The sequence below is a fragment of the Desulfurobacterium indicum genome (assembly GCF_001968985.1).
Classification (GTDB): domain Bacteria; phylum Aquificota; class Aquificia; order Desulfurobacteriales; family Desulfurobacteriaceae; genus Desulfurobacterium_A; species Desulfurobacterium_A indicum.
This window is the reverse complement of sequence record NZ_MOEN01000006.1, coordinates 1-57,671: the sequence shown is the minus strand read 5'-3', so window position 1 is coordinate 57,671 and position 57,671 is coordinate 1. Positions and strand designations below refer to the sequence as shown.

General features: G+C 39.1%; 56 protein-coding genes, 1 tRNA gene and 2 pseudogenes (1 of these 59 running past the window's edge). 30 read left to right on the top strand and 29 right to left on the bottom strand.

Annotation, left to right across the window (positions count from 1 at the left end; genetic code table 11):
- From mutS to serS, 5 genes are all read left to right on the top strand, one after another.
- Positions 1 to 921: the final stretch of a DNA mismatch repair protein MutS gene (gene mutS, locus BLW93_RS02670; protein WP_076712571.1), read on the top strand. It extends 1,626 nt beyond the left edge of the window; 921 of the gene's 2,547 nt are visible here — the last part of the coding sequence; the start codon falls outside the window, past its left edge; it ends in the stop codon at positions 919 to 921.
- 3 nt (positions 922 to 924) lie between these two features.
- Positions 925 to 1,869: an RluA family pseudouridine synthase gene (locus tag BLW93_RS08890; protein WP_076712570.1), complete on the top strand. Its 945-nt coding sequence runs from the start codon at positions 925 to 927 to the stop codon at positions 1,867 to 1,869.
- A 112-nt stretch (positions 1,870 to 1,981) separates the two neighbouring features.
- A complete protein-coding gene (locus BLW93_RS02660) occupies positions 1,982 to 3,625 on the top strand; it encodes a sensor domain-containing diguanylate cyclase (RefSeq protein WP_076712569.1) in 1,644 nt (547 codons plus the stop codon).
- 67 nt (positions 3,626 to 3,692) lie between these two features.
- On the top strand, positions 3,693 to 6,122 hold the full coding sequence (gene gyrA / locus BLW93_RS02655) for a DNA gyrase subunit A (RefSeq protein ID WP_076712568.1): 2,430 nt from the start codon (positions 3,693 to 3,695) through the stop codon (positions 6,120 to 6,122).
- Positions 6,115 to 7,395: a serine--tRNA ligase gene (serS, locus tag BLW93_RS02650; protein ID WP_076712567.1), complete on the top strand. Its 1,281-nt coding sequence runs from the start codon at positions 6,115 to 6,117 to the stop codon at positions 7,393 to 7,395. The genes gyrA and serS overlap by 8 nt, the downstream gene beginning before the upstream one ends.
- Positions 7,396 to 7,502: 107 nt before the next feature.
- Here the strand turns inward: serS and BLW93_RS02645 are convergent, their stop codons facing one another.
- The 5 genes from BLW93_RS02645 to BLW93_RS02625 all read right to left on the bottom strand — a co-directional run bounded on the left by BLW93_RS02645 (position 7,503) and on the right by BLW93_RS02625 (position 12,661).
- Positions 7,503 to 7,868 (bottom strand): hypothetical protein, encoded by a 366-nt coding sequence (locus tag BLW93_RS02645; RefSeq protein WP_076712566.1) that lies wholly within the window; start codon positions 7,866 to 7,868, stop codon positions 7,503 to 7,505.
- 133 nt (positions 7,869 to 8,001) lie between these two features.
- Positions 8,002 to 9,207: a cytochrome d ubiquinol oxidase subunit II gene (gene cydB, locus BLW93_RS02640; RefSeq protein ID WP_076712565.1), complete on the bottom strand. Its 1,206-nt coding sequence runs from the start codon at positions 9,205 to 9,207 to the stop codon at positions 8,002 to 8,004.
- Between the two features lie 18 nt (positions 9,208 to 9,225).
- Positions 9,226 to 10,599, bottom strand: coding sequence for a cytochrome ubiquinol oxidase subunit I (locus BLW93_RS02635; RefSeq protein ID WP_076712564.1), 1,374 nt, complete (start codon positions 10,597 to 10,599; stop codon positions 9,226 to 9,228).
- Between the two features lie 104 nt (positions 10,600 to 10,703).
- Positions 10,704 to 11,321, bottom strand: a complete 618-nt coding sequence (locus BLW93_RS02630) for a peroxiredoxin (protein WP_078058086.1) — start codon at positions 11,319 to 11,321, stop codon at positions 10,704 to 10,706.
- A gap of 143 nt (positions 11,322 to 11,464) precedes the next feature.
- Positions 11,465 to 12,661 (bottom strand): ankyrin repeat domain-containing protein, encoded by a 1,197-nt coding sequence (locus BLW93_RS02625; protein WP_158025371.1) that lies wholly within the window; start codon positions 12,659 to 12,661, stop codon positions 11,465 to 11,467.
- 151 nt (positions 12,662 to 12,812) lie between these two features.
- Between BLW93_RS02625 and BLW93_RS02620 the strand changes: the two genes are divergently transcribed.
- From BLW93_RS02620 to BLW93_RS02610, 3 genes are read left to right on the top strand one after another with little or no spacing between them, the layout of a single operon-like run.
- Positions 12,813 to 14,057, top strand: coding sequence for a TolC family protein (locus BLW93_RS02620; RefSeq protein WP_076712562.1), 1,245 nt, complete (start codon positions 12,813 to 12,815; stop codon positions 14,055 to 14,057).
- Positions 14,057 to 15,181 (top strand): efflux RND transporter periplasmic adaptor subunit, encoded by a 1,125-nt coding sequence (locus BLW93_RS02615; protein ID WP_076712561.1) that lies wholly within the window; start codon positions 14,057 to 14,059, stop codon positions 15,179 to 15,181. Before BLW93_RS02620 ends, BLW93_RS02615 begins: the two co-directional genes overlap by 1 nt.
- Positions 15,178 to 18,252 carry an efflux RND transporter permease subunit gene (locus tag BLW93_RS02610; RefSeq protein ID WP_076712560.1) on the top strand — a complete coding sequence of 1,025 codons (3,075 nt, stop codon included), beginning with the start codon at positions 15,178 to 15,180 and terminating at the stop codon, positions 18,250 to 18,252. The genes BLW93_RS02615 and BLW93_RS02610 overlap by 4 nt, the downstream gene beginning before the upstream one ends.
- Positions 18,253 to 18,267: 15 nt before the next feature.
- On the opposite strand, the gene BLW93_RS02605 is transcribed toward BLW93_RS02610, so the two are convergent.
- Complete coding sequence (locus BLW93_RS02605) at positions 18,268 to 19,884, bottom strand: lytic transglycosylase domain-containing protein (RefSeq protein ID WP_076712559.1); 1,617 nt, start codon at positions 19,882 to 19,884, stop codon at positions 18,268 to 18,270.
- Positions 19,885 to 19,988: 104 nt separating this feature from the next.
- Between BLW93_RS02605 and tgt the strand changes: the two genes are divergently transcribed.
- A complete protein-coding gene (gene tgt / locus BLW93_RS02600; RefSeq protein ID WP_076712558.1) occupies positions 19,989 to 21,116 on the top strand; it encodes a tRNA guanosine(34) transglycosylase Tgt in 1,128 nt (375 codons plus the stop codon).
- On the opposite strand, the gene BLW93_RS02595 is transcribed toward tgt, so the two are convergent.
- The 9 genes from BLW93_RS02595 to BLW93_RS02555 all read right to left on the bottom strand — a co-directional run bounded on the left by BLW93_RS02595 (position 21,104) and on the right by BLW93_RS02555 (position 27,535).
- Positions 21,104 to 21,832, bottom strand: a complete 729-nt coding sequence (locus BLW93_RS02595) for a glycerophosphodiester phosphodiesterase (RefSeq protein ID WP_076712557.1) — start codon at positions 21,830 to 21,832, stop codon at positions 21,104 to 21,106. The two genes, tgt and BLW93_RS02595, sit on opposite strands and share 13 nt — an antisense overlap.
- 19 nt (positions 21,833 to 21,851) lie before the next feature.
- Positions 21,852 to 21,928, bottom strand: a tRNA-Thr gene (locus tag BLW93_RS02590).
- Between the two features lie 64 nt (positions 21,929 to 21,992).
- Positions 21,993 to 22,739 carry a hydrogenase nickel incorporation protein HypB gene (gene hypB / locus BLW93_RS02585; protein WP_076712556.1) on the bottom strand — a complete coding sequence of 249 codons (747 nt, stop codon included), beginning with the start codon at positions 22,737 to 22,739 and terminating at the stop codon, positions 21,993 to 21,995.
- 9 nt (positions 22,740 to 22,748) lie between these two features.
- Positions 22,749 to 23,099, bottom strand: coding sequence for a hydrogenase maturation nickel metallochaperone HypA/HybF (locus BLW93_RS02580; protein ID WP_076712555.1), 351 nt, complete (start codon positions 23,097 to 23,099; stop codon positions 22,749 to 22,751).
- Positions 23,099 to 23,338 carry a HypC/HybG/HupF family hydrogenase formation chaperone gene (locus BLW93_RS02575; protein ID WP_076712554.1) on the bottom strand — a complete coding sequence of 80 codons (240 nt, stop codon included), beginning with the start codon at positions 23,336 to 23,338 and terminating at the stop codon, positions 23,099 to 23,101. The genes BLW93_RS02580 and BLW93_RS02575 overlap by 1 nt, the downstream gene beginning before the upstream one ends.
- A 1-nt stretch (position 23,339) precedes the next feature.
- Positions 23,340 to 23,873 carry a HyaD/HybD family hydrogenase maturation endopeptidase gene (locus tag BLW93_RS02570; RefSeq protein WP_076712582.1) on the bottom strand — a complete coding sequence of 178 codons (534 nt, stop codon included), beginning with the start codon at positions 23,871 to 23,873 and terminating at the stop codon, positions 23,340 to 23,342.
- A gap of 116 nt (positions 23,874 to 23,989) precedes the next feature.
- A complete protein-coding gene (gene cybH / locus BLW93_RS02565; protein WP_076712553.1) occupies positions 23,990 to 24,649 on the bottom strand; it encodes a Ni/Fe-hydrogenase, b-type cytochrome subunit in 660 nt (219 codons plus the stop codon).
- 46 nt (positions 24,650 to 24,695) lie between these two features.
- Positions 24,696 to 26,420, bottom strand: coding sequence for a nickel-dependent hydrogenase large subunit (locus tag BLW93_RS02560; RefSeq protein WP_076712552.1), 1,725 nt, complete (start codon positions 26,418 to 26,420; stop codon positions 24,696 to 24,698).
- A 35-nt stretch (positions 26,421 to 26,455) separates the two neighbouring features.
- A complete protein-coding gene (locus BLW93_RS02555; protein WP_078058075.1) occupies positions 26,456 to 27,535 on the bottom strand; it encodes a hydrogenase small subunit in 1,080 nt (359 codons plus the stop codon).
- A 297-nt stretch (positions 27,536 to 27,832) separates the two neighbouring features.
- On the opposite strand from BLW93_RS02555, the gene BLW93_RS02550 reads away from it, so the two are divergent.
- The 3 genes from BLW93_RS02550 (at position 27,833) to bcp (ending at position 30,032) form a co-directional block, all read left to right on the top strand.
- Complete coding sequence (locus BLW93_RS02550) at positions 27,833 to 28,198, top strand: hypothetical protein (protein ID WP_076712551.1); 366 nt, start codon at positions 27,833 to 27,835, stop codon at positions 28,196 to 28,198.
- Between the two features lie 78 nt (positions 28,199 to 28,276).
- Positions 28,277 to 29,437, top strand: coding sequence for a multiheme c-type cytochrome (locus tag BLW93_RS02545; RefSeq protein WP_158025370.1), 1,161 nt, complete (start codon positions 28,277 to 28,279; stop codon positions 29,435 to 29,437).
- 124 nt (positions 29,438 to 29,561) lie between these two features.
- Positions 29,562 to 30,032 carry a thioredoxin-dependent thiol peroxidase gene (bcp, locus tag BLW93_RS02540; protein ID WP_076712549.1) on the top strand — a complete coding sequence of 157 codons (471 nt, stop codon included), beginning with the start codon at positions 29,562 to 29,564 and terminating at the stop codon, positions 30,030 to 30,032.
- 54 nt (positions 30,033 to 30,086) lie between these two features.
- Here bcp and BLW93_RS02535 read toward each other — a convergent pair whose 3' ends face one another.
- Genes BLW93_RS02535 through BLW93_RS02525 form a run of 3 tightly spaced genes read right to left on the bottom strand, consistent with a single transcriptional unit; the run spans position 30,087 to position 34,734 of the window.
- Complete coding sequence (locus tag BLW93_RS02535) at positions 30,087 to 31,298, bottom strand: OmpP1/FadL family transporter (protein ID WP_076712548.1); 1,212 nt, start codon at positions 31,296 to 31,298, stop codon at positions 30,087 to 30,089.
- Between the two features lie 51 nt (positions 31,299 to 31,349).
- On the bottom strand, positions 31,350 to 34,442 hold the full coding sequence (locus tag BLW93_RS02530) for an FAD-binding and (Fe-S)-binding domain-containing protein (protein WP_076712547.1): 3,093 nt from the start codon (positions 34,440 to 34,442) through the stop codon (positions 31,350 to 31,352).
- Positions 34,443 to 34,455: 13 nt separating this feature from the next.
- Complete coding sequence (locus BLW93_RS02525) at positions 34,456 to 34,734, bottom strand: metal-sensitive transcriptional regulator (RefSeq protein WP_076712546.1); 279 nt, start codon at positions 34,732 to 34,734, stop codon at positions 34,456 to 34,458.
- 167 nt (positions 34,735 to 34,901) lie between these two features.
- Here BLW93_RS02525 and BLW93_RS02520 point away from each other — a divergent pair, with 167 nt between their 5' ends.
- Positions 34,902 to 35,255, top strand: coding sequence for a NifB/NifX family molybdenum-iron cluster-binding protein (locus BLW93_RS02520; protein ID WP_076712545.1), 354 nt, complete (start codon positions 34,902 to 34,904; stop codon positions 35,253 to 35,255).
- Between the two features lie 27 nt (positions 35,256 to 35,282).
- Here BLW93_RS02520 and BLW93_RS02515 read toward each other — a convergent pair whose 3' ends face one another.
- From BLW93_RS02515 to BLW93_RS02505, 3 genes are all read right to left on the bottom strand, one after another.
- Positions 35,283 to 35,618, bottom strand: coding sequence for a class II SORL domain-containing protein (locus tag BLW93_RS02515; protein ID WP_076712544.1), 336 nt, complete (start codon positions 35,616 to 35,618; stop codon positions 35,283 to 35,285).
- 78 nt (positions 35,619 to 35,696) lie between these two features.
- Positions 35,697 to 36,638 (bottom strand): SufB/SufD family protein, encoded by a 942-nt coding sequence (locus BLW93_RS02510; RefSeq protein ID WP_076712543.1) that lies wholly within the window; start codon positions 36,636 to 36,638, stop codon positions 35,697 to 35,699.
- Complete coding sequence (locus BLW93_RS02505; RefSeq protein WP_076712542.1) at positions 36,631 to 37,377, bottom strand: ABC transporter ATP-binding protein; 747 nt, start codon at positions 37,375 to 37,377, stop codon at positions 36,631 to 36,633. Before BLW93_RS02505 ends, BLW93_RS02510 begins: the two co-directional genes overlap by 8 nt.
- A gap of 170 nt (positions 37,378 to 37,547) precedes the next feature.
- Here BLW93_RS02505 and BLW93_RS02500 point away from each other — a divergent pair, with 170 nt between their 5' ends.
- The 6 genes from BLW93_RS02500 to BLW93_RS02475 all read left to right on the top strand — a co-directional run bounded on the left by BLW93_RS02500 (position 37,548) and on the right by BLW93_RS02475 (position 44,790).
- A complete protein-coding gene (locus tag BLW93_RS02500; protein ID WP_076712541.1) occupies positions 37,548 to 38,972 on the top strand; it encodes an NAD-binding protein in 1,425 nt (474 codons plus the stop codon).
- On the top strand, positions 38,972 to 40,144 hold the full coding sequence (locus tag BLW93_RS02495) for a cation:proton antiporter (RefSeq protein WP_076712540.1): 1,173 nt from the start codon (positions 38,972 to 38,974) through the stop codon (positions 40,142 to 40,144). The genes BLW93_RS02500 and BLW93_RS02495 overlap by 1 nt, the downstream gene beginning before the upstream one ends.
- A complete protein-coding gene (locus tag BLW93_RS02490; protein ID WP_076712539.1) occupies positions 40,125 to 41,810 on the top strand; it encodes a radical SAM protein in 1,686 nt (561 codons plus the stop codon). The genes BLW93_RS02495 and BLW93_RS02490 overlap by 20 nt, the downstream gene beginning before the upstream one ends.
- 100 nt (positions 41,811 to 41,910) lie before the next feature.
- Positions 41,911 to 43,485, top strand: coding sequence for a 2,3-bisphosphoglycerate-independent phosphoglycerate mutase (gene gpmI / locus BLW93_RS02485; protein WP_076712538.1), 1,575 nt, complete (start codon positions 41,911 to 41,913; stop codon positions 43,483 to 43,485).
- 1 nt (position 43,486) lies between these two features.
- On the top strand, positions 43,487 to 43,984 hold the full coding sequence (gene coaD, locus BLW93_RS02480; RefSeq protein WP_078058070.1) for a pantetheine-phosphate adenylyltransferase: 498 nt from the start codon (positions 43,487 to 43,489) through the stop codon (positions 43,982 to 43,984).
- Positions 43,981 to 44,790 (top strand): MBL fold metallo-hydrolase, encoded by an 810-nt coding sequence (locus tag BLW93_RS02475; RefSeq protein ID WP_076712537.1) that lies wholly within the window; start codon positions 43,981 to 43,983, stop codon positions 44,788 to 44,790. The genes coaD and BLW93_RS02475 overlap by 4 nt, the downstream gene beginning before the upstream one ends.
- On the opposite strand, the gene BLW93_RS02470 is transcribed toward BLW93_RS02475, so the two are convergent.
- The 8 genes from BLW93_RS02470 to BLW93_RS02435 all read right to left on the bottom strand — a co-directional run bounded on the left by BLW93_RS02470 (position 44,777) and on the right by BLW93_RS02435 (position 50,127).
- Positions 44,777 to 45,571 (bottom strand): LpxI family protein, encoded by a 795-nt coding sequence (locus BLW93_RS02470; RefSeq protein WP_076712536.1) that lies wholly within the window; start codon positions 45,569 to 45,571, stop codon positions 44,777 to 44,779. The genes BLW93_RS02475 and BLW93_RS02470 overlap by 14 nt on opposite strands.
- Entirely contained in the window at positions 45,568 to 45,990 is a 423-nt protein-coding gene (gene nusB / locus BLW93_RS02465; RefSeq protein ID WP_076712535.1) for a transcription antitermination factor NusB, read from the bottom strand. Before nusB ends, BLW93_RS02470 begins: the two co-directional genes overlap by 4 nt.
- A gap of 13 nt (positions 45,991 to 46,003) precedes the next feature.
- Positions 46,004 to 46,456 carry a 6,7-dimethyl-8-ribityllumazine synthase gene (gene ribH / locus BLW93_RS02460; protein WP_076712534.1) on the bottom strand — a complete coding sequence of 151 codons (453 nt, stop codon included), beginning with the start codon at positions 46,454 to 46,456 and terminating at the stop codon, positions 46,004 to 46,006.
- 77 nt (positions 46,457 to 46,533) lie between these two features.
- A complete protein-coding gene (fabK, locus tag BLW93_RS02455) occupies positions 46,534 to 47,481 on the bottom strand; it encodes an enoyl-[acyl-carrier-protein] reductase FabK (RefSeq protein ID WP_076712533.1) in 948 nt (315 codons plus the stop codon).
- Positions 47,482 to 47,490: 9 nt separating this feature from the next.
- Positions 47,491 to 48,432, bottom strand: a complete 942-nt coding sequence (locus tag BLW93_RS02450) for a beta-ketoacyl-ACP synthase III (protein WP_076712532.1) — start codon at positions 48,430 to 48,432, stop codon at positions 47,491 to 47,493.
- Positions 48,422 to 49,438, bottom strand: coding sequence for a phosphate acyltransferase PlsX (plsX, locus tag BLW93_RS02445; protein WP_076712531.1), 1,017 nt, complete (start codon positions 49,436 to 49,438; stop codon positions 48,422 to 48,424). Before plsX ends, BLW93_RS02450 begins: the two co-directional genes overlap by 11 nt.
- 1 nt (position 49,439) lies before the next feature.
- A complete protein-coding gene (rpmF, locus tag BLW93_RS02440; protein ID WP_076712530.1) occupies positions 49,440 to 49,619 on the bottom strand; it encodes a 50S ribosomal protein L32 in 180 nt (59 codons plus the stop codon).
- A 1-nt stretch (position 49,620) separates the two neighbouring features.
- The gene (locus BLW93_RS02435) at positions 49,621 to 50,127 is read right to left on the bottom strand and encodes a YceD family protein (protein ID WP_076712529.1); all 507 of its coding nucleotides are present in this window, start codon (positions 50,125 to 50,127) and stop codon (positions 49,621 to 49,623) included.
- Between the two features lie 154 nt (positions 50,128 to 50,281).
- On the opposite strand from BLW93_RS02435, the gene BLW93_RS02430 reads away from it, so the two are divergent.
- From BLW93_RS02430 to BLW93_RS02380, 11 genes and pseudogenes are all read left to right on the top strand, one after another.
- A complete protein-coding gene (locus tag BLW93_RS02430) occupies positions 50,282 to 50,824 on the top strand; it encodes a peptidylprolyl isomerase (RefSeq protein WP_076712528.1) in 543 nt (180 codons plus the stop codon).
- Positions 50,821 to 51,660: a SurA N-terminal domain-containing protein gene (locus BLW93_RS02425; protein ID WP_076712527.1), complete on the top strand. Its 840-nt coding sequence runs from the start codon at positions 50,821 to 50,823 to the stop codon at positions 51,658 to 51,660. Before BLW93_RS02430 ends, BLW93_RS02425 begins: the two co-directional genes overlap by 4 nt.
- A gap of 11 nt (positions 51,661 to 51,671) precedes the next feature.
- Positions 51,672 to 52,298, top strand: a complete 627-nt coding sequence (locus tag BLW93_RS02420) for a methylenetetrahydrofolate reductase C-terminal domain-containing protein (RefSeq protein WP_076712526.1) — start codon at positions 51,672 to 51,674, stop codon at positions 52,296 to 52,298.
- Positions 52,288 to 53,175 (top strand): methylenetetrahydrofolate reductase, encoded by an 888-nt coding sequence (locus BLW93_RS02415; protein ID WP_076712525.1) that lies wholly within the window; start codon positions 52,288 to 52,290, stop codon positions 53,173 to 53,175. The genes BLW93_RS02420 and BLW93_RS02415 overlap by 11 nt, the downstream gene beginning before the upstream one ends.
- A gap of 25 nt (positions 53,176 to 53,200) precedes the next feature.
- Entirely contained in the window at positions 53,201 to 53,893 is a 693-nt protein-coding gene (gene uppS / locus BLW93_RS02410) for a polyprenyl diphosphate synthase (RefSeq protein WP_076712524.1), read from the top strand.
- Complete coding sequence (locus tag BLW93_RS02405; RefSeq protein ID WP_076712523.1) at positions 53,886 to 54,647, top strand: phosphatidate cytidylyltransferase; 762 nt, start codon at positions 53,886 to 53,888, stop codon at positions 54,645 to 54,647. Before uppS ends, BLW93_RS02405 begins: the two co-directional genes overlap by 8 nt.
- A 40-nt stretch (positions 54,648 to 54,687) precedes the next feature.
- Positions 54,688 to 55,680: a hydrogenase expression/formation protein HypE gene (gene hypE, locus BLW93_RS02400; protein WP_076712522.1), complete on the top strand. Its 993-nt coding sequence runs from the start codon at positions 54,688 to 54,690 to the stop codon at positions 55,678 to 55,680.
- Complete coding sequence (locus BLW93_RS02395) at positions 55,680 to 56,447, top strand: ABC transporter permease (RefSeq protein WP_076712521.1); 768 nt, start codon at positions 55,680 to 55,682, stop codon at positions 56,445 to 56,447. Before hypE ends, BLW93_RS02395 begins: the two co-directional genes overlap by 1 nt.
- Positions 56,448 to 56,456: 9 nt before the next feature.
- Positions 56,457 to 56,780: a DUF7132 family protein gene (locus BLW93_RS02390; protein WP_076712520.1), complete on the top strand. Its 324-nt coding sequence runs from the start codon at positions 56,457 to 56,459 to the stop codon at positions 56,778 to 56,780.
- Between the two features lie 74 nt (positions 56,781 to 56,854).
- Positions 56,855 to 57,403, top strand: a pseudogene (locus BLW93_RS02385) (helix-turn-helix domain-containing protein); the annotation flags it as partial.
- A 24-nt stretch (positions 57,404 to 57,427) separates the two neighbouring features.
- Positions 57,428 to 57,671: pseudogene (locus BLW93_RS02380) on the top strand (hypothetical protein); the annotation flags it as partial.

The following is a 57,671-nucleotide window of genomic DNA, read 5'->3' as shown; positions in this document are numbered from 1 at the left end:
TCTCTTGCAAAAGTGGCAGTTGAGAGAGGATACACAAAACCAGAGATAGACAATAGTTATAACCTGAAAATAGAAGAAGGGAAACACCCTGTTTTAGAAAAATTTTTGGAAGAAGACTTTATCTCGAATTCCGTTAACCTCACCAAAGACAAATCCTTTGCCATTGTAACAGGGCCAAACATGGGCGGTAAATCGGTATTTTTAAGACAGACCGCTCTAATAACACTAATGGCACAAATAGGCTCATTTGTTCCAGCCAAAAAAGCAAAAATCGGAGTTGTAGATAGAATCTTTTCCCGCGTCGGCGCTTCAGACAATTTAAGCAGAGGTCTTTCAACGTTTATGATGGAAATGGTGGAAACAGCAAACATCCTTCACAATGCCACGGAAAAAAGCCTTCTTATTTTAGATGAAATCGGAAGGGGTACAAGCACATACGACGGCATGAGTATAGCAAGAGCCGTCGTTGAATACATAACTGCGAAAATAGGCGCAAAGACCCTCTTTGCCACCCACTACCACGAACTTACAGAACTTGAAAAAGAGATAGACAGCGTATTTAATTTACACGTCAGCGTGAAAGAGATAAACGGAAAAATTGTATTCACTCATAAAGTTCTGCCCGGAATTTCTGAAAAATCATACGGAATTCATGTTGCAGAACTGGCAGGACTACCGGAATCTGTCATAGAAAGAGCCAGGGAAATTTTGATATCTATCGAAGAAAAAAATCAATTAAAAGAACTGGAACTTCCGATATTTAATATACAAAAGGAAGAAAAGAGAAAAATAGAACAAACTATTACAGAATCAGAAAGTGAACTGATTAAAGAACTTGAAAGCATAGATATATCAACCACAACTCCACTTGACGCTTTAATGATACTTGCAAGGCTTAAAAAGATGATAAAAAAGGTTTAAAGAATGGAAGTAAAAGTCACAAATGAACACAATAAAAAGAGACTCGATGTTTTTCTTTCCAACATCGCAGATATCTCACGAAACCAGGCAAAACTTCTTATAGAAGATGGAGAAGTAAGTGTAAACGGAAAAATCATAAAAAAACCTTCATACAAGGTTAAAGAGGACGATATTGTAAATTTCGAAATACCAGAACCGGTGCCGTTAAACGTAGAACCTGAAAACATACCTGTTGAAATCGTTTACGAAGATAAAGACGTTGTAGTTGTCAACAAACCGGCGGGCATGGTAGTTCACCCTGCACCGGGACACTATACAGGAACCCTTGTTAATGCTATCCTATATCATTGTAAAGATCTTCAAGGTATAAATGGAACAATCAGACCAGGAATAGTCCACAGAATAGACAAAGACACGGCCGGTCTCTTAGTAATTGCAAAAAACGACAATGCCCTAAACAGCCTGATAGAACAGTTTAAAAGGAGAAGTGTCGGAAGATTTTACAGAGCTTTCGTACACGGAATAGTAAAAAAAGATAAAGAAAGAATCGTTCTACCAATAGGAAGAGATAAATTTAACCGAAAGAAGTTCTCCCCAAATACAACCTCGCCAAAAGAGGCCATAACCAACTATCAGGTAATCAACAAATTTGAAAAACTTAACTTTACAGACATAAGGTGCAAGTTAGAAACAGGAAGAACTCATCAGATAAGAGTTCACATGTCTCATCTCGGACACCCGCTCCTGGGTGACGAAATCTACGGGTTTAAACTATCAAGGATAAAAGATGAAACACTTAGAAAACATATAAAAGAAATGAATATGCATGCTCTATGCGCATACTACCTTGCATTTGATCATCCATCAACTAAAAAAAGAATGGAGTTTGAAATTGATCTACCTGAAGGAATGAAAAAAATTCTCGACTATGCAAAAAAGGAGAGATGATATATAATTATAATTGATATTGATATATACAAGTGCGAATAAAGGAGATTCTGGATTTTTCATCTAAAGCTTTTAAAATAATAAAATAGAATTTTAAAACTGAGAGAGAAAAATGAGCAACGGTAAAGGTATCCTCGTTTTTGCTAACAAATACTCAAAAGAAGAAATAAAAAATCTTATATCAAAACTTGATAACTACGATTTTATATGCGGCATGACAACTGCCGCTTCAATAGAGGGCAGTACTATACTAAATGAATCGGTAAAATCGGTTTTTCCTCTTAAAAGCCTCGAATATCTACTTATAGAAGAGAACAACCTATCAAAAGAACATGCAACAAAAACAGCAACAAAACTTAAAAGCTTCAAACCAAAAGCAATAATAACACTGGTCAGCGATCTTGATGGAAATATTGAAGAATATCTAAATCAATTTGGCAGAATATACCCAGAAGCTCCGATGGTAGGTGGTGTAGCTTCCAACCCAAAAGGCTTTGTAAATACATTCGTCTTCACGAAGAACCGTGTCATATCCGAAGGAATCGTATTCCTGGCAATAAAAGGAGAAAGCATTGAAACCTTCAGAGACTATGCATTCGGATGGAAACACCTTGAAAAAAAGTTTAAAATAACAAAAGCTTTCAAAAACAGAATCTATGAAATAGAAGATAAACCAGTCATAGAATTCTACCGTCACTATCTGGGAGACATGTTCTTAAAAAATCTCGAAGCTGTTACACTATGTTTTCCCCTTATGGTAAGGAGAATGGGCACCCTTGTTGCAAGAGCCTGTATAAGAATAAACGAGGACGAATCAATGTCTTACACCGGAAATTTCCGTGAAGGCGAATATGCCTATTTCGGAGTGGGAGGCGAAAGAAAAATTCTCCTTGCATCACGGAACCTATGGTGGCAAATGACAAAATTCTCTCCTGATAAAGTAATACTTTTTTCATGTCTTGGCAGAAAAAGCTTTCTCGGAAGAAAAACACTTATAGAAATATCTCCATTTGAATCCATAGGAGAAACAACCGGCGGATTTGTATTCGGAGAAATATTTGGAAGAAAAAAACCGATACTATTGAACCACACCCTAACAGCCATAGGAATAAAATACAAAGATGAAAAAAGAAAAGGCAGAAACTTTAAAAAATTCTGTCTATATCACCAGAAAACAGAAAGTGATATTCAACATGTGATAATAGAAATGCTCATCCACCTTGCCAACACTGTTATGAAAGAGCTGGAAAAGAAAAACAGAGAAATCAAAAAACTGGCTGATACAGACGGTCTAACCGGCATATACAACAGAAGGAAAATCTTAGAAGAACTGGAAAAAGAGATAATTAGAACACAAAGATACGGCAATCCCCTCTCCGTAATTATTTTTGATGTAGATCTTTTCAAAGAAGTAAATGATACATACGGACATCTAATGGGAGATAAAATTCTAAGAGAAATAGTTCAAATAATTAAGAAGAATATAAGAAGACCAGACATCTTCGGGAGATACGGGGGTGAAGAATTTTTAATTATTCTTCCAGAAACAGACATAACAGGCGGTGTAAAATTTGCTGAAAAATTGAGAAAACTAATAGAAAATCACACATTCCCAATAGACAGAAAAATAACAATATCTCTTGGAGTGGCAGAGTATAAATACGGAGACACCGTAGATACTCTCCTGGCAAGAGCAGATAAAGCTCTATACATGGCGAAAGAATCGGGACGAAACAAGGTGTGTAAATTAAGCTGAAGTTTCTGTGATAAAATAAGTATCTGCAAACTTTCCTTACGTTTTAATTCAGGAGGCAATTCAAAAAATGGAACAGATTATTCCTATTCCTATAGAAGAAGAAATGCGGCAATCTTACCTAGATTACGCAATGAGCGTAATCGTAGGAAGGGCTCTTCCGGACGTAAGAGACGGATTAAAACCAGTTCACCGCAGAATACTCTATTCCATGTACCAGCTCAACCTATATCCTGAAAAACCTTACAAAAAAAGTGCAAGAATCGTTGGCGAATGTCTTGGTAAATTTCACCCCCACGGCGATAGCGCTGTCTATGATGCGCTCGTAAGAATGGCACAGGACTTTTCCATGAGGTATCCCCTGATAGATGGTCAGGGAAACTTTGGCTCTATAGACGGCGACAGTGCCGCTGCAATGAGATACACCGAAGCAAGACTTGCGAAAATCTCAATGGAACTTTTAAAAGACATAGAAAAAGATACTGTTGATTTTAGACCAAACTTTGACGAAAGTTTAACGGAACCGGAAGTCCTGCCTGCAAGATTTCCAAACCTTTTAGTAAACGGAAGTTCTGGAATTGCGGTAGGTATGGCAACAAACATTCCACCGCATAACCTGACAGAGGTATGTCAGGCAATCAAATATTTAGTCGACCACGAAAATACGACTATCGACGAGCTTCTCAAATTTGTAAAAGGTCCCGACTTTCCGACAGGCGCTGAGATAATAAACCCTGAAGCAATAAAAAGAATCTACCAAACAGGTAGAGGAAGTGTTACACTAAGAGCAAAACATACGATAGAAGAACTAAAAAAGAGAACAGCCATTATAATAACAGAACTTCCGTATCAGGTAAACAAAGCTTCACTAATAAAACACATAGCCGAACTTGTAAAAGAGAAGAAGATAGAAGGAATCGCAGATATAAGAGACGAATCAGACAGAGAAGGAATACGCGTAGTAATTGAACTGAAAAGGGATTCAACTCCTGAAGTTGTTTTAAACAAACTTTATAAATTTACGCCTATTCAAACAAACTTTAACTTCAACATGATAGCTCTTGTCAACGGTCAACCTAAACTTCTCAACCTAAAAACCTATCTGACAGAATTTATAAAGTTTAGAAGAGAAGTTATCCTAAGACGTACTGCATACGAACTCCGAAAAGCGGAAGCGAGACTCCACATACTGGAAGGATTGAGAATTGCCCTTGAAAACATAGATAGAATTGTGGCCATCGTTAAAGGCGCAGAAAATCCAGAAGTTGCAAGAAACGAGCTCCAGAAAGAGTTTGGACTCTCCGAAAAGCAGGCAAAAGCCATACTCGATATGAAACTTCAAAGACTTACGGGCCTTGAAAGAGAAAAGATAGAAGAAGAATACGCAAAACTCAAAAAGGATATTGAATATTACCACTTCGTAATAGAATCAGACGAAGAACAAAAAAGACTCATAAAAGAAGATATGGATGACATCATTAAACATTACGGTGATGAAAGAAAAACAAAAATAGTCTCTAAAGATGCAGAAATCGACATAGAATCAATGATAGAAGATGAAGAAGTTGTCATCTTCCTCACTCACAAAGGATTTGTAAAAAGAGTATCTGCAAGCACTTACAGAACGCAGGGAAGAAGCGGCACAGGCATAAAAGGGATAAAAACAAGAGAAGACGACTTTGTAAAAGAGATAATAACAGCTTCATCCCTTGACTATCTACTTGTATTTACAAACAGAGGAAGAGTTTACTGGTTGAAAGCTTACGAAATTCCAAAATCAGAAAGAGCTACAAGAGGGCAGTCAATCAGAAGTCTTTTACAGGGACTTTCAGGAAATGAAAACGTATCAAAAATAATTCCGGTAAAAGACTTTAACGAAAATCTTGACCTTTTCTTTGTTACTGTAAAAGGCTACGTAAAAAGAACTAAACTTTCAGACTTTTCCCACCCCCGTTCAACAGGCATAACAGCAATAAACATGGAACCTGGAGACAGGCTTATATATATCGGAACTGTTTCAGAAAAAGATAATGTAATATTAATATCACGAAAAGGAAGAGCCATAAGATTCCACGTTCAAGATGTAAGACAGATGGGAAGAGCCGCAAGAGGCGTAAGAGGAATGTTACTCGACAAAGATGACGATGCAGTTGTAGCTGCCACAGTGATACATCCCGACGACCGATACCTTTTGATTGTAACCGAAAAAGGTTACGGAAAACGCGTTCTCATATCCGAATTTCCAATACAGAGAAGAGGCGGAAAAGGCGTTATAGCAGCAAAGCTTAACGAAAAAACCGGAAAAATAGCCGATGCAATAACGCTAAAAGACGATGAAAACATCGTTATCGTCTCCAAAAAAGGAAAAGTGATAAAGATAAACGCAGGAAGCATAAGCATAATAGGTAGACATACAAGAGGCGTAAGAGTCCAGAGACTTTCTGATGATGATAGCGTAGTTGCAGTATCAAAGGTAGAGGAGGAAGTCGAAAATGCTTGATATAAAAGAGATCCGGAAAAATCCTGAAAAGATAAAAGAGAAACTCTCTCTAAGAAATCCGGAACTTTCAAAGAAATTAGATGCTCTACTTAAAATAGACAGAAAGAGAAGAGAAATAATAACCGAACTCGAATCCTTAAAGGCTTTAAGAAATAAACTTTCAAAAGAGATAGGCACACTTTACAGAGAGAAAAAAATCGACGAAGCCAACCTTAAAAAGAAGCAGGCTGAAGAAGCTTCCGCAAAGAGCAAAGAACTGGAAGAAGTTTTAAAAAATGTTGAAGCTGAATTTAACAAGCTAATTCTGGCAATCCCGAATATTCCCCACGAAACAGTGCCTGTTGGAAAAGACGAAACAGAAAACGTTACTGTCAGATACTGGGGAGAAAAGCCTGAATTTGACTTTGAGCCCGTCCCTCACTGGAATATAGCTGAAAAACTTGACATATTAGATTTTGAAAGAGCAACAAAACTCGCAGGTTCACGCTTCGTCATTTATAAAAATTGGGGAGCAAAGTTAGAAAGGGCTCTGATAAACTTCATGCTTGATCTTCACACAGAAGAGCATGGCTACGAAGAGATAATTCCTCCTTTCATGGTAAACACAAAAACACTCATAGGGACAGGCCAACTTCCAAAATTCGCAGAAGACCTTTACAAAATAGAGGGTGAAGATTTATGGCTGATACCTACAGCTGAAGTTCCTCTTACAAACATCCATGCAGGAGAAATCCTGCCAGAGAAAGAACTGCCAAAATACTACACAGCATACACTCCGTGTTTTCGAAAAGAAGCCGGATCTCATGGAAAAGATGTAAGAGGAATAATGAGACTCCACCAGTTCAACAAGGTAGAGCTTGTTAAAATTGTCCATCCTGATGAATCTTACAAAGAACTGGAAAAACTTGTAAACGAAGCTGAAAAAGTTCTTCAACTCCTTAACCTTCATTACAGAGTCGTTGCTCTGTGCACCGGAGACCTCGGATTCTCAGCAGCAAAAACTTATGATATAGAAGTATGGATTCCCTCGCAGAACAGATACAGAGAAATCTCTTCATGCAGCAACTGTGAGGATTTTCAGGCAAGAAGAGCAATGATAAAATTTAGAGACAAAGAGGGAAAAACAAGATTCGTTCACACTTTGAACGGTTCAGGTCTTGCCGTTGGAAGAACAGTAATAGCAATACTTGAACAGTACCAACAGAAGGACGGCTCAGTCATAATTCCTGACGTTCTCAGAAAATATCTGAAAAAAGACGTTATAGAACCTTAATTATGTAAGGGGGTTGCCCCCCACATAATCAAAGCATTGAAATGGAAGTTAAGAAAAGAACAAGAAGATAAACACCGAAAATCGCAAAGAAAAGATTTCTTAAAGTATTATCCTGAACTTTTTCCATAATCTGCCTCCCTTAAACGTCTTACTTTCTTGAACTCCTCTTCAAACTTCTCTCTTCTTAAAAACACAGAAACAAAATGTCCAACAAAACCTTTCAAGGTTGCCATTGCACCAAGTAGAAGAATTAACCTGTCAATGTAGTAAGCAGTTCCTGTAAGGTTTCCAAACTTGAGAAAAACAGCCGCAACTATCAAAACCGGAAATCCAAAAATAAAAAAGTAAGTAAAGTAAGAAATGGCCGTAAATGAAAGCTCTTTCTTATATTTCTTTTCCAGATGCTTCCGGACATCTTTAAATGACAATCCCTGATCCAAAAGCTCCTCTATATCTCTATTCAGCCCTTTCATACACAACCTCAAAAGGTTAAGTGGAAGTTAGAGGGTTACCCCTCTAACTTCGCCTGAGCTATTTTAATCGTTGCCATAGTGAGCACTACATACCAGATAATAGCAAGAACAAACCACATAGTTACCTCCGGTATTAATAAAGTTCTGCTTCTTCACCTTCGGCCTTAAGCTCTCTTTCAAGGCTTTCCGGAGAAATCTTAAAGAGGAAGATTCTATAAGCCCAAACCTGATAGGCAATAACGATAGGAACAAAAATGAGCGCTGCTATAAGCATAACAGTGAGAGTCAAAGTGCTTGAAGCAGCGTTGTAAACGGTAATGCTGTTTTCAACACCAAGAGATGACGGAACCATAAACGGATAAGCACCAATAGCAGCACCAAGTGTTGCAAAAGCAACCGTTAAAGCAGAGAATAGAAAAGCCCTTTTCCCGTCAGACTTCTGAACGAAAAAGAAATAAAGAACTGCACAAACAACTGCTGCAATAATCATAAGAATCTCAAGTGGCATGCTTCTGAAAAGTGCATGCTCTATAACTCCATTGTTTATGTGAGGTTTTATAGCCTCTACAAGATTTTGAGGAAGTCCTAAAAATGAAAGTTTTGAAGCATCGCCAATTTTGAAAGATATCGTATAACCGAAACCAAGACAAAGAACGTAGAAAACGACAAAAGCAAACCAGAGCTTTGTAGCCACTGACTTTGCTCTTTCCGTTATAGTCCCTTCTGTTTTCCAGAGAAGCCATGAAACACCGTGAAGCGTAAAGAAAAGGAATGTCGTTACACCAACAATTAGTCCGTAAAGGCCGTGAGTTGTAAACGGATTGATAAGATTCAGAAAGCTAACAGGGAACTTTTCAGCGTACACAAAACCAGAAAGTGAATCACCTCTTGTTAAACTGTTAATTATTGGCAGTCCGGCGAGAACATTACCAATTGCAACCCCCACCAAAAGAGCAGGAGCTGCACTTCCAAAAAACACCATCCAATCCCAGAAGTTTCTCCATGATGGATTTTCCTCTTTACTTCTAAATTCAAAAGCACACGCCCTCATTATCAGCGCAACAAGAACAACAAAAAGTGCTATGTATAAAGAACTAAACAGTGCAGCATAAAGTTCCGGAAACGCAGCAAAAACTGCCGCACCTGCAGTAATGAGCCACACCTCATTTCCGTCCCATACAGGACCAATAGAGTTAAGCATTGTTCTTCTTTCAACGTCATTTTTCGCAATAAACGGATGCAAAATACCAACCCCAAAATCGAAACCGTCTGTTACAAGGTAGGCGATAATAAGCACCCCTACAAGTAAAAACCAGATTGATTGTAAATCAAAATTCATAGCTACACCTCCGCCAGATTAATGATTTTCAGGTGCTTTTGAAGCATATTTTGCAAGGAGGTAAAAGTCTGCAATCGCAAGACCTGTAAATATCACGAGGAAAATCACATAACTTGTGAGAATCTCAAAGTTAGTAATTTTTGAAACGGCTTCTGCCGTTTTAAGTGCCACTGAAGTATTGTCCTTCCAGTTAAGAGGATAGACTATCCACGGTTGTCTTCCTACCTCTGCCATAGCCCAACCAAGCCAGTTTGCTATGTAGGGCAGCGGCAAAGAGAACAAAGCAATTTTAAGATATGTCTTGCTGTTTTCCAGATTCTTAAACTTTAAAAGTCCAACAGCAAAGAGAAGAACAAAGAACATCCCGAGATATATCATGAGGTGGAATGACCAGAAAGTAATGTTTACAGGAGGAATGTAGTTGCCAGGACCCCAAACTTTTTCAAACTCCTTTTGAAGATCTTTAAGACCCTTCACCTCAGCAGATGGCGAATTGTATAGCATCATACTGAGTGATCCCGGAATTGAAGGAATTTCAAAAACGTTGCGCTGACCTTTCTGATCTGCCCAGGCAGCAATCGCAATGGCAGGACCTTTCTTCGTCTCCCACAGAGCTTCGGCAGCTGCTATTTTTGTGGGCTGAACTTTTGCAACTTCTATTGTATGAACGTGTCCTATACCCATCTCTGCAACAGAAGCCATTAAACCAAACACGATAGCGATAAAAGCTGACTTTTTAAAGAGATCGATATTGTTTCCTTTGAGAAGGTGATAAGCACTAATGCTCAAAACAAAAATTGCAGAAAGGATAAACCCAGCCGTTATCGTATGCATAAACTTTGTATCGGCAACTGGATTTAAAACGATGCTTGCAAAATTTGTAAGAACGGCTTTTTTCCCTGCAAGACCTTCAACAAGTTTTGAACCAACAGGATGCTGCATCCAGCCGTTCGCAACAAGAATCCAGAAAGCAGATATGTTACTACCGATAGCTGTAAGCCACGCAGCTAATAGGTGAACTTTTTGGGGTACTCTATCCCATCCAAAGATAAGAATACCTATGAAAGTTGATTCCAAGAAAAATGCCATCAATCCTTCAAAAGCAAGCGGAGCACCGAAAATGTCACCTACAAAACGGGAATAGACAGACCAGTTCATACCAAATTCAAATTCGTGGACAATACCTGTTGCCACACCGATAGCAAAGTTAATGGCAAAAAGTTTTGTCCAGAATTTCGCCATCTCTTTGTAAGTTTCATTTCCCGTTTTGTAATAAATGGTGAGCATAATCGCAATAAGCGTTGAAAGACCAAGCGTAAGAGGGACAAAAATAAAGTGAAAAAAGGCTGTCATCGCAAACTGCAGACGGGATAGCGTCAGGAGAAAGTCCATCTTATCCTCCTTGGAGTTTGTTGTAATCTCAATTTTTTGCTCTTTAAAGCAAAGAGAGATGGGAGTTTAGTTCCCATCTCTCTTTATTAAGTTCTAATAACCTTTTACTCTGAAAGAATTTCATCGATGGTTACCACACTTCCAACATTACCCGCAATGTCCGGACCGGGCTTGAGTGTCGTCTTGCCAGGTCTCCAGTTTGCAGGACAAGCTTCATCAGGATGTTCATAAACATACTTCCATGCATCAAGCTGTCTGAGAAGTTCCTTAACGCTCCTACCAACCGGTGGATTGAGAACCTCTTCGGCAACAATCACCCCGTCAGGATTGATGATAAATCTTCCCCTTCTTGCAATACCTGCATCTTCCATGTAAACGCCATACTTTCTTGCTGTTTCTCCTGTCGGATCAGCAGCAAGAAGAAACTTAACATCTTTCATAAGAGGCTCTACCTTGCAGAAAATCTGGTGACTAAACACCGTATCTGTTGAGATTGCGATTACTTCAGCACCACGCTTCTTAATCTCTTCGTGCATAGCTGCGACCGCAGCCAATTCCGTTGGTCAGACAAATGTGAAATCTGCCGGATAGAAGCATACAATCAGAAACTTACCATCATTGTTAGGAACATAATCGGCAAGCTTTACTGATGTGTAGCTGTCTGTTGTTGGGTCATACGCCTGAAGCTCAAACTCAGGAGCTTTCTGTCCTACCAGAGCCATACTCCACCTCCTTATTGGTAATAAGAATTATTTGCAATAGAAATATTAGTAAAAGAGCAAATCAATGTCAATATACTTTTCAACATTTTTACTTCCCAAAAAATTCCAAATCCCCTTTTCATAACCCCTTCTTTAAAATTATTTTAAATATTCCCCGCTCTATCATGATTTTCAAGAAGCTTCACTATATTAATATATCCTTTCATCGCAGCAATGGAAAGAGGAGTAAGACCCTTTTTCGTTTTAAGATTAGCATCGGCTCCCGATTCAAGCAACAATTTCACAATCCTGTAACTACCATTTTTAGCCGCAAGGTAAAGAGGCGTCTCTCCTGCTTTATTCTGAACATTCACATCGGCACCATTTGACAATAAAAATTTAACCATGTTAACCTTGTTCATATAGACAGCATAATGTAACGGCGTGTTGCCTGCTTTATTTCTAACATTAATATCTGCCCCTTTTTGTAAAAGAAGCTTAACAATACTTATTTCTCCCTCTCCAGCAGCAAAATGGATCGGCTTTTCACCAAGAGCGGTTCCAAGAAAAATATTAGCCCCGTTATCAATAAGAAATACAGCTATCTTGCCTCTGTGCTTCATTATAGCTTTCAAAAGTGGAGTCCAGCCATGAACATCTTTCTCGTTCACGTTAGCTCCATGATTTACAAGAATCTTAACAACATCAAAGTTTCCCTTATAAACAGCAAAATGGAGAGGTGTAAAGCCCATAAAATTCTTAGCATTTACATTGGCTCCAGCAGAAATCAGGAAATTTAAAATTTCAGGATAATCCTTTATAGAAGCATAATGAATCGGTTGATAACCACCTGAGTTTTTACAATTAACATCAGCCCCCTTTTTTATGAGGTACTTAACAACATCAAAATTACCGTTCAAAACCGCTCTATGAAGCGGTGTAAATCCAAGACGATCACGGCTATTTACATCAGCACCTTTTTCTACAATAATTTTCAAAGAATCAATGGCATCGTTTTCTGCAGCAAAATGGATAGGAAGGTAACCTTGTGAATCCCTAAGATTAAGATCTGCTCCGTGATCCAACAAAAATCGAACGATTCTTGACTCATCAAGAGCCACCGCATAATCAAGTGGCGTCATTCCCTTAGCATCACGAACATTTACATCAAAACCACTTGAAACAAGCTTCTTTACTTCATTAAAATCGTTTCTCAACACCGCTTCATGCAGAGGTGTTTTCCTTAAATGAGCAGTTTCTCTTAAAAACATGCCCCTGTAAATCTCAAGGTTAGAAACAGCCCCATAACTTCCGGTTGTAAAAATCAATAAAATTGCAGTAATACTAAGAAGTTTCCTCACTTTCACCTCTTTTTTGAAAAAGATTATCATTAGCATAACTCTTAAAAGAAACTCTGTCAAGAAAATTAACTACAAATTTTTGACAAACATCAATGAAAGAGGAAAAATAGTAAGTATCTTTAAACACAGACCACGTTACCCGGAGGAAACGTTGAAAAAGCTTTTACCGGTCATTGCCGTATTGCTTCCAATAACAGCATACGGACTGACAATGGAAGAAGCGGTGAACACCGCACTCAAAAATAACCCTGACATTCTTATCACACAAACAAAGATCCGTTCTGCCAAATTGAACGTTAAAAGCAAAAAAAGAGGAAATTTCGGAAAATTCATACTGAAAGGAAGCTACACAAGATACAACATACCGAGAACTCTCACTCCTATAGTTCCCCCTATTCTGTCTCCGGTGCCTTCGGACAGAGACATAGGAAGCCTTGGAATAGCCTATACGGTAAATATATTCTCCGGATTCTCAAAAATTGAAGATGTCAAAATAGCAAACCTCGAGAAGAAACTTGCAGAAGATTACCTTCAGCTCTCAAAATCTCAGATTGCTTACAACGTTCGCTCAATATACCTGAAAATTCTATCCTTAAAAGAAAACAGGAACGCCCTATCATCATATATAAATGCTCTCAATACTTTAAAAAAAGAGATACAGGTAGGTATAAAAACAGGAAAGAGACCTGAAATAGACCTATTAAAAGTCGAAACAGAGATAGAAAAAATCAATACTGAAATAGAGACTATAAACGGAAACATCAAAACCTTACGTTCTGCACTTGCCTTTTTAATGGGCAAAAAAAATATAGGAGAACTTGAACCGATTAATGGCGAACCCAAAGAGACTCCCGACACAAATCTATCTGAAAACATCAGAGTAAAAATAGCCCGTCTCCAGATGGAAAAGAGTAAAAAACTTACAAAAAAACTAAAATCTTCTTACTTCCCATCAGTTAATCTCGACGCTTACTACGGTAGAAACTACGGAGCAGGAGAAAGTGCCGAACTCTGGCAGGTAGGAATAAGCTTCAACTGGCTACTATTCGATTTCGGCAGCAGAGAAGCAAAGCTGGAAATGGCAAAAGAAGGAGTGCTCTCATCAAAAATCGAAATAGAAAAAGAGAAACTATTTCTACAGAAAAATTTAACAGAAGCACTGGCAAAAATAGAAACGGCAAAAGAGAAAATAAGAGGAACAGAAAAAGAGCTGGAACTTGCCAGAAAAGTTAAAGAAATAGAAAAAGTAAGGTATGACACGGGAGCCGGAACGATATACGATCTCTTAAATGCAGAAGCAAGATTTGAAAGTGCAAAAAGCCGTCTGATATCGGCAAAATATGATCTAATTGACGCAATATATTATCTGAAGTTCGTCAAAGGCGAGGTGAAATAATGAGAAAAATCTTAACCATTGCTGTAGTGGCAGCAGTCGTATTTGCAGGAATAAGACTGGTAAAAAAAAGAAAGGCTGAAATGGAAGCAGCCTCTCTACCGACTATTCCTTCAATTATCGTTAAAACTGTCCTTCCAGAAAAAGGAAACGTAACTGAAACTGCCCTATTCACAGGAAAAGCTTTGAGAGAAAATACCGTTCTCGTTTCGACAAAACTTTCTGGATACATAGACAAAGTTTACGTCTCTGAGAACCAGAAAGTCCATAAAGGAATGCTGCTGGCAAAAATAGACGGAAGTGAAATTGAAAGCAGTATAAAGCAACTAAGAGAAAACCTGAAAGCCGCAGAAAAATCACTGGAAGCGCTCAAACTATCTCTGAAAGCCGCTCAAACAGAAAAGAAATTTGCAGAGGACAAATACAAAAGAATAAAAGCACTATACAAAGCCGGAGGAGCATCAAAAGAACAGCTTGAAGGAGCCGAAACAGAACTAAAACTTAAAACCATAAAAGTGGAAAGTGCCCAAAAAGCGATTGAAGCAAAACATAACGAAATATCAGGATTAAAAGAAGCTATAAAAGGGAAAGAGAGTCTGTTAAATTACACAACCATAACATCTCCGGTTAACGGAATTGTGGGAAGGGTCTTCATCAGGGAAGGCAACCTTGCAGTTCCGGGTAAGCCTATACTTTCAATACTTACAGGTTACGAAAAAATAGTATTCACATTCCCGGACGATATTCACCTAAAGCCGGGACAACCAGTAACGATACCAAAATACGGAACCGGAAAAGTAACAAAGATCTATCCGGAAGCAGAAAACGGATTACCCACCGCCGAAGCGGTACTTGAAAACGGAAAAGAAATCCCCCAGGGCAGTCTTATTAACGTAAAAGTTATCCTTAAAAAAGCACAAGGAACAACTGTTCCGTTAAACGCGTTAGTTCACAGAGATAACGGAACCTTCGTCGTCGTCAAAGAAAACGGACAATCCAGACTCAAAAAAGTAACAGTTGTAGCTGAAGATGACAAAAAAGCCGTTATAAAACCTTCCATAAACGAACCCGTTGCCGTTGGTAGTGAATCAAAACTAATAAGAATCGTGGCAGGTGGTGAGGAATGATCAAGAGCTTACTAAAAAGACCTTACTTTATCTATTCATTTCTGGCAATATTCCTGTTTCTGGGAATATTTGGTTACAACAACATAAACAGAAAGCTTTTCCCCAACTCAAACAGACCAGAAGTAGCCGTCGTAATAGTAGAACCGGGAGCCTCGGCAAAGGAAATCGCATCTAACGTTGTAGTTCCGGTCGAAAGAGAGCTTTACACCCTTGATCGCATAAGACGAGTATACTCAACAACAATTGACGAAGTTACCGTAATACATGCCGAATTCAACTACGGAAAAAACATAGACGCTGCAACAACAGAAGTCACACAGGCTTTGTCAAAAATTAAAAACGACCTTCCGCCTGATATCAGAGAACCTCAGGTTTACAAAATAGATGATACACTAGAGCCGATCGTAGTTATCTCGGTATCATCTAAGAAACTTCCCCTTACTGATGTGAGAGAAATCGCCGAAAATGACATAAAAGATACTCTGCTTAAAATCGACGGCGTTGCTAATGTGGATATTTTCGGTGGATACAAAAAAGAAGTAATGGTCATACCTGACAAGAAAAAACTGGACAAATATGGATTGTCTCCCGCCATGGTTATCGCCGCACTCTCAAAACACGATAGAGACTTTGCCATAGGTTCAATAACGGGAAACTACAGCAAAGTTCTTTTGAAAATAAAAGGGAAAAGAGACATTCTTGATAAAATCAAGAATATCCCAATAATAAAAGATGTAACAATAGGTGATATAGCAAAGGTTTACTTTGGACATTATGAAAACAGCGCTCTCTATTACGGCGACGAAGAACCTGCAATAGCACTTGCCGTTCAGAGAGAAACAAACGCAGATGTCATAAAGACAATAGACAAAGTCGAAAAAATTCTCAAGGTCATAAAGAAAAAATACCCGACGCTCAACTTCCACATAACAGACACACAAAAAGATACGATTCTTCAAAGCACCACTAACATGTTTGAATCTTTAAGAGACGCGATAGTCATGTCCACTATCGTGGTATTTTTCTTCCTTGCAAGCTTCAGGCAGGTGCTTGTCGTCCTGTTTACAATTCCTCTGGTTTATGCAACAACAGTAGCCCTTATGTGGCTAACCGGAATAGAATTTAACGTTGTAACTCTTACAGCCATAATCCTGGCTCTTGGACTCCTTCTTGACGACGCCGTCGTCGTAATGGAAAACATAGAAAGGCACTATAGAGAGCTTAAAAAACCAATAAAGAAAGCTGTAATAGAAGGGACTGAAGAGATAATGTTCTCAGATCTTGCAGGAACAATCACAACAATGGCTGCTCTATTCCCGATTATGTTTGTGGGAGACTATCCACAAACAATATTCAGGCCTCTTGCAGGAACACTACTCCTTGCTCTTGCAGCTTCCTACGCGATATCCATAACAGCCGTTCCTCTGCTGTCACTCAGACTCCTCGCAATAAAAAATCCGCTCATACTAAAAGCAGAAGAGATATTTGAAAGCATAATCTCCAGAATAAACAACGTTTTCAGAATGTTTTTCCACAATCTTGTCAAAAAGGGACTAGAAAATAAAAAGGTTGCAGCAGGATACGTTTTATTCCTGGTATTCCTTTTCGTGATGAGTGTAAAAGGGCTTATGCCTATTGTCGGAAAAGAACTTATGCCACCCATGGACACCGGCATCGTGAAAATCGGAATCACCGTGGACCCTAATCTGAAGATAAAAGACAGTGAAGAAGTGCTTAAAAAAACCATAAAAGCAATATACTCGAGCGGCAAAGTTCTGAGAGTTTCATCATCTATCGGAAGCGAACCTGGAGTCTTATCTATAGGAAGCGGAGGAGGTATAGACTCCATTAGCATCACAGCAACTTACGTAAACCGATTTGAAAGGAAAAAATCAATCTGGCAGATAGAAGACGAGTTAAGAAAGAAAATAGCCAAAATACCTAACATAGAACAATTTACCGTTTCAGACTACGGTGCGACCGCTCTCTCAAGTATCAGAGGAAACATTGACGTTACACTTTACTCATCAAATTTTGATTCTCTGGAAAAAGCAGGGAAAATCGTAGAACAAGCTATATATAAGACAAAAGGCATAACCTGTGTCGCTAAAACATGGAACAAAAACAAAAAAGTTTACGTCCTAAATGTAGATGAAAAGAAAGCAGCAGCATATGGTTTAACACCTGAAGACATAGCCACGCAACTAACAACAGTTCTAAGAGGTATAAAAGCAGCCTCTTTTCCCGTAGTGAATGCAAAAGACTTTACAATAAGAGTATGGCTCGAAAAAACAGACAGAGACTCTATTAAAACACTTGAAAACACCCTGATAAACAGCAAACTGGGTAAAATTCCTCTTTCCACCGTTACAAAGATAAGTTACGTTTACGAACCTAACGTAATAACAAGAGAAGGACTCCAGTACACCCTCGATGTTTACGGATTCAGAAAAAAAGCAGCAATAACCCACATAATGGCAAGTTTCGAAAAAGCATTCAAAGGAAAAAAACTTCCGCCTGATGTAAGAATGGAGCAAACAGGCGATATAAAACAGTTTACAGATTCTGCCAAAAGAATGCTTAAAGCCATAGGTTTTGCTGTTCTACTTATATTCTTTGTCCTTGTTCCCATGTTCAACTCTGTAAAAGCTCCTCTGCTCATTATTGTCTCTATCCCTCTTACGCTTATTGGAGCTGCATGGTCACTGCTTATCTTTGACTACCACATATCAATGCCTGCAATGATGGGATTTGTCCTGTTAAGTGGTATTATTGTTAACAACGCTATACTGCTCATAGACTTTGCACTTAACGGCATCAAAAATGGAATGAGTCCGAAAGAGGCGATCCTTGAAAGTATAAAAATCAGAACAAGACCTGTGCTTATGACCGCTTTTGCAACAACCGCAGGAATGCTTCCTGTCGCAATGGGAAATGCAATAGGACTTGAAAGACTTGCACCACTTGGCGCCGTTGCAATCGGAGGACTTATAGTAGGAACATTTCTTACACTTGTGTTTATTCCTCTTCTATTTGTCTATACTTATGGGAATACAAAACAATCAGAATAACTCAATTCTGCCGGGTCACTTTACCCGGCAGATCTTATCACTTACACCGAATTTTTTAGAGTAAAAGAAGCAATTGGAAACCACTTTCTTAACATAATTCCTTGTTTCATCAAGAGGCAGAAATGTATCAACAAACAACACAAGATCAGTATTAGAATCAACACCGCCGTAAAGCTTTAGAAGCCTCCTGATCCGACCTGGACCTGCATTGTAAGCAGCTGCTGCAAGCGGAAGCGAACCAAACTGCCTTATTAATTTCTTTATGTAGAAAGTTCCATAAGAAATATTAGTTTTAATATCGTATAGATTAGAAACATTAAAGTTATCACCTTTTATAAACGCTATATGCCTTCCCGTAAAAGGCATTATCTGCATATAACCTATAGCACCGCTTCTTGAAAAAGCCCCCGGATCGAACAGACTCTCCTGCCGTGCAATAGAAAGAGAAACAATATCACCTTTAAAAACCGAAGGGGACGGATAAAGAATCGTGTAAAGAACAGCTTTTTGCCTTTTGGATATTCTGCCACCCAGCGTTTTTGAAGCAAACCTTATGGCGTCTTTATATCTTTTTGCAAGATAACACGCAACAGCAGCATCAAAAGGAGAAAACCGGGAAAAATCCACAAAATTCAACAAAAAATATCTTCTTCTTTTTAAAATAAATCTTAACCCCTCGTCATTTACCATTGAAATAGAAGGTTTTAAGAAGGTCACTTTCGGCTTTCTACCGGTCAAAACAAAGGAGTAGAAATTATTTCCATTCAAGTTCACTCGCTTATCGAAAACGGCTAATTCTATAGCCGCAGCTAAACCTTCAGCAGAAGGTGTGTGCATACTGTTTAAGATAGACAGAGCATTTTTGAACTGACCTACATTAACGTAATATTTGGCAAGATACTCTTTATATAAAACAGCATCAAAACTTTTAACGCTATCCAGAGCAAGTTTAAAAAGAGAAAGATTGGAAACAAGCAGTTTGTTAAGCGTAATTCTCGCACCGGAAAATTTAAAACTTCTCCTCGCATTAGAATCCAAAAGTTCCTGCAACAGTTCGATTTTCACAAAGGGATCCTTTTCAAGAATAAGACGGAAAAACAGTGCCTCAGGAATGGAAGAATTTTTAAAACAGAAAAGTGCTTCTTTACGCCTTCCCGTTTTATACAGAATTACACCTTTAAAATAAAGGTAAAATTTATTTTCCGGAGGAAGCAAAGATAAATAAAATTTCGCAATGTCAAAGTTCCTGTTTTTCATTGCAAACCAAATTTTATTTGCAATTATAGTCTGATTTTCTGTTAGGAAAGTAGTGTCACCAGCGTTAGCAACGATAATCTGCTCATCGTAACTGTTTGTTCTGGAAAAAACCTTTTTATAAAGTTCTCGTGCCTTTATCTCCAATCCACGTTTTCTATAAATCTCTGCAAGCTTAACCTTATAATAATCAGAAATTTCAGAAAATCCAACATCGGCAAAATCGGAATAGTTACCGGTTTCACTAATAGAATCGATAAACATCTCTTTAACAGTTCTCTTAAACGGAGAATCTGGATATTTCTGAAGAAATACAAGATAAGAAACCGGAGAGGAGAAATTAAGTCGGGAAAAATCTTCGACCTCTTCCCTTGTCATGGCTGACACCAAAGAAGAAAAAAAGAGAAAAAATAGAAGTATAATTACAGAAAACCTTTTCATATCATATATTATATCAGCTAAAAACTTCATAAGGAGACAAAATGTTAAATTTTGAAATATTGGCAAGTGATGGAAAGGCAAGAACTGGTATCTTAAAAGGAACTCACGGACAGACGGAAACTCCATGTTTTATGCCGGTAGCAACGGCAGGAGCAATAAAAGGGGTGAGATGGGAAGAAGTAAAAAGCTCCGGTTACTCCATGGTTCTTTCCAACATATACCATCTTTACCTAAGACCCGGCACAGAACTGATTGAAAATGTCGGAGGTATTCATAAATTTGTCGGCTGGGACGGTCTTATACTCACCGATAGCGGTGGATTCCAGGTTTTCAGCTTGGGCGATCTGATGAAACTTACTGAAGAAGGTGTCTATTTCCGCTCCCATATTGACGGTTCCAAACATTTCTTCTCACCGGAACTTGTTATCGAATATGAAGAGAAAATCGGCGTTGATATCGGAATGGTTCTTGACGAATGCACACCTTATCCTGCAACGAGAGAATATGCAAAACATTCCCTTGAAAGAACCTACCGCTGGGCAAAAAGAAGCATCGAAGCACGAACAAGCGATAAAACAGCCATTTTTGGTATCGTTCAGGGCGGAACATTTGACGATTTAAGGATATTAAGCGCAAAACTGACTTCAGACCTTCCTTTTGACGGCGTTGCAATAGGCGGACTCAGCGTTGGCGAACCAAAAGAAGATATGTATAGAATCACATCTCTCATAGCCCCTCTCTTACCGTATGAAAAACCGAGATACCTGATGGGAGTCGGAAAACCTGAAGATATAATCGTTGCCGTTGAACACGGTGTTGATATGTTTGACTGTGTAATGCCAACAAGAAACGCGAGAAACGGAACCTTGTTTACATGGAATGGAAAACTCAACATAAAAAGTGCAAAATACAAAAGCGACGAAAGGCCTGTTGACGAAAACTGTGACTGCTACACCTGCAGAAACTTCTCGAGGGCTTATTTAAGGCACCTGTTCGCCTCAAAAGAGATAAATGCCCTGATACTCAACTCAATACATAACCTTCACTTCTACGCACAATTGATGGAGAAAACGAGAGAAGCCATTAAAAATAAACAATTCAAAGAATTCAAAAAAGAATTCTTTTCAAAATACAAAACAGATGAAGAAAGTTTCTACTACCTTACCTGAGATATTATCCAGTCTGGACGGTTGGTAGAGAGTGAATCCACTCCGAGGGATTTAAACTCCTTTGCAAGATAAGGATTATCCACCGTCCAGACATTCCAGAAAAGCCCTGCAGACTTAAAGAAAGTTGTAGCTTCTCTTCCGTGTTTTAAACTGGGGCATGTTGAAACACCATCAAGGGAAGCGCTTTTCACCATTGAAACGATATCTTCGTAAATTCCATCTCTATTAGGAACGTTATAACCGTAATCAACTATAAACAAAACTCTGTTACGAAGAAAAAACTCCTTCAACCGCTTAACAACTTCAAAATCAAAACTGAAAAACAGGAAATCTTTTGAAAAAGAAAGGCTTTTTGAAAGAGCAATAAGATGAGAAATTATTTCTACATCTGTTTTAATCTCAATATAAAGCTCTTTATCACCAAACAGTTTAATTACATCTTTTAAACGCGGAATTCTTTCTCCCTTAAATTCAGGAGCAAAATACGAACCTACATCAACAGTCTTCAAAGAATCATAAGAAACTTTAGAAACATCTAAGCTCTTATCCCCCGTCCTATCAGTGGTCTTATCATGAATAACTATTATTTCACCATCTTTAGAAAGTCTAACATCCATCTCAATGCCATCAGCGTCCATTTGAAAAGCCAGATTAAAGGCAGAAATCGTATTTTCAGGAGAATAAAAAGATGCTCCCCGATGAGCTATTATTTTCAATTTTCCCTCTTCCCCGAAATGGTGCCCACGGGCGGAGTTGAACCGCCGACCTCACCCTTACCAAGGGTGCGCTCTAACCTCCTGAGCCACGTGGGCAGAAAAATCATAGGGAAAAATATATGATTGAATGGTAAAAAGGCAAGGGGAAAACCCCTTTACCTTAAACGCCCTTCTTATTCTTTATAAGTTCTTTCAAATAGTTAATCCATTCGCCAAGCCCTTCGCCTGTTACCGTTGAAATTGTGAAAATTTTAAGTTTTGGATTAAGAGAAAGAGCTTCCTTTTTCACCTTTTCAACATCAAAATCAAAATGGGGAAGAAGATCTATTTTCGTAATGATAAAAACGTCAGACGTGGTAAAAGCTTTCGGATACTTCGCCGGTTTGTCAGGACCTTCCGGAACAGATACCAGAACAACTCTCACATGCTCGCCAAGGTCAAAAGAGCTTGGACAAACAAGGTTACCGACATTCTCTATAAAAAGAACATCAAGCTCTTTCCCTTCAAGTTGATGTTCAAGAGCGTGAAACCCCTTATGAACAAGAGGAGCTTCAAGATGGCAGGCACCACCGGTAGTAAGCTGAACAGCATAAGCCCCTTTAGCTCTTACTCTCTCGGCATCTCTCTCTGTTTCAATATCTCCTTCAAGAACACCTATTGTAAATTCATCTTTCAACTTTTCTATTGTCTTTTCAAGGAGTGTCGTTTTTCCTGAACCCGGAGAACTTATAAGGTTAATGGCAAGAAGATTTTTCTCATCAAAATGCTTTCTATTTTCTTCCGCATACTTATCATTCTGTTTAAAAAGACTCTCTTCAAGCTTTACAGTCTTAACATTTTCATGTTCATGCGTATGTTCATGATCATGTTCATGAGACGGTGTGCCGCATCCACAAACATCACACATAATAACCTCCTAAACATCAATCTCTATATCAACAACTTCCAACTCTTCACCTGAAAGCATCATAACATTTAGAGAACCGCACTTTGGACACTCAGGAAAATAAGCATTATCAACTTCAAACTCCTCTCCGCAATCAAAACATCTGTAAATAGCAGGAACTTCCACTATTTCCAGAACTGCGTCTTTCATATAAGGATATTCACTTTTGAGAGAATCAAAAGCAAAAACAAAAGAATCTATCACAACGCCTGCCAGCTTCCCTATTTTTACTCTAACTTTAAGAACTTTTTTCGCATTCTCTTTTTCTGCAACCTTCACGATATTATCAAACATTCCCATTACAAGTGAGGTTTCATGCATTATCCAGACTCCTGATCCATAAATTCAAGAAGCTCGTCTAACGCCTCCCATATATCATTAGCCGCCTCTTCACTAATAACTTCAATGGCACTACCAACATGAACCATCACATAATCACCAACTTTAACATCTTCTTCAGGTATAAGCATCAAGTTTATGTTTCTCTTAACACCTTTTGCCTCTGCAACTGCCATAGGATAGTTTATTTCCACTATCCTCATAGGAACACCTACACACATACTAAACCTCCTTCTTATCCCTTTCCCACCATATCTTTTCTTCACTATCTAACTTTTTAGGCTTTACTTCTACTCCAAGAGCTTTAAGTTCTTCTATCACCAACTTCTCAACATCTTTAAGTTTCTCTTTTAAAATAGGTGAAAGCTCTGTATCAGGATCAAGAGATGCAGGAACAATGCCAATAAGCTTAACATACTCAGGACATGAGCCCTTTATATCGTTTAAAAGTAGAACTTCCTGCAATCCTATCTGATGAGGTGAAAGTTTAAGAGGAAGATTATCTATGTAAAAATCCTCCTTATCATAAGTATAGATGGAACCAGGTTCTGCATCAACGGCAACAACATCAATTATTATGAGTTTTTTTATGTAATCTATCAAAGGTGAAAGAAAAATCCCAGCCGTCCCACCGTCTATAAGTTCAACATTCTCTGGAACATCATACCGCCTTTTAAAATACTCTATGAAATGAACACCAAACCCCTCATCACCAAGAAGTATATTTCCTACACCCATTATACCTATTTTTTCCATAACCTCTCCTTTCATACTGATAATCTCACCAAAAGACCTTCTGATCCTCTGGTAAAATCACCATAAAAAAATAAGGGGGAGAAAATCTCCCCCTTATTATATACCACTTTTAGTAATCAGTGATGATCCTTCGGGAAAAACTTATATCCTGAGAAGATAGAAGAAATAAGCCCTTCAGGATTCCTGATATCGTTCCAGGAAGCAATGTAGATGTGAACAAGTGCAAAGATCGCGAAATACCAGTTGAGAATATGATGGATAAATCTTGCCGTCTGCTGAGTTCCAAAAATTGAACCAAGGCTCACGAAGAAACTGCTTTCAGGATAAAGCAGATAGAAACCTGTAATAAACTGAACAACAGCAAGAAGAATAGTCATAACGTATGACATACCTGCCATAGCGTTATGGCCTGTTCTGTGTTCGTGGCTGTCAGTAAGATAAGCGTAGTAAAAAGCAGTTGTAAACATGTTTTTAATATTCCTTGGCGTAATTGGAGCAAAATCCCAAACTTTTTCGTTTTTATTGCCAAAGAACCACAGGTAAATTCTTGTAATAACAGCCATTGTAAAGAGCATTCCTGCAACATAGTGGATATACCTCATCAGAGCCATTGTCCACTGATGGCTCCCTTCCATCCATGTATTTGTCCAGGGCCAGTCAATGTAAAGGCCTGTGGCAATAAGAACAAAGATGGAAAGAGCAAACACCCAGTGGTAAACCCTGAGCAGGACGCTCCAGACATAGACTTTTTCATAATCTTTTCCGTGACCTGCCATTAGTTCCCTCCTTGAGGAAATTAAGGGGGCTTAAAGCCCCCAAACATTACAGAGCTTTAACTTTAACGATTTCCTTACCTTCAGGATCAATCATGTGAACAGCACATGCAATACATGGGTCAAATGAGTGAACAGTTCTTAAAACTTCAAGCGGCTTCTCTGGTTCAACAACTGGATTACCGATAAGAGCAGTTTCATAAGGACCTCTCTGCCCTTTGCTGTCTCTTGGACCAGCATTCCAGGTAGAAGGAACAACTTCCTGATAGTTCTTCATTATTCCGCCATTGTGAACAACAGACCAGTGAGAAAGAACTCCACGTGGTGCTTCATGGAAACCGCAACCTCTTATTTCTCCCTGCGGATAGGATGGTGGATTGAAGATCTCAAGATCGCCCCTTCCAATGTTGTCAACAAGCTGCTCCCACTGCTTCATGGCAAGATCTGCCATCATTGCAGCTCTGATCGCTCTTGCAAGGTGACGGCCTGGCGTTGACTTGAGGTTTTCGATAGTAACCTTTGTTCCAGCCATGCTGCTGAGCTGATTCAGTGCGTAGTCAGCCCATTTCCTGGTAAGCTTGTGTCCCTGAAGATATCCTGCAAGAACCTGAGAAAGAGGACCAACTTCCATAGGAACATATTCGCCGTTAACTTTGAATCTTGGAGCTTTTGACCATGAATATTTACCATTTTCATCAACAGTTCCGTCAGGCTTAAGACCTGTGTACTTAGGAACTGTCTCTTCTTCCCATGGATGCCTTGTCCAGTCACCGTCATACCAGGCGTGAGTAATGTTCTCATAAACATTGTTAATGAAGTATGGATCGTAGAAACTCTTAATAGGTGTAACCTTATTGTTAATTACTGTTCCACCTGGAAGATCGAATGTCTCACCTTTCGTATCCTGAGGAAGCTCAGGAACAGCAAGGTAGTACTCACCTGTCTTACCGTAAGCGAGCCAGTCTTTGTAGAAAGACGCAATAGCAATAACATCAGGAAGGTAACAATTTTGAACAAAGTCTCTAACATCATCAAGAAGTGTCTTAATATATTCAAGTCTCTCCATGTTAAGTGTAGCAACGTTATCAGGATTAATAGCAGTAGATACACCTCCAACAGCAAGGTTCTGGATGTGTGGGTTCTTACCACCGAGAATAGCAATTGCCTGACATGCCTTTCTCTGGAAGTCAAGAGCCTGGAGATAGTGAGTAACCGCAATGAGGTTTACTTCCGGTGGAAGAATCATTGCTGGATGTCCCCAATAACCTGTAGCAAATATACCGAGTTGCCCTGAAGCTACAAATTTCTTGAGTTTCTCCTGAACTGCCCTAAATACAGAATCACCGTTAAGCTTCCAGTTCTGATAGCTGTCTGCTATTGCTGCAGCTTTTTTAGGGTCTGCTTTGAGAGCTGAAACAATATCAACCCAGTCAAGAGCAGAAAGATGATAAAAGTGAACGATATGATCCTGAAGTGCGTGAGAAGCAATAATAAGGTTCCTTACCATCTGAGCGTTGTAAGGAATTTCAAGCTTAAGAGCATTTTCAACAGACCTCACAGATGCAATAGCGTGAACTGTTGTACAAACACCACATGTCCTTTGAGCAAACATCCAGGCATCATCTGCCTTTCTTCCGATAATAATATTTTCAAGACCTCTCCACATCTGAGCAGAAGAAACGGCATCTTTAATTCTGCCATTTTCCACCTCAACCTCTATACGTAAGTGACCCTCAATTCTCGTAATAGGGTCAACAACTACTCTCTTCGCCATAGTTTAACCTCCGTCTGGGGTTTTGTTATTGAAAATTATTCTTCCTCTTTTTTACCTTTCGCAAGGCTTTTAGCTACACCGATACCAGCATGAATAGCAAGAGCTGCTGCCGTAATACCAAGAGCTTTCTTACCAATATCTGTAGCATTTGCAATTATTCCACCATTAACAGGCAAACTGATACCTGGGAGTCTCTCATGGAACGGTGTCATAGTATCCCAGAAGTTCGGTTCTGTACATCCGTAACAACCGTTACCAACAGAAACAGGCCATACTTCAACATCGTTAAATCTGATTATTGAACAGTTAGAAAATGTTTCTGGAGCTTTACATCCCATCTTATAGAGACAGTAACCAAGCCTGTGTCCCTCATCACCAAACTGCTCAACATATCTTCCTTCGTCAAAGTGAGGTCTTCTTTCACACTGGTCGTGAATTCTCCTTCCATAACCAAAGAGTGGCCTTCCGTAAATATCTGTTGGTGGAAGCTTCTTAAACGTAAGGAAGTAGAGAACCGTTGAAAGGAAGTTATATGGGTTTGGAGGACAACCTGGAACATTCACAATAGGCTTATCCTTAATAATATCACCGGTACCAACTGCTTTTGTAGGATTTGGCCTTGCAGCCGGAATACCACCGTAAGCAGAACACGTTCCTATGTTGATAATAGCAAGAGCATTTTTAGCAGCTCTCTTAAGATTATGCATAGCAGAATGACCACCGATCATACAAAAATCTTCGTAGTCACCTGTCGGTATAGAACCTTCAACCACAAGAATGTAGTTTGGCTCTTCGATAGCTTTTTCAAAAGCTTCTTCTGCCTGAGGTCCAGCACCTGCCATAAGTGTTTCATGATACTGAAGATCGATAAGGTCAAGTATTAAGGCAGCAAGGTCAGGGTGAGAAGCTCTCAAAAGAGACTCAGAACATCCTGTACACTCCTGAAAATGAAGCCAAACAACTCTCGGTCTTTTCGGATCTTCTGCAGCCTCAGCTACCTTTGATACCATTTCCATTGGAAGCCCCATAGCCGCTGTGGCTATAGCACAAGCACGCAAGAAACCACGACGGGAGATCGTTCCTGGGAATCCCCCCGTGAACATGTTTCTGTCCATGTTTAAACCCTCCTTTTCTTGGATTGGACATTACTATAATGTGATTATAAAAGTCTCTTTCGGGCAAGTCAATACTTTCTTATATAAGTGGTATCTAATATAGATTTGGTGCTACTCCAGTTTTACTTTCACTTAAGAAAGTTACATCTTTTTCTTAATCTCTTTTTTTATTGATTTATTGATTAGTGTTTTATTCAGCAAACCTTATATTGAAAATTAAACTAATTGACATGTGCTGATACAGAATATATACTACTTATTAAGATATTCGTCTAAACAAATAAAAGGGAGGTCGATATGAGAAGGGCCCTAAAGACGTGCACCCTTGTTACTGCCGGCTTTATATTAATTGCGGGTGCCGGGCATGCAGCTGTTAGAAGAAGCCTGTTTTCCGATGCAGAAAACAGGTATGCAGACCACACCGAAGTATTTAAAATGCTGGGAAGAACAAAATACGAAGGTGCTAAAAGCTGTCTTCCCTGTCACAAAAAAGAGGTTGAAGATGTATTCCATTCATATCACTTTCAGATGAGCAACGTTGAAAACGATGTCGTAAATCTGAAAAACCCGAAAGGGGGTGGAAAACACAACTATAACGACTACTGTATGTCCATATTTTTCAATGGTCATACAGTCAACTGGATCGGAAAAGTAATGCTTTAAAAAGCACCTCCTGGATATGAAGACAAAATAAACGGAAAATTACTCATGAGCGGTTGCTCCATGTGCCACGGCGTAAGCATGGGGAAACCGAGTAGACCTGATATGACGTTTGAAGAAGCAGCAGCCGATATTGATTGTCTCGTCTGTCACCTTGCAGGATACGGAGGCGGAAAAGGTGTCAAAACCGGCTTGAAAGTTCCCGTCAACGAAAATGGCACATGGCATTATGAAGCAAAAATTAACCTTCAGGAAATCGCATCAAAAATACAGGCAAAACCTTCTAAAGATGTATGCCTCTTGTGTCACGCCTTTTCCGGAGGCGGTGACGGCGTCAAACGTCCAAACCTTTCTTCTGCTCTATTCACAAAGAAAGTAACAAAAGATATCGATGTCCATATGGCAGCAGGTATGGACTGTGTTGACTGTCACGCTTTTCGAAATCATAAAGTGGGAACTGTCGGTGTTGACACTTTTTCAAGAGAAGCAAAACCGGTTTCATGTACTGACTGCCACAAGCATCCCCACAAAGGTTTAACAGGCTGGTTTATAGAACATTTCCACACAAAACATATCGCCTGTCAAACATGCCATATACCCGTGATACATAAAAGCGAACTCCATAGAGACTGGAGAAAAATTGAGTTTGAGGGCGTTAAATGGGGAGAAGAGAGGGAGATTAAAGAGAACATAATCCCTGCATACAGATGGTGGAACGGAAAAAGAAAACTTTATCTTCCGGCTATAGATGGAAAACTTAACCAGGCAAAACTTGAAAAACCTGACGAAGGTGTCGAAGGTGTATTAGGCAAAATTACTTTCACAGAACCTGTAGGTAACATGGAAGACGGGAAAATTTACCCATTTAAATATCACTACGCCATTGTTCCATATGATACAAAACACAACGTCCCCATACCTATAAAAGTAGGGATTATCTTTGCAACAGGAGATAGGGACAAAGCGATAAAAGCAGGAGCAAAAGCGGCAGGACTTTACTGGGACGGCAAAAGCTTTGTTGAAATTTCAAGATACTTCCAGCTTAATCATGGAGTCCTACCTAAAGAAAAAGCTTTACATTGTCTTGACTGTCACGGTCCGTGGTGGTCAGAACACAGACTACCACTTGTAGAGCTTGGTTACGGCCACTTCCCCGCAATAGCATTCGGACTAGGAATGATATTTACACCTATAATTCTTGCCGGTGGTGCCTATTACATATACAGGAAGAAAAAGAGTTAAACAACCTTTCTGATTTTCAAGTGGGGAGAGAAAATCTCCCCACTTTCAAACGAAACAGTCAACTTTTATCTCAAATTTTCATATATTTAATCAAAAACGGAAAAATACAAACTGGAGGAATAAAATGGTTGACATCGGAAAAACTGCTCTGGATTTCTGCCTTAAAAATGATGAAGGGAAAGAAGTATGCCTTAAAGATTTTAAAGGAAAATGGATAGTTCTTTACTTTTATCCTAAAGATAACACCCCAGGATGCACCAAAGAGGCAGAAGATTTCACAGAAAAACTAAAAGAGTTTGAAAAGCTTAATGCAGTAGTAATTGGAGTAAGCCCAGATTCTGTTGAAAGTCACAAAAAATTTAAAGAAAAGAAAAATTTAAAAGTCACTCTTTTGAGTGACCCTGAAAAGGAAATTATAAAAGCTTATGATGCATGGAAGCTGAAAAAAAGATTTGGTAAAGAATACTACGGAGTTGTAAGGACAACTTATTTAATAGACCCTGAAGGAAAAGTGGCACATGTGTGGAAGAATGTTAGAGTTAAAGGACACGTTGATAAAGTTTTAGAAACATTAAAGAAATTAAAAGAAAAATAAAAAGCCCTCCCCGAAGGGAGGGTTCCAGAAGAAAAGGAGGGAGGTTCCGCAGGATTAAAAGTTCCAGTGGAGACCCATGGAAATGCTATTTTGAGCATTTTTAGCTTCATAAGTTGGGTATGCATTTGATGTATCTTCAACTTTAAAGTCACCTTCAAATGCATGAACGTAAGCTACGTTAATCGTAAAGTGTTCACTAACTTTATAACCTGCACCAATGGTAATATGCGTTTCTGTGATTACCGGGAATCCAAGAGCGTTCATAACTCCAATAAAATATTCATTAAAGGGAGCAGCTAAATCTGGAACTGTTATAGTTGGAGCATCATTTGAAGCAGCAGAAACATCATCTAAAGGACTTTTAGCATAATTAAAACCGGCTCTTAAAGTTAAAGCCTCTGTAGCCTTATACTCAGCACCTAAAGCATAAACAATCTGATTGTTCCAGCCAAACTGTTTGTATCCGTCAGCATCAGCCCAGTTAATCCATCTAACATCAAAACCAACTTTTAATCCATCTATAGGCTTAACACCAACACCAGCTGCCACTTCCTGAGGTTGTTCAAGCTTCATATCTTCATAAACGCCATCTCCATTTGAATCGTAAACTCTCTTATAAGTCATACTTACAGGACTCATGTAAGAAAAACCTAAACTTAACATGTCCGTTTCATAAGCTAAACCTATATTTCCACCAATACCAAAGTCTTGAGAATATCCATCTCCCATATCAAGAGAGCCCCACGTCAAGTGAAGAGCAGCACCCATAGAAAGATTGTCACTAATTTTATAGGAAACTGCAGGCATCATTCTCATGAATGAAAAGTTTGTATTCATATTCATAAGCATCCCGGTAGAATCTGCATTTCTATAATCTGTTCCCATACCGGAAACTCCAAAAGCTCCAAGACCCACAACAACTTTCTCATTTAGACGCTGAGTAATTGAAAACTCAGGAATAACAAATGTATCGGCTTTACTTGTTGCTTCAACTGTCCCAAGAGGTGTAGTTGCAGAAGCTTTCACATCAGGCAGAAAAAGTGTTGAACCAAAGCTAACTTCAAAATTTTTAGATTTTGACATCCATGCAGGGTTTCTGTAGAGAGCATCTGTAGCACATATCGGCATACCTACACCGATACCACCCATCGCCCTTGATACAGGTGACACTCCAATCATGTCATCACCGTTAGTAGCAAATGCCTTTTGGGACATTCCCCCCGCTACTACAGCTACTGCAAGCAGTGTTAGAAGTTTTTTTCTCATGTTTCCCTCCAGAAAGTTAAGTTTTAAAGTCCCCCAATAGGGGGACATTTATTAAGCTTTACCTGTCATTACGTATCTTTCCATGTAAGGCATAAAGTATTTAATAATCTGTGGCAAATAGCCTGACATATAGTTTTTCATCACTTCTGGCATTAAATCTGGCATCTGCTCTTTCAAAAAGTCAGGCATCGGTATTCTCTCTTCCATACCTTTAAGGAATATCGGCAGAAGTTTTGGCATCATCTCATCAAGCATTGACGGAAAGAGCTTTGGCATCATCGGTTTCATTGCTGCAAACATCGCCTTCCTTACAGGCATTGGAGCAGACATCATAAACTTCATCATACCTCTATATGGCTCAGGCATCGCATCTATCATCTCAGGAAGATAATCAGCCATGAATCTTGCCATACCAGGAGGATCCATTATCGCTATCATAGCCTCAAAGGTTCCCCAGAGCTCTCTTACCCATGGCTCGGGATCTTTTAGCTTATAACCTTTCGCTTCTGCGAGAATATAAGCAAGGTCTTTTATCTGAAGATCTGGAAGCTTTCCTTTTTCAACAAGATAATCTCTATCAACTCTCATCTTAAATTCACAACATGGACATATAGTTGTCAGAGTATCCGCTCCAGCATCGGTTGCCTCTTTAAGTTTTTTAAGACCAATTTTATGGGCAACTTCAGGATTTTTAACAAGCGTTCCAGCACCACCACAACAGAGAGTTTTATCCCTATTATGTTTCATTTCAACAAGCTTAATTCCCGGAACGGCTTTCAAAAGCTCCCTTGGTGGTTCTGTAACCGGAACACTTCTTCCAAGTTTACAAGTATCGTGATAAGTGATAGTATCAACTCCCTCTGGCTTATTTTCAAATGTAAGTCTTCCATCTTTAACAGCATCGGCAAGAAGTTCTGTAAAGTGTTTTATTTCAAACGGATAATCAACACCTTTTTTCTCGGCTATCTCCTGGTAGTAAATCTTCCATGTTTTATAACAGGAAGGACAGGAAGTAACAATCGTTTTAATTCCCATCTCTTTTGCAAGCTTTGTATGGTGGTCAAACATTCTTTCAACAAGATCCGTCCTTCCTGCAACAACCATAGGAATACCACAGCACGCTTCCTGCTTACCAAAATTTGTAAACTTAATACCGGCATCCTTCATAAGGCGCATAGCACCTATACCAACATCATTTTCAACAAAAGCAGCAGTACAACCTGCAAAGTAGAGAATATCCGTCTTCCCTTTATTCTCTTCCATATACTCTTTTAAATCATCTGGAATCCATTTATCTCTATCTTTTGAAGGTCCTGCCCAGATGTTGTTTTGCTGTTTTAAACCTGCTGCCATAACTTCAAGGGCTGGAAAAGCAGAAAACTTATCTTTAAGGACAAACTTTCCCCTCAACCTATCCCATGCATGGAGTATGGGGAGGTCTATCTGACATTCAATATCACAGAAGTTACACAAAGTACAACCGAGGAAAATGTCAACAAGCTCCTGACTCTCTTCAAGCCTTCCTTCAACAAGCTCTCTTAAGAATATCCATTTACTTCTTGGAGTAGTAGCTTCCCATTTATACCCCCCATACTGGGTACAGCTATCAACACAGTAACCGCACTGGGTACATGAGTAAGCATACCAGAGAATATCTCCGGGAAATCCTTTCTTATCTTCAAAATGTTCTTTTAAATCACATTTACTTGACATGTTTGCGAGAATCTTTGTAATAGGTTCTGTTGCATTTGCAAGTGCCATTATCTTTGCAGGCTTACCTGCTTGAACAACTTTATAAGGGTTCATCAGGGACTTTGGATCAACCTGCTTCTTAAATTTCCTTAATTTCTGAATCCTCTCCTTACCAAAAATTTGCTCGGCTTCATGGGCAAAGTAATAACCGGGAGTAATAGCTCTACCGCCTAAAGACTTACCTATCTTGGAAACGGTAACTCCGAGACTTGAAACGAATTGAAAATCTTTTTTTCTCATATCGTGAGGAATGAAACCGAGAAGAATAACCGTTCCCCCCTTAACCGTAAATCCTTCAAAAACAACAGGGTGTTTAATCTCTTTTTTTATTCTTTTAAGAAATTCAGCAACATTTTTAGCAGGAAGAACAACCTCAGCTGGAACAACGGTAGGACCAAGTCTTTTAACCTTCATCGGCTTAAACCTTTCTTCCCACTCATGCTCGGCTATCTCTTCAGACTGAACTTCTCCTTTAAAGTTTTTAACCATATAATCAACTGCCGCTTCTACCTCTTTCTCTCTTGAAGCTGGATAAGCAAGTATCAACATATATTTCTCAGGAAGAGTTGGTCTGTGTTCCGGCTCTGGATGTCCGTGAGGAGCTGGCGGTGGGAAGATATTTTTAACGTGGCACGCTTCAGGATTTATAAAAGAAACACTCCATACAGGAACATTATTATCAAACAGGAAATTAATGGCGCTACCTATACCGTCTTCATCATCGAAAGCAACTATTTTTATCTTTTCTTCTTCAAGTGGTCTAACCTTAATCGTAACTTCCGTAATAATCCCTGTAATACCTTCAGCATCGGCAATATAATCAAGAAGTTCCTGCCCTTGAAAAACCCTTACCTCTCCATTGGGAAGGACCACTTTCGCAGATACAACATTCTCTTTAAACCATCCATACTCGTAACTTCCTATACCTGCTCCACCTTGAGCAAGCCATCCACCAACTGTTGAAGACGGGTAACTTGAAGGGTAGAGTCTTAATGTTAAACCTCTCGCCTTAAGTTCCTCATCAAGGTCCTTCCAGACAACCGCAGGCTGAACAGTAGCAGTCAGGTTTTCTTTATCAATGTTTATTATCTCTTTCATCCAGGCAAGGTCGGCAACGACCGTATCTTCCGTAACCGGCAAAACACCACCATAACCTGATGAAGCTTTGGCTCTCGGAACAATATGAAAACCATATTTCTTAGAAAGTTCTATCAGCTTTTTAGCATCATCCTCTGAAAGAATCCTCACAATGGCATCAGGCTCCCTTATACCCATCATTTTCTTTACCGGCGGGGGAAACTCACCAAGATCATGGCCATAAGCAATCTTATTTAATTTGTCATTCGTGAAGTTTTCCTTGAAGGTCTCCTTCAAAACTGAGATGTAACTCATCTCTTCCTCCTTTTTACTTTAAGCGTTTTAAAACCTTAAGAGCTTCTTCAAGCTCCCGTTTTTTTCCAGGATGTATAATGCCTTCTTTAACAAAACAGTGTTTCAAATAGGACCCCATAACGGCAACAGAAAGAGATTCTATGGCACTTTTAACAGCTGAAAGTTGAATAAGTACATCCTCGCAGTGCTCCCCCTCTTCTATCATCCTTTGAAGTCCCCTGATCTGTCCTTCTATTCTTTTTAATCGTTGGATTACTTTTTTCTTTTCTTCCTTTATGTCAGACTCTATCATACTTTTCCTCCGACTTATATACCCTACGGGGTATAGTATAATGACGGCTAAATAAAATGTCAAGTATATAAAGACAATAATCAACTTTGAATGTTTGATTAAAGTCAAGGAAGTTAACACTTTTTCTCTCTATTTTTTATGAAAAATTTTTTTCAAAGGAGAAAAGAATGATAATAGCAATACCTACAGATATTCCTGGAGAAAAGCTTCTAACAACTTTTGGAACATCCCCAGCATTTTTGAAGATCAACACTGAAACAGGAGAAAAGGAAATTATTAGAAATATCTATGCATGTGGTGGATGCAGTAGTGGATGTACGGAAGGTAAAAATACAGCGGATCTGCTGTATGAAAATGGAGTAGAAGGATTACTTACGAAAGAAATAGCAGAATCACCCTTCATAAAACTTTTAATGAAGAAGATCACAGTCTATAGAATACCTCCAGAGGTAAATACAATAGAAGAAGCGGTGGAACTTTTTATTAAAGGAAAAATTAAAATATCCTATTCCCACTTTTAAATAAAAGCGGGGAAATTCCCCGCTCAATCATTCTTCAACTTCTACCTTTACCTCTTCGCTGTGCCAGAGACCGTGAAGGTTACAGTAAGCCTGAGCCGTTAAAACTGCATCTTTTTCAAGCTTTACTTTAAAGGTAACCTCTGATGCGGCAACTTCAGGTTCAAGAGTAGCTCTTCCTACTATGAAGTTATCAGCCCAGAGAGAGATAAACTGAATCCAGTGCTCTTTTGTGTTCGGATGAGCAATATCCTTTCCAACTACAACCTTAACATCAAACCATTCACCTTTCTTTACTTTCGCAGGTGCTTCTATTACAGGGGTATGCTTCCTTTTTCCTTCCGGTTCTGGACCAAAAACCTTCATCTTTCCCTCCTTAAATTGCTGTTTTAATCTGTTATTTAAAATATATACCAAATTAAATTAATTGCAACTGATTTTCATTTATCTGAGCATACCCTGGACAATCACGTCAACAGCTTCATCTTCTGAAAGTCCTCTTGCCATTAGGGTTTCAAGCTGCTTCTTATCAAGACTTCCTATTGCTGCTTCATGGGTAACCTTTGCAGTCTCATTATTAACAACAACAATTGGAACTGCTTTCAAAATGACATCCTTACCTCTTATCACTTCTGAACAGTCTATGTGTCCCCTGCTGTAAGAACCATTTCCGTAAGTCTCACCTATAAATTCTGCATAAGTTTTATCAAGCGCTATGATACGGCTTTTTGAAATTCCCCTTGCTTCTTCACCTTCAAGATTAATAATATCCGTTACCTTTATCTTATCATCCTTCTTACCTAAAAGTTTAGTTTCAAAAACAGCAGTTGCCCTATCACCAACAGTAGCTTTTAAGGTTATTTCCGCATCTCCAACTCTACCTTTTGCCCTTTTGAAAGAAGACATATAGTAAGCTCCCTCTTCTATCTCCGCTTCAGTATAATTCCGCAGAACAATAGAAGAGTTTTCTCCGTAGTAATGTTCATCTTCGTAAATAAATTTTGCATTTTTCTTAACAACAACCTTTGTTCTTGCTCTGTGATTTACTGTCAAACCATCCGCAACAACGCCGTAAACCTTAAACGTAATATCAGCATCTTCACCTACAAGGATCTCTGTTGATATCTCCTGGTCACCGCTTAACTCCCCCATTGTAAAACAGATATTTACCGGTTCTTTAATTTTCGTCCCGGGTTCTATGTAAACTTTGATTTCAGCACCATTATCTGTTTCTTTCGCTTCAAGTCTTATACCCGGTGCAGGTTCCCTGACAAGAACTTTGTTCCTTTCCACCAGAAGACCGAGTCTTTTCTGCTCTATAATCTCAGCAGGAAAACCTATCTGTTTAAACTTAATGGCAAGTGTATTTAAAATGTTTTTATTCATCTTTTCCTCCGAAAAGCTCTGGGTTTCTTATCTCACATTTAAGACAGGCGCTTTTAAACTTTTCTCCTATCTCTCCAGGCTCTCCTGTCTGAACTATACGTCCTTCACACATAAGGGAAGCTCTATCTGAAATTTCTGCTATCTCTTCCCTGTGCGTAATCATCAGAACAGTCGCCCCATTATCCCTCAAAGCTCTTATCATTCCTGCAATATCCTCCATTGAAGCAAAATCTATACCGGAATCAGGCTCATCAAGAATCGCAAGCTTAGGCCTCATAGCAAGAACTGAAGCAAGCTCAACCCTTTTTCTTTCTCCACCTGAAAGAGAAGCATCTACAAATCTTTTAAGGTAAAGTTTAGGTTCTAAACCCACAGCAAGAAGACATTTCTCAACATCAAGTTCTGGATTGTGTCTTCCGGAAATTCTTAGATATTCTTCAACGGTTAATCCTTCAAACCTTGCAGGTTCCTGCCATGCAAGTGTAATCCCAAGTTTTGCCCTTTCATATATTGAAAGGCCGTTAATTATCTTATTCTCAAAAATTATTTCTCCGGATGTCGGAGATTTAAGACCATTTATTCCCATTATTAGAGAAGCTAAAGTTGACTTTCCAGCACCGTTAGGACCCAAAATAGAATGGATCTCTCCTTTATTAATCTTAAGGTTAACCCCTCTCAAAATCGGCTTTCCTTCTATTTCAAGTTTCACATCGTTAAGCGTAAGAATCGGTAGTTCCATCAATCTACCTCCCTCTGGTTTCCACTTTGAATTTATTAAAACATACTAATATGTCAAGCTTTTTCAGCACATTATTGATAATAATTACTATTAAACTTTAACTCCGAAACCCTCCCCATTGTCCTTAAGTTATGATAAATTATTGTTATAACAAAAGAACAGGAGAAAACGTGAAAATCATCATTGTCGGCGCCGGTCAGGTCGGGAAAGAATTAATAAAAAGGGTAAAGAAAGAGTGGCATCTAACAATAATCGACAACGACGAAAACAAACTGAAGCAAATTGTTGAATTTTTAGACAGCGGAGCTTTAAGCAGAACTGTTTTAATCCAGGGAGACGGAACAAGTAAACTCATTCTTAAAAGGGCGGGACTTGAAGACGCAAAAGTCTTCGTCGCATGCACGGGAGACGATGAAGCAAACCTTGAAGCGTGCAGAATAGCCAAAGAACATAACGTCCCATCAATATACGCAGTATCCAACCATATAGACCATGACGAATGGTTTGAGAGAGAAGGAATAGAATGTGTTAATAAAGCAGTCGCAACAGCCTCTTTACTTGAGAGGAGAATCTCTTCCGGCGTCGTTACGGCAACAAACATAGGTTTAGGAAAAGGAGAGATCGTTGAAGTAACAATACTGCCAACTTCCATGCTTGTAGGTTATCCTGTAAGTAAGTTTACTTCAAGAAGGTGGAGAATAGTTGCAATATTTAGAAATAACAAGCTTCTTCTTCCCACAAAGAAAACAATAATAAAACCTGGAGACAAAGTTCTGATCGTAGGTGAACCAAAAATCCTAAAGCACATAGTAGGACTTATACGTTCAGGAGAAGCTCAGTTTCCGGTTCAGTTTGGTTCAGAAGAGGCTTTACTGGTCAAATCCAATGATCACATAAATATGAGAGCTGTTAAAGACGGCACTTTCATGGCAAAGAATACAAAAATAAATTCAGTATCTATTTTTACCTGTTTCCCAGACTCTTCCAACATAAAACATATTTTCGAAACAGAAGCTCCGGATCAAACGATAAAAACGGAACAGTTGAAACTGTGTGAAAAAGATTTCGCAGAAAAAGTAAAAGATGACGACATAGGAATAATCATAATGCCTGACCTTTACAAAGAATGGCCCCTTTACTTTGGAATCAAAACACTTCCAGTAGAGATAGCTGAAGATACTCTCTCCCCTGTGCTAATAGGAAGGGGAACTACACCTTACAAAAAAATTCTGGTTCCTGTTTCTGGTTCTTTCAACGGTTACAGAGCTCTGGAAATAGGAATAGAGATAGCCCTCCAGATTGAGGCAGAAATCTCTGCGGTTTACGTTACAACAGATGCATCAACAGAAGAAGAAAAGATAAAAATAATACAAGATAAAATTACAAAGTTTTCAAGCTTATATAAACAGGAGATAGATTTGATTGTAAAAGAAGGAAATCCGATTTCCGAAGTTGCCAAACTCAGCAAAAAATTCGATCTGGTTATACTTGGTGCAAGAAAAGGTAAAAAGACAAACTGGTTTAACCCTTATCCACCTTACCATATGCTACATAGAACGAAGTGCTCAACTCTACTTACCTGCGTAGGTGAATAATGGATAAACACCTTGTAGTTTCTATTGTTCTTCTAACTTCAGGAATATTTCTGGCACCTTTTGCCAGTAATATGTTGAGAATACCCGTAGCTGTCGGGGAAGTTATATACGGAATTATATTGGGCAATTCTTTCCTCCATTTAATTCATCAATCTCAATGGCTTGATTTTCTATCCAACTTTGGATTCCTGGTTTTAATGTTCATGGCAGGACTTGAGGTAAAACTCACAGAAATAAAAGAATTGACACTTAAAGAAAAACTTACAGTGTTTTTTGTCCCTATCCTGATTTTTATCGTTGCCTTTATATTCGGAGGTTTCTTCCACCTTAAAACAATCGTTTCTATAGCCATAGGAGCTGTCTCTGTAGGAATTGTAGTATCTGTCCTTAGGGAGAAAGGTATCCTTTCAACACATTACGGGAAAATTCTCTTTCTAACAGGAACTGTCGGAGAATTTCTTAGTATTTTTGTTCTAACAATTTATTCAATAATAGTTAAATTCGGATTCGGGCTTCTCTTCTTTATAAAGATAGCTCAGCTAATTGCTTTCTTTACGGTAGCCAGAATCATCCTTTTAATCTTAAAAAGTTTAATGTGGTGGTATCCGAAAGAAATTAAAATATATTTTGAAAAGAACCCAACAGAAATAGGGGCACGGATAAGCCTTGCAATAATGTTCGCTTTGTCCGCTCTTGCAACACTAATCGATGTTGAACCAATATTGGGAGCGTTCATCGCCGGTATGATCTTTTCAACGGTCTTCCCAAATACCGAAAAGATAGAAGAAAAACTTTCCGGAATATCCTTTGGATTCTTAATTCCTGTATTCTTCATATACGTAGGTATAAAATTCCAGATGCCTCACATCAACGAACATCTGCTTATTCTTTTAGGACTTTTAACAGTAGGAAGTTACATTGCCAAAATACTACCTTCTCTTCTTCTCACGGTTACCGGAATCGACCTCAAAAAGGCAGTATCAGCAGGATTTCTCCTTTCTGCTCCTTTAACCCTTGTAATCGTTACAGCAGAAATGGGAAGAGCAATGAACCTTATAGACCATCATCAGGAAGCAGCCCTTATTCTGCTTGCTATAATTACGGGCGTAATATCACCTGTCTTCTTCAACATACTTAACAAGGAAAACAAAGTTGAAAGTAGCGATTCTTGACGGATATGTTGACGAACCAACCTGTCTCGGCGTCCCCCCTTATCTATCAACATATCCAAGATATGTCGCCGGTGCTTTGATAAAGAGCGGTCTCCCAGAAGAGAGTATCACTTATACAACTATTGATGCATTCAGAAAAAATGTGAAAGAAAAGGAAAAAATAGTTACAGCTGACATTGTATTCGTCATTGCAGGACTTACCGTTCCCGGCAGATATTTAGGAGGAACTCCGATAACGGCAAAAGAACTTGAAGAGATAGGAAAATTCCCGATGTTCACCATCGTCGGCGGCCCCATGCAGTTTGGCTTCTCCATGAGAGGCGGAACACTGGCAAAAAGGTTAGACCTTTCCGGTTACAACCTTATAGTAAAAGGAGATATAGAAAAAGCAGCTCTGATTATCGGAAAAAGTCTCTTAGAAGGGAAAAGCTTACCGGAAGGCAACCTTGAATTCAAAATAACTCCCCGGGAAGTCGATTTAATAGCTCCTCTTGGTGCTTTCATAGTAAATGAGCACCCTAATTTTCCTCACATAATATGTGAAATAGAAACATATAGAGGATGTGAAAGAAAAAGGCACTGTTCCTACTGCACCGAAAAGTTCTACGGAAATCCTGAATTCAGAACCATTAAAGGAATAGAAAAAGAAGTTCGAGAACTCTTTAATCACGGCGTCAAGTTTTTCAGAATTGGAAGGCAACCAAACATTTTAGGTTTTATGGGAAAACCTACAGAAGGGGATTTCACAAAGCCATCTTCAGAAACCATCTGCACTCTTTTTAAAAAGATAAAAGAAATCGGAAACATAAAAACATTACATATAGACAACGTAAACGCAGGAACAATCGCTGTCTTTCCCGAAGAATCGGAAAAGGCTCTAAAGTGCATAGCCACTTACGATACAGAAGGTGATGTTGCCGCCTTTGGACTTGAAAGTGCCGATGAGACAGTAATAGCAAAAAACAACCTCAAAGTAACTCCGGAAGGAATAGAAAAAGCAATAGAAATAGTCAACCGTGTCGGTGGATTCAAAGAGAGAGAAAACGGACTATACAAACTATTACCTGGAATAAATTTTCTGGTCGGACTTCCAGGAGAAACAAAGAAAACCTTTGAAAAAAACAAAGATTTCCTGAAAAAAATTTTAGACAGAGGGCTTCTTTTAAGAAGAATTAATATAAGACAGGTCATGGTTTTTGAAGGAACAGACATAGCAGATATGGTCAAAAACCCAAAAACTAGATACAAACGAGAATTTGAAAAGTTCAAGCAGTTTGTAAAGGAAGAAATAGAACTTCCCATGATAAAAAAGGTGTTTCCAACAGGCACGCTAATAAAAGATGTTCTTCTCGAAGCCTACGACGGCGGCCACACCTTGGGAAGGCAACTTGCAACGTATCCGATACTCATCAGAATCCCTGACAAACTGCCTTTAAACATGATGATAGACATAACTGTTGTAGGGCACAGAGAACGCTCTGTTATCGGGCTACCCTATCCGCTTAACATAAACAAAGTATCGTTAAAACTTATCTCTTTCTTACCAGGGATATCAAAGAGAACAGCTTCAGACATAATCCTGAAACGACCCTTTAAAAACAAAGAAGAATTCTTAAAACTTTTCTCGGGACTTGAAAAGGTTGTCCAGTACATCACTTTTGAGTGAAAACATCAGCGGTTTTCTATATAATCCTTCCTGCACGGTTGAAAATCGTGTATTATCCTTTTAAATTTAAATTGCAAATTGTTCTCAATAAGGAGAAGATATGAACGAGAAATTTGTGGCTTTGATAATATTAGACGGCTTCGGATACAGTCCGGAAAAAGAAGGAAACGCAATTGCACAGGCAAACACCCCCTTCTGGGACTATCTATGGTCAACATACCCCAAAGCTCTTCTCATAGCTTCTGGAGAAGCGGTTGGACTTCCTGAAGGTCAGATGGGAAATTCAGAAGTCGGACACATGAACATAGGTGCAGGAAGGATCGTATATCAGGACATTGTAAGAATAACGAAAGCCATAAAAGACAGAAGTTTTTTCGAAAATGACACTCTTAAAAAACTTATGAGAAACGCAAAAAATAAAAGGCTCCACCTTGTAGGACTGCTATCAGACGGCGGTGTTCACAGCCATATAAAACACCTATTTGCCCTTCTTGAAATGGCTAGAAAGGAAGGGGTAAAAGAACTTTACATTCATGCAATCCTTGATGGAAGAGACACACCACCAAGATCCGCGGAAAAATATCTAAAAAGGCTTTTAGAAAAGACAAAAGAACTCGGGATAGGTAAAATAGCAACTTTAGGTGGAAGATACTATTACATGGATAGAGACAAAAGGTGGGACAGAACAGAAAAAGCATATAACGCAATGGTATTGGGAGAAGGAAAAACGGCAAAAGGTCCTATTGAAGCACTTCATGAAGCTTACAAAAACGGTGAAAACGATGAATTTGTCACACCTTTTGTCCTTGATAAAAACGGAATCGTAAAAGATGGAGATTCTGTATTCTTCTTCAACTTCCGAGCGGACAGGATGAGACAGATAGTATCAGCCCTTGGATTTGATAACTTTGATGGTTTCAAAAGAAAAAAAGTTGTAAAACCCCTGATAGGGACAATGACACTTTATGAAAAAAGTTTCCCGTTTGATGTTGCATTCCCGCCACAGAAGCTTACAAACGTTCTCGGTGAAGTCATTTCAAAAAAAGGATACAAACAACTGAGAATAGCAGAAACAGAAAAATACGCCCACGTAACCTACTTCTTCAACGGTGGAAGAGAAGAACCCTTCCCCGGCGAAGACAGAGCTTTAATACCGTCACCAAAAGTGGCCACTTACGACCTTAAACCGGAAATGAGTGCATTTGAAGTGACAGAAAAATTCATAGAAAAACTAGAAAACAACGATTACAAGCTTTTAGTCCTTAACTTTGCAAATCCTGACATGGTCGGTCACACAGGAATAATGGAAGCTGCAATAAAAGCTGTGGAAACGGTTGACATCTGTCTTTCAAAAGTCGTAAAGGCAGTCCTTTCAAAAGGCGGAGCATGCATAATAACGGCAGACCACGGAAACGTTGAACAGATGATCAACAAAGAAACGGGGCAACCGCAAACCGCACATACAACCAACCCCGTACCTTTTGTTGTCGTAAGAAATACATGCAGAACCTACAAAATAGGCAGAAGAAAAAGCAAGGAAGTAGAAATCCCAGAGGACTTTGGAGGTGTTAAAATAGCAGGTATCCTCGCCGACATAGCACCAACAGTTCTTTCACTGCTCGGCGAAGAAAAACCGGAAGAGATGACAGGCGAAAATCTCGTTATAGAGGAATAAAATGATTAGAAGGGCAATATATCCCGGAACTTTTGACCCGGTGACGCTCGGACACCTTGACATTGTTAAAAGAGGTCTTGAAATATTCCCCGAACTAGTCATAGGAATAGCCGAAAATCCAAGGAAAAAACCGCTCTTTTCAATAGAAGAAAGAAAAGAGATGTTCATAGAAAGCCTGAAGGAGATAGGAATAAACGGAAGAGTAAAAGTAAAGACGTTTAACTCTCTCCTGGTTGAGTTTGCAAAACAGGAAGAAGCTATAGCAATAATAAGAGGAATTAGAATCATCTCTGATATGGACCACGAATTTACTATGGCGTCAATAAACAGAAAACTCTATCCAGAAATAGAAACTGTCTTTCTTATGCCATCCGATGATTACGCTTACCTTTCTTCTTCCGTTGTTAGAGAGCTGGCATTTTATGGCGGCGATGTAGAACAATTTGTAACACCTTTCGTAAAACAGAAACTTCTCGAGAAAATGGGAAGAAAAGATTGAAGCTTACAGAAGAAGCAGTAAAGAACAAAATAGTATTTCTGGGAACAGCCGGCGCCCGCTACGCCGCTTTTGGATTGATAAGGCAGGCCGGCGGAATGTGGATTAACATTGAAGGGACAAACCTTCACATAGACCCTGGACCAGGCGCATTCATATATACTCACAAAAAAGGGCTGAATCCTCACTGGCTGTCAGCAATAATCGTCTCCCACAGGCATCTTGACCACTGTGCCGACGTAAATCACGTCATTGAAACGATAACTCTCGGAGGAAAAAGAAAAAAGGGAATTCTTCTGTGCCCTGAAGACGCCATATCCGAAGACCCTGTCGTTCTCAAATTTACAAGAAACAATCTTCAAGAAATTGTTATCATAAAGGAGAGATTATCTAAAGAAATAGAGAACGCAAATGTATCATTCCCCATAAAGCATGTTCATGGTGTAGAAACATACGGAACCATCATAAGAAATAAGTCAAACACTACTTCCGTAGGCTATATAACCGATACAAAGTTTTTCGAGAAACTGATAAAAGCTTACTCAAACGTTAAAGTTCTTATAATGAACGTAACGCTAAAAGATCCAAGACCAAATATTCCTCACCTTTCAACGGTTGATGCAAAAATGCTAATCGAAGGGATAAAACCGGAAGTTGCCATAATGACCCATTTCGGAAGAACAATGGTCTATGCAAAACCATGGGAGATAGCAGAAAATTTAACAGATGAAACAGGTATCAGAACAATAGCAGCATGGGATAACATGATATTCGACCTTGAAACGTTAAAACCTGTTAAACAGCGATAACCATAACACCAAAATTTTTCGCTTTCCTGATAACTTCATCCTTATCAATTATAAATGTCTTATCTGCCTCAATGCAAAGAGCTTTACCACCTAAAGAACCTATCTTTTCAATAGTATTAACACCTATGGTAGGAACATCAATCCTCATATCCTGATTCTTTCTTGCTGCCTTGCAAACGACAAAACCTTTTCCTGCAAGTTCGGCAGCCCTTTCAATACATCTATCCGTTCCTTCTATACCTTCCACAGCCACAACAACACCTTTTTTAACAACAACTGTTTGGCCAATATCAAGAGTGGCAATCTCTTTTGCAATTCTAAATCCAAACTCCACATCTTTCTCAATATCTCTGGTGAGTTTACCAATAAGAACACCTTGAGCAGGAAGAAGATGGGAAAGGAAAGGTGTAGGATCAACAACTTCAATACCAAGCTTTCCTATCTCTCTTATGATACCACCTATTATCGCTTCAGCCCTTTTATCCTTTAAAGAAAAAAGAAAAGTAACGGCTTTAAAATCAAGATTTTTAAAAGACAGAGCCTCCGAGTGTTCAACCTTTCCGAGAATTGCCATCTTATCTGGACGCTCTTTTTTAACAAATGATAAAAATCTACCCAGCTTAAACGGTTCTATTTCATAAACCCTATCGGCAGATCCGTAAATTCCAGGATCAGTTATCCCCTTAATAGCAAAAAGAACGGTTTCATATCCTTGTTTAGAAGCACTTTTTAGAAATTCAAGAGGCAGTTTACCGCTTCCAGCAAGAAGTCCTATCTTCATCTTTCTTTTGCAATCCTGTCAAGAATGGCATTTATGAATTTAGGTGACTTTTCGTCCTCACCGTATTCTTTCGCTATTTCAATAGCATCATTTATTATTGCAGGAACCGGAGAGAAAGAACCTTTAAGAATTTCTGTTGTTGCAAGGCGCAAAATAGCCCTATCAACAGGGAGAAGTCTGTCCAAGCTCCATCCCTTTTTTATAAACTTTGATATAACAGTATCTACTTCTTCCTTGTTAGACACAACTGCATCAAAAAGACTCTCTGCCAGAGATAGAACTTCCGAAGATTCTCCTTCCGTCTCCTCTCTGTAGAATGACTTAACCTCTTCAGGCTCGAAATGTCCAACATCATACTGATAGAGCATCAAAATTGCATGCTCTCTTGCTCTTCTTTTATCTTTATTCGAAAGTGGCATTATTAATCCTCGTTTATCTAAATAGATTAACCATCTCTATCGCTGAAAGTGCTGCTTCCCAACCTTTATTGCCCGCCTTTGTCCCGGCCCTGTCTATTGCCTGCTCAACCGTATCGGTTGTAAGCACTCCAAAAGCCACCGGTTTTTCAAGTAAAAGGGAAACACTTGCTATTCCCTTGCTGACTTCCGCTGCAACATAATCAAAATGAGGTGTTTCCCCTCTTATAACTGCTCCAAGGGCTATAACAGCATCGTAATCTTTTTTACCGACTTTTTTCACTGCAAGCGGAAGTTCAAAAGCACCGGGGACTTTATAAATATCAATGTTTTCTTCACTTCCCCCGTGCCTGACTATGCAATCCACGGCACCTTCCAAAAGCCTGTCGGTTATGAATGCGTTAAACCTGCTGACAATAATTGCAAACTTTAAACCTTTAGCATTTAGATTCCCTTCGTAAACTCTCATTATAATTTCCTTTTTAAAGGTTTTGATTGATTATATCAGAGGGAGAGGGCAAAACCCTCTCAAAATATCAAGAGTAGTTATTTTCCAAATCTATCACACAGTGCCTTCAAGGTTCTTTCAGCACCTTCCATTATATCTTTTATTATTTCTTCTACGGTCTCTTCTTTATTAACATAGCCAACTACCTGACCTACCATAACGGAACCCCACTCTATATCTCCCTGCTCTGCAGCAAGCCTCAATCTTCCCCTTCCAAGCTCTTCAAGTTGTTCTTTCGGAGCACCGGAAAATTCAAGCTCTTCAAATTTCTTTGTCAGCTTATTTTCTATAAGCCTAACTGGATGTCCCGTTGTAAGACCTGTTACAGTAACCTGATTAAACCTTGCTTTAAGGATTTTCTCTTTATACTTAGGATGAACGTTACACTCTTTAGCAGCAAGAAAACGGGTTCCCATCTGAATACCTTCAGCACCGAGAGCAAATGCGGCAGCAGCTTGTTCTCCAAGAGCTATACCACCAGCTGCAATAACCGGTATTGAAACGGCTTTAACAATAGCCGGAATAAGAACCATTGTTGTGAGTTTACCTATATGACCTCCGGCTTCCATACCTTCCGCTATAACTGCATCACATCCTATCCTTTCCATTCTTTTAGCAAGAGCATCACTTGCAACAACGGGTATAACCTTTATACCTTTCTCTTTAAAAGCAGGAATATATTTTCCCGGATTACCTGCTCCTGTCGTAACAACAGGCACCTTCTCGTCAAGGCAAACCTGAATGATCTCTTCAGCATTAGGCATCATTAACATTATATTAACGCCAAAAGGCTTGTCAGTTAAATCCTTACACTTTCTAATTTCTTTTCTCAACTCATCGGCACTTCTATTTCCACCGGCTATAATTCCAAGACCTCCAGCATTTGAAACAGCAGCTGCAAGTTCACCGTCAGCTATCCAAGCCATCCCGCCCTGCAGAACAGGATATTCAATACCCAGCAGCTCACATATCTTCGTTTTTATCATGCCACCCTCCTAAAGTCTAACTATACAAGAACCCCACGTAAAACCACCACCGAATGCAACCATTAAAACGAGATCTCCTTTCTTAACCTTTCCTTCACGAACAGCCTCATCAAGGGCTATCGGAATAGAAGCTGCACTTGTATTGCCGTAACGATTCAAATTAATAAATATTTTATCATTTTTAATACCTAGCCTTTTCGCCACGGCATCTATAATCCTGACGTTAGCCTGATGAGGAACAAGCATACTTATCTCATCTGCAGAAATACCTGTCTTTTCAAGAACCCTTTTTGCAGAGTCTGTCATTGTTCTAACCGCTACTTTGAATACTTCATTTCCCTTCATATAAAGATAATGGGGTGGCTCACTGTTTGAACCGACACTTTCAACATAAAGAAGATCTCCATAAGAACCATCAGCACCTATGTCAAAACCTAAAATCCCCTCTTCTTCCGACTGTTCCAAAACAACCGCTCCGGCACCGTCACCAAATAGAATGCAAGTTGTTCTGTCTTCCCAGTTTAGAATCTTTGAAAATCTCTCCGCTCCAATAACAATGCTTTTTTTTATATCTTTGGAACGCATAATAGAGTCCGCAACATAAAGACCATATATAAATCCTGTGCACGCTGCAGATATGTCAAAAGCAAGTGCCTTTTTATTTTTTAGATTTGATTGAACGATACAGGCTGTTGAAGGGAAAAACATATCTGGAGTGGCGGTAGCCGTCAGGAATAATTCAATATCTTCTGCCGATTTACCAGAAAGAGCATTTAAAACTGCTTTGGTTGCCATCTCGGACGTCGTTTCGCTCTCGGCAATCCGTCTCTCCTTTATACCGGTTCTTGTAGTTATCCACTCGTCAGAAGTCTCTACCATCTTTTCAAGATCAAAATTGGTAAGCACCTTATTCGGAACATAAGAACCCGTCGCAACAATCTTAATTCCCATCTATCTTCCCGTATTTTTCCATATTTTCTTCTATATGTTCAACGACTTTCGTTTCGGCAAACTCAACGCCGACACGAAGGGCATTTTTTATAGCTTTAGCATTAGAACTACCATGAGCTATTATAACAGGCTTTTTAAGCCCAAGTAGAGGTGCTCCTCCCCATTCTGCATAGTCAATACGTTTTTTAAAACCCTTTATGGCAGGAAGAAGCGTTAACGCACCAAGCCTTGAAATAAAATGCTTCTCTATCTCTTCCTTAAGAATTTTTGCAAGGATTTTAGCAACACTTTCACTGAGTTTAAGACAAACATTACCGACAAAACCGTCACAAACTATAACATCAAAATTGCCGTTATAGATGTCTCTGCCTTCCGCATTCCCTACAAAATTAAGGCCTTTTTCCCTCGCTTTTGCAAGAAGTTTAAAGGTTCCTTTTGTGAGCTCATTCCCTTTAGTATCTTCCTCACCAATACTTAAAAGACCTATCCGTGGATTTTCTTCTTTTAAAACATACCTTGCGTATGCCTCTCCCATTATCGCAAACTGGAAAAGATGAACAGGTTTGCAATCAACATTGGCACCAACATCAAGCAGGAAAGTTTGACTTTTAAGGTTTGGCAATATCGCAGAAATAGCCGGTCTATCAATCCCTTTTATCCTTCCAAGAGTAAATAGGGAAACGGCCATAACAGCACCAGTATTACCAGCACTGACAAAAACATCACCTTCCCCGCTTTTTAAAAGCTTTGCCCCTACATGGAGGGAGGAGTTCCTCTTTTTTTTCAAAATTTCAGAAGGCTGGTCCTCCATAGAAACAACATCTTCCGCATTAACAATTTCTATGGAAGATACAGGAAAGGAATACTTATCAAGCTCTTTTTTAATAGCTTCTTCTCTTCCAACAAGAAAAACCTTATAACCAAACTCCTTTACCGCCTGCACGGCTCCCAAAACGGGAACATAGGGGGCGTTATCACCCCCCATGGCGTCAAGGATAACCCTCATATTACTCTTCTACCTCAATTACCTGCTTACCGTTATAGTAGCCGCAGTGCTTGCAAACTCTGTGAGGAAGCTTTGGCTGATAACAGTTAGGACATACTGAAATAGCAGGCTTCGCAGCTTTCCAGTGTGTTCTTCTTTTATCTCTTCTCGTGCTTGACACTCTTCTCTTTGGAACAGCCATCTCACTTCTCCTTTCTATCAAGTTTTTCTTTCAATTCTTTAAGTTTATCCCAGCGACCATCTTTCGTCTCTTCATCCCATTCTCGATAATCAACCACCTTACACTCTCTACCACAAAGAGGTTTAACAGGAAGATTCAGAAAAATCTGCTCCCTTACAACCTCTGAAAGATCCATCACATCTTCATCGGAAAACTTAACATCCAGTTCTCCGTGTTTTATCTGGCCTTCTGTTATTTCGGATGTAGGCATAAGATCAAAGGAAAAATCTCGATCTATCTTTTCCTCATACTCTTTATCACAACGGCTACACCTTAAAATTACATTGCCCTTTATATGACCTCTGACATTATAACCTACAGCTCTTTTATATATCTCAACATGCAGAGAAAACGGCGTTGACTTTACCACTTCATCTTCAGGAAGTTCCAGAACCTTTTCACTAAATTCAGTATCAACTTTCAAAGGTTCTTTTACCGTAATCTCTCTTAAATTAACATAACGCTTCATGGCCGAACCACCCGAACAGAAGATTAAATAATTAGTCTGTGGTATGATAACAAAATTACGAGAGGTAAAGTTATGCTTTCTAACCTGAGAATGCAATTGACCCTAACGAAAAATTTAATACTTTTAGTTAAACAACTTTAAACCGGAGGACATGATGATGAAGAAACTCTTAACCGCTCTAACAATTATAACAGTTGCTACCACCCCAGTAATGGCAAAGTCAAAAATCATTGCAAAAGTAGACAACGTAACAATTACGCAGCAGGACCTTAACAATCTCTTAGACTCTCTACCGACCCAATATGATAAAAACGACCCAAAAGTGAGAAAAGAGCTGATAAAATTCCTGATAGATCAGGAAATTTTAGTTCAGGAAGCCAGGAGAGAAGGAATTGACAAAGATCCAAAAGTTAAAAAGCAGATAGAAAACACCATAAAGCAGATACTGGCAACCGCCCTTTTGAACAAGAAAATTCCAGAAAGCAAAATAAAAGTTACAGATAAAGAACTTAAAGCTTTCTACGAAAAACACAAAAATGAACTTAAAGGTCTTGACGGAAAGCCAGTTCCCTTTGACCAAATCAAGAATTTCCTGAAAGCACAACTTATCAAACAAAAGCAACAGCAAGCTGTCGAAGAATACATAAACTCAATCAAGAAAAATCACAAAATTGAAATAATAGGAGAAGGGAAATGAGGTGGCTCTTCTCCCTTTTTCTTTTTATCACATTGACATTTTACGCCGACGCAAAAATTCTGGATTATGTGGAAATTACAGTTAACAACATCCCGATTCTCCACAGCGAAATCGAGAAGTATGCTTCCGAAAACAATGTAGATGAAAAAAGCGCGGCAAAAGAGCTAATTAACAAAGCTCTTCTCCTATCGGAAGCCAGAAAGGAAGGTTTGTCCATAGACAATAAGACCTTTGAAACGGCACTTGAAAATCTTGCAAAGGCAAATGGGTTTAAAAACGTAGAAGAATTCAGGAAAGCCGTTGAAAAGGAAGGAATCCAATGGAAAGATCTTAAGAAAAAACTGGAAGAACAACTGCTGATACAAAAACTAATTGCCTTAAAGATAAAGAGAAACCTTAAAATATCCGACGGAGAGATAGAAAAGGTCTGCAAAGCAGAGGGAACAAAAGCAAGAGAAGTGTACTACGTGGTAACCGATAACAGCACACTGGCAGAAGAGATAAAATCCTATCTAAAAGAAGGACTACCCTTTAAAAACGCAACCAAAATATGCACTCAAGAAAACAACTGCAAAAGCGGATTCATCGGAAACGTAAAGAGAGGTATGCTCCTTCAACCCATAGATAAAATAGTCTGGAGCTCAAAAATAGGAGTGCCTCAGACAGTTACTATCAACGGAAAAATCTACGTCATTTACGTTAAAGGAGAAAAACAAGCATCATGCAACACGGAAAAGATTAAAGAAAAACTCCTGAAGAAAGAATACGCAAAAGCCCTAAAATCCCTCGTAGAAAAATTAAGATCAACTGCCCACATAGAATATTTCAAACCGTGAGGATAAATTAGATGGTAGTTGTTGAACTTAAACCATTCAATGAAATCCTTAAACTGATATCACCGTACAAAAAAGTGACTGTTCTGGGATGTGAAATAGGCTCAGGAAGGTGCATGCAAGGTGGCTTGAGAGAGGCGAAAGAAATCGCTCAATTTTTAGAAAATAACGGGAAAGAGATAACAGAAGTTTTAACGATAGGCGGAACATGCCTTATAGAAAAGGTAAGAAAACTTGAATTCAAAGAAACCGACGTCATCATCTCTCTCGCCTGCGGAGCAGGAACACAGGTAGTAGCAGAAGAAACAGAGATACCGGTTGTAACAGGCGTATCAACACTATTCATAGGTGCTGACTGCCACAGAGAAGTATTCTATGAATACTGCATTGCCTGTGGAGACTGCATAATATCTGAAACCGCAGGTATATGTCCCATAGCAAGATGTCCGAAATCACTCAAGAACAGCCCCTGCGGCGGTGCAATAAACGGAATGTGTGAAGTAAACAACGATACTGAATGTGTATGGTTCACTATAGAAAGAAAACTCAAAAAACTGAAACAACCATTTAGAATAGGAGAACCAACCTTTATAGATTTCTCCAGATCAAACCATCCGAGGCGGTTTAAAAATGAGCTTTAGCGAAAAGATAAACAACGGCAAATTCATAATAACAGCAGAAGTGGCACCACCAAGAGGAACATACTATCAAACAATAATAGAAGGTATTAAACCACTGAAAGGCTACGTTGACGGGTTCAATGTAACGGACAACCAGCGATCAATGGTAAGAGCCTCATCTATTGCCATGTCCAGAGTGCTTCTTGAAAACGGCTTCGAACCGATCTGTCAGTTCACCGCAAGAGATAGAAACCGTATAGCTCTCCAATCGGATCTTTTAGGAGCTTACATACTCGGTATCAAAAATATCTGTTTAATGACCGGTGATTTCACAACTTTAGGCGATGAAAAAGGAGCAAAACCGGTATTTGACGTTGATTCTCTACTAATGTTAAAAATAGTTAAAACCCTCGAAGAAGGACACCTAATAAACGGGAAAGAGCTAAAGGGGAAGCCCTCATTTAACGTAGGAGCCGTTTTCAATCCTTTTGCAGGACCTGAAAAACTACAGATTGAAAAACTCAGAAAGAAGGTAGAATTAGGAGCAAAATTTATACAAACTCAACCTGTTTATGACATAGAAACCGCTAAAAGAACACATGAAATTATCAAAGAGACAGGGGCAATACCTATTATAGGATTACTGCCTATAAAATCATTAAAAATGGCAAACTTCATAAAAAAACTTAACCCCAAATCAGTCCCCGACAAATTTATCGAAAAACTGGCAAGTGCAAAAGACCCTCACACATACGGCTGGGAATATACCCTTGAAATCGCCCACGGCATAGCCGAATTCGGCAGGGGCATACATTTCATGCTTGTCGGAAAAACCTATGAACTTGCGAAATTTATAGATTACTTGAAAAACGAAAGTCCATATAACCACAAATTTTAATTACAAATTTTACGGAGTCAGATTTATGGACAAGATACCCGTTCACGTAGGCGTAATAATGGACGGCAACGGCCGATGGGCACAAAAAAGAGGTCTGCCCAGGATAGAGGGCCACAGAGTGGGAGCAAACGTCACCGTTGAAATTGTTAAAGCAGCCAAAAGGCTTGGAATAAAATATTTATCTCTATACGCTTTCTCCACAGAAAACTGGAAAAGACCAAAAAAAGAAGTAGAGTTCTTATTTAACCTTATGTATGAATACGTAAAATCAAAACTTCCTCTCTTTCTGGAAGAAGACGTCCAATTTAGAACCATCGGAAGGCTTTGGCAGTTACCAGACTACTTAAAAGAAGGCTTTAAAGAAATCGAAGAAAAAACAGCCCACTGTAAAACAATGAAAGCTGTATTTACGGTAAACTACGGCGGCAGACAGGAGATAATAGATGCCGTTAACAAAGCACTGAAAGAAGGAGCAAAAAAGATAACAGTAGAAACCATAAGACGAAACCTTTACATGCCGGAACTTCCCGATCTTGATCTTCTCATAAGAACAAGCGGCGAAATGCGTATATCAAACTTCCTCCTCTGGCAGTCTGCATACACAGAACTCTGGTTTACAAAAACACTATGGCCTGATTTCACACCAGAAGAATTCAAGAAAGCAATAGAAGAATACGGCAGAAGGGAAAGGAGATTCGGAGGCATCAAAAGTGAGTGATAGAATAATTGGAGCCTTGATAGTTATTGCCTACGCTCTTATTATGCTAAAGGCGACCGGTGCCTTTTATTTGTTTCTGGTTCTCTTCCTGGGACTTCAAATCATCGGCGAATTACTTGACATAACTGGACTATCAGAATACAGATTTGTGCCTTTTGTAATATTTACTTTCTCAATTGTTCTGTTCAGCCATCTCCACCATAGAGAAATCATCGTACCGCTCACAATCCTATCGCTTTTCTTTTACCTCACAATAATTGAAAATATCGAGAGCAAAACTTTCTTTCCTTTTACGCTAACATTCACATACATAACCATCGGTATAGGAAGTATCGCAACTTTTAACTGGAAACTTCTGGTATTTCTCATTTCAATAGTCTGGTCTGTAGATACTCTGGCATACCTGACAGGACGCTATTTCGGGAAACATAAGCTTGCCCCCGCCATAAGCCCTAAAAAAACTGTAGAAGGCTCAGTAGGTGGAAGTATAGGAGGAACAATAATATCTTTGATAGTCGGAACCAGACTGGGAATTATCAACTATTCTGCAACCACTGTAGGAATTCTTTTTGCTTTAACGATCATCTCCCAGATCGGTGATCTATTTGAAAGCTATCTTAAACGATATTTCGATGTGAAAGACTCCGGAAACACTATTCCGGGACATGGAGGCGTGCTTGACAGACTGGACAGCTCCATAGCCGTTGCTCCATTTCTCCTAATGTTCTTAAACAGTGGCATAAGGCTATTTTAATGTTAAAATGTCTGTCTAACTTTTAACGGGAGGAAGACAGATGGAAAAGATAGAAATAGCTCACGGAAGCGGCGGAAAATTAACAAGAGAACTAATAGAAAATCTATTCTTAAAATACCTTGATTTTGAAGAACTAAAATCGCTTCAAGATGCATCCTACCTGAAACTTTCATCACCAAATATCGCCATGACGACAGATTCATACGTTGTAAAGCCTTTTAAATTTCCCGGCGGAAACACAGGCAAACTCTCGGTGTGCGGAACAATAAACGACCTCACCGTGAGCGGAGCAATACCAAAATACCTATCGCTGGGACTTATAATAGAAGAAGGATTCTCTCTTAAAGAACTGGAAGACATAATCTCCACAATAGCTAAAACGGCAAAAGAAGCCGGGATAGTAATAGCTACGGGGGATACAAAAGTAGTTGAATCGGGAAAATGTGACGGCATATATATAAACACAGCAGGTATAGGAGAAATAAAAAAAGAACTCTCCCCAAAATTTGTAAAACCGGGAGACGTTGTTATCGTAACTGGCTATATCGGCGACCACGGAATAGCAATATCTCTGGCTCGTGAAGAATTTGACATGGAAATCCCCGTAAAAAGCGACTGTGCCCCTTTAAATACACTTCTTACTCCTCTGTTTGACATTTCTGGACTCAAGTGGATGAGAGATCCGACCAGGGGGGGTGTGGCAACCGTTACGGTTGAACTTTCAGAAATGAGCGGTTACGGTATAAAACTGTTTGAGGATAAAATCCCTGTTCGAGAAGAAGTAAAATTTGTCTGCGACATGTTAGGATACGACCCGCTATATCTTGCCAATGAAGGTAAAGCACTGATAGTAGTTGATAGAAAAGACGCCGAAAGCACTCTCAATATTCTAAAAGAACACCCGTTGGGGAAAGACAGCGCAATCATCGGAGAAGTAACTGATAGTTTCAAAGGAGTCAGGTTAAAAACCAGAATCGGCGGTGAAAGGCTTCTTGACCTTCTCGAAGACGATCCCCTTCCAAGGATATGTTGATGATAGTGGAAACCGACATACTAAAATTTCTGGCTCTTTCCTACACATTTGTTTTGCTTGTAATTATCTTTGACAGAAAAATGGAAATAGGACTGTGGAAAGAGCTTGCCGTCAATTCAATTCTCTCTCTAATCCAGCTAATAGGAATAGGAGCTGTCTTAATTTTTCTTTTAAAATTCAACTCCAGATTAATGACCTTTTCTATTATCATCGTTATGATATTCAACGCTTCGTGGATAGCGTTAAGCCGTTTTAAACTCAAATCTTACGACAAGAAAAAGATCTTCTTTTTGATATTCATAACCATTTTATTTGTCACTTTAACCGTTATCGGTCCGCTCCTCGGAGTAGGTTTTGTAACCTTCAAACCTACAAAAATCATTCCTATGTGCGGAATCATTGTCGCCGGAGGAATGAGAGCACTTTCTTTATCCTTCAATTTTTACAAGGCAAGATTGAAAGACATGGAAGATTTCATAGTATCGTTGGCAGCCATCGGTGCCTCTGATATGAAAATATTCGGTATTATATTTAAGGAAATTCTAAGAAATGCAACCATTCCTATGAGAGACATGATGAAAGCAGCGGGAATTGTTCACATTCCCGGCATAATGGTAGGTCTCTTAATGGCAGGAACATTCCCACTTAAAGCTGCAATTATTCAATTTACCGTTTTATCGTCAATGCTGTTTGAGTATGCACTTGTACCAACAATGTTCATGCTTTTGTGGATAAAAATTTTTGGATTAAAGTTAGAAACAGAATAGGGAGGAATTATGAAAGTTAAAGAATCAAAAGAGATAAGACTGCAAAAAGTAGTAACCAAAACCGGAGCCGAACTTTACAGAATCATAGTTTCTCCTTCTCTTTTTTACCTTGAACAGAATCCACTAAAACCCTCAAAATACGGAGTTGCATACAAAGAACTTAAAAAAGCATATCCAGACTTTTATATGTTCTGGGAAATCAAAAACGGCAAGTTTACAGGGAGACTTTTAACAGCCACTTTCCTTGACAGAGACGACATCGACCGGTTTATAGACTCCATAATAACCGACGAAAGCTACAAAGAGTATGAAGACGTTAAAGACGAGTTTTAAAAGTGTTGAAGTTCAGAAAGAAGGTGGACACCTTACAATAACATTTGAACACCACAAGAAGGAGGTGTCCACCGATGAAACAGTTAAAAAGATACAAAGTAACATACCTCCATACATCAGACACAAATACGACATTCAAAAAAAACCCTGAAAAATGGCTCAACAGATACAAAAGATACGGAATAAAAGGACTAAGAGACAGAAATAGAAGGCCCCACAGAGTAAGACAACCTGAGACACCACCAGAGATAGAAGACCTCATAATCACAATAAGGACAAAATTCCTCACCTGGAGCAAAGAAAAAATCTCAGTCTTCATGAGAGAACACCTTCAAATAGAGATTTCACCATCAACAATTTACAGAATTCTCAAAAGACATAAGCTCATAGAGAGAACCAGAAAGAAAAGAAACAACTACAGGAAAAGGAAGGAAAGAGGAAAAAAGAACCGCACCAGAAGAGGACTAAAAGCAGACAAACCCGGAACCGTCCTGATAGACGTCAAATACCTCTACTGGTGCGGAAAAACCTTTTACCAGTTCACAGCGATAGATAAGTTTACGAGAATAAGGTTTGCTAAGGTTTATTCTACAAAAAGTAGCAAGAATGGGAAACGGTTTTGGTAGTGTACGATATTTTGTGTAAGCTTGAGAAATGGGATAACCTCCTGGGGAACACCCCACAAATACCAACCCCAGGAGGCAAAAATGGAACTACAGAAGATTTTACCAGACCTAGTTAAGGAAGTGGTAAAGCAAACCTTAGAGTCAATCATGACGGCTGAAAGAGAAGTGTTTCTTAAAGAACATGGAGGAACAAAGAACGGCTTTTACGTTAGAAACTTAGATACTGTTATCGGTAAGCTTGAAAATCTGAGAATTCCAAGAGATA

Excerpts from the sequence above, each read along its gene's own strand:
- BLW93_RS08890 (WP_076712570.1), top strand. The coding sequence starts at position 925 with ATGGAAGTAAAAGTCACAAATGAACACAATAAAAAGAGACTCGATGTT.
- BLW93_RS02660 (WP_076712569.1), top strand. The coding sequence starts at position 1,982 with ATGAGCAACGGTAAAGGTATCCTCGTTTTTGCTAACAAATACTCAAAA.
- gyrA (WP_076712568.1), top strand. The coding sequence starts at position 3,693 with ATGGAACAGATTATTCCTATTCCTATAGAAGAAGAAATGCGGCAATCT.
- serS (WP_076712567.1), top strand. The coding sequence starts at position 6,115 with ATGCTTGATATAAAAGAGATCCGGAAAAATCCTGAAAAGATAAAAGAG.
- BLW93_RS02645 (WP_076712566.1), bottom strand. The coding sequence starts at position 7,868 with ATGAAAGGGCTGAATAGAGATATAGAGGAGCTTTTGGATCAGGGATTG.
- cydB (WP_076712565.1), bottom strand. The coding sequence starts at position 9,207 with ATGAATTTTGATTTACAATCAATCTGGTTTTTACTTGTAGGGGTGCTT.
- BLW93_RS02635 (WP_076712564.1), bottom strand. The coding sequence starts at position 10,599 with ATGGACTTTCTCCTGACGCTATCCCGTCTGCAGTTTGCGATGACAGCC.
- BLW93_RS02615 (WP_076712561.1), top strand. The coding sequence starts at position 14,057 with ATGAGAAAAATCTTAACCATTGCTGTAGTGGCAGCAGTCGTATTTGCA.
- BLW93_RS02610 (WP_076712560.1), top strand. The coding sequence starts at position 15,178 with ATGATCAAGAGCTTACTAAAAAGACCTTACTTTATCTATTCATTTCTG.
- BLW93_RS02605 (WP_076712559.1), bottom strand. The coding sequence starts at position 19,884 with ATGACAAGGGAAGAGGTCGAAGATTTTTCCCGACTTAATTTCTCCTCT.
- tgt (WP_076712558.1), top strand. The coding sequence starts at position 19,989 with ATGTTAAATTTTGAAATATTGGCAAGTGATGGAAAGGCAAGAACTGGT.
- hypB (WP_076712556.1), bottom strand. The coding sequence starts at position 22,739 with ATGTGTGATGTTTGTGGATGCGGCACACCGTCTCATGAACATGATCAT.
- BLW93_RS02580 (WP_076712555.1), bottom strand. The coding sequence starts at position 23,099 with ATGCATGAAACCTCACTTGTAATGGGAATGTTTGATAATATCGTGAAG.
- BLW93_RS02575 (WP_076712554.1), bottom strand. The coding sequence starts at position 23,338 with ATGTGTGTAGGTGTTCCTATGAGGATAGTGGAAATAAACTATCCTATG.
- BLW93_RS02570 (WP_076712582.1), bottom strand. The coding sequence starts at position 23,873 with ATGGAAAAAATAGGTATAATGGGTGTAGGAAATATACTTCTTGGTGAT.
- cybH (WP_076712553.1), bottom strand. The coding sequence starts at position 24,649 with ATGGCAGGTCACGGAAAAGATTATGAAAAAGTCTATGTCTGGAGCGTC.
- BLW93_RS02560 (WP_076712552.1), bottom strand. The coding sequence starts at position 26,420 with ATGGCGAAGAGAGTAGTTGTTGACCCTATTACGAGAATTGAGGGTCAC.
- BLW93_RS02555 (WP_078058075.1), bottom strand. The coding sequence starts at position 27,535 with ATGGACAGAAACATGTTCACGGGGGGATTCCCAGGAACGATCTCCCGT.
- BLW93_RS02550 (WP_076712551.1), top strand. The coding sequence starts at position 27,833 with ATGAGAAGGGCCCTAAAGACGTGCACCCTTGTTACTGCCGGCTTTATA.
- BLW93_RS02545 (WP_158025370.1), top strand. The coding sequence starts at position 28,277 with ATGGGGAAACCGAGTAGACCTGATATGACGTTTGAAGAAGCAGCAGCC.
- bcp (WP_076712549.1), top strand. The coding sequence starts at position 29,562 with ATGGTTGACATCGGAAAAACTGCTCTGGATTTCTGCCTTAAAAATGAT.
- BLW93_RS02535 (WP_076712548.1), bottom strand. The coding sequence starts at position 31,298 with ATGAGAAAAAAACTTCTAACACTGCTTGCAGTAGCTGTAGTAGCGGGG.
- BLW93_RS02530 (WP_076712547.1), bottom strand. The coding sequence starts at position 34,442 with ATGAGTTACATCTCAGTTTTGAAGGAGACCTTCAAGGAAAACTTCACG.
- BLW93_RS02525 (WP_076712546.1), bottom strand. The coding sequence starts at position 34,734 with ATGATAGAGTCTGACATAAAGGAAGAAAAGAAAAAAGTAATCCAACGA.
- BLW93_RS02520 (WP_076712545.1), top strand. The coding sequence starts at position 34,902 with ATGATAATAGCAATACCTACAGATATTCCTGGAGAAAAGCTTCTAACA.
- BLW93_RS02515 (WP_076712544.1), bottom strand. The coding sequence starts at position 35,618 with ATGAAGGTTTTTGGTCCAGAACCGGAAGGAAAAAGGAAGCATACCCCT.
- BLW93_RS02510 (WP_076712543.1), bottom strand. The coding sequence starts at position 36,638 with ATGAATAAAAACATTTTAAATACACTTGCCATTAAGTTTAAACAGATA.
- BLW93_RS02505 (WP_076712542.1), bottom strand. The coding sequence starts at position 37,377 with ATGGAACTACCGATTCTTACGCTTAACGATGTGAAACTTGAAATAGAA.
- BLW93_RS02495 (WP_076712540.1), top strand. The coding sequence starts at position 38,972 with ATGGATAAACACCTTGTAGTTTCTATTGTTCTTCTAACTTCAGGAATA.
- gpmI (WP_076712538.1), top strand. The coding sequence starts at position 41,911 with ATGAACGAGAAATTTGTGGCTTTGATAATATTAGACGGCTTCGGATAC.
- coaD (WP_078058070.1), top strand. The coding sequence starts at position 43,487 with ATGATTAGAAGGGCAATATATCCCGGAACTTTTGACCCGGTGACGCTC.
- BLW93_RS02470 (WP_076712536.1), bottom strand. The coding sequence starts at position 45,571 with ATGAAGATAGGACTTCTTGCTGGAAGCGGTAAACTGCCTCTTGAATTT.
- nusB (WP_076712535.1), bottom strand. The coding sequence starts at position 45,990 with ATGCCACTTTCGAATAAAGATAAAAGAAGAGCAAGAGAGCATGCAATT.
- ribH (WP_076712534.1), bottom strand. The coding sequence starts at position 46,456 with ATGAGAGTTTACGAAGGGAATCTAAATGCTAAAGGTTTAAAGTTTGCA.
- fabK (WP_076712533.1), bottom strand. The coding sequence starts at position 47,481 with ATGATAAAAACGAAGATATGTGAGCTGCTGGGTATTGAATATCCTGTT.
- BLW93_RS02450 (WP_076712532.1), bottom strand. The coding sequence starts at position 48,432 with ATGGGAATTAAGATTGTTGCGACGGGTTCTTATGTTCCGAATAAGGTG.
- plsX (WP_076712531.1), bottom strand. The coding sequence starts at position 49,438 with ATGAGGGTTATCCTTGACGCCATGGGGGGTGATAACGCCCCCTATGTT.
- rpmF (WP_076712530.1), bottom strand. The coding sequence starts at position 49,619 with ATGGCTGTTCCAAAGAGAAGAGTGTCAAGCACGAGAAGAGATAAAAGA.
- BLW93_RS02435 (WP_076712529.1), bottom strand. The coding sequence starts at position 50,127 with ATGAAGCGTTATGTTAATTTAAGAGAGATTACGGTAAAAGAACCTTTG.
- BLW93_RS02430 (WP_076712528.1), top strand. The coding sequence starts at position 50,282 with ATGATGAAGAAACTCTTAACCGCTCTAACAATTATAACAGTTGCTACC.
- BLW93_RS02425 (WP_076712527.1), top strand. The coding sequence starts at position 50,821 with ATGAGGTGGCTCTTCTCCCTTTTTCTTTTTATCACATTGACATTTTAC.
- BLW93_RS02420 (WP_076712526.1), top strand. The coding sequence starts at position 51,672 with ATGGTAGTTGTTGAACTTAAACCATTCAATGAAATCCTTAAACTGATA.
- BLW93_RS02415 (WP_076712525.1), top strand. The coding sequence starts at position 52,288 with ATGAGCTTTAGCGAAAAGATAAACAACGGCAAATTCATAATAACAGCA.
- uppS (WP_076712524.1), top strand. The coding sequence starts at position 53,201 with ATGGACAAGATACCCGTTCACGTAGGCGTAATAATGGACGGCAACGGC.
- hypE (WP_076712522.1), top strand. The coding sequence starts at position 54,688 with ATGGAAAAGATAGAAATAGCTCACGGAAGCGGCGGAAAATTAACAAGA.
- BLW93_RS02395 (WP_076712521.1), top strand. The coding sequence starts at position 55,680 with ATGATAGTGGAAACCGACATACTAAAATTTCTGGCTCTTTCCTACACA.
- BLW93_RS02390 (WP_076712520.1), top strand. The coding sequence starts at position 56,457 with ATGAAAGTTAAAGAATCAAAAGAGATAAGACTGCAAAAAGTAGTAACC.